General features: G+C 50.5%; 58 protein-coding genes and 9 pseudogenes (1 of these 67 running past the window's edge). 36 read left to right on the top strand and 31 right to left on the bottom strand.

Annotation, left to right across the window (positions count from 1 at the left end):
* From M1F17_RS20855 to intI1, 3 genes are all read right to left on the bottom strand, one after another.
* Positions 1-2,776, bottom strand: the 5' portion of a protein-coding gene (locus M1F17_RS20855; protein ID WP_001138073.1) for a Tn3 family transposase. It extends 197 nt beyond the left edge of the window; the window shows 2,776 of its 2,973 coding nt (coding positions 1-2,776); the start codon lies at positions 2,774-2,776; its stop codon lies off the left edge, out of view.
* Positions 2,777-2,778: 2 nt separating this feature from the next.
* Positions 2,779-3,336 carry a recombinase family protein gene (locus tag M1F17_RS20850; RefSeq protein WP_001162012.1) on the bottom strand — a complete coding sequence of 186 codons (558 nt, stop codon included), beginning with the start codon at positions 3,334-3,336 and terminating at the stop codon, positions 2,779-2,781.
* A gap of 305 nt (positions 3,337-3,641) precedes the next feature.
* The gene (intI1, locus tag M1F17_RS20845) at positions 3,642-4,655 is read right to left on the bottom strand and encodes a class 1 integron integrase IntI1 (protein ID WP_000845054.1); all 1,014 of its coding nucleotides are present in this window, start codon (positions 4,653-4,655) and stop codon (positions 3,642-3,644) included.
* 145 nt (positions 4,656-4,800) lie between these two features.
* Between intI1 and M1F17_RS20840 the strand changes: the two are divergent.
* From M1F17_RS20840 to M1F17_RS20810, 7 genes and pseudogenes are all read left to right on the top strand, one after another.
* Positions 4,801-5,639, top strand: a pseudogene (locus M1F17_RS20840) (AadA family aminoglycoside 3''-O-nucleotidyltransferase).
* 28 nt (positions 5,640-5,667) lie between these two features.
* A complete protein-coding gene (gene dfrA37, locus M1F17_RS20835) occupies positions 5,668-6,141 on the top strand; it encodes a trimethoprim-resistant dihydrofolate reductase DfrA37 (protein WP_132586462.1) in 474 nt (157 codons plus the stop codon).
* Positions 6,142-6,318: 177 nt separating this feature from the next.
* Positions 6,319-6,666, top strand: coding sequence for a quaternary ammonium compound efflux SMR transporter QacE delta 1 (locus M1F17_RS20830; RefSeq protein ID WP_000679427.1), 348 nt, complete (start codon positions 6,319-6,321; stop codon positions 6,664-6,666).
* Complete coding sequence (gene sul1, locus M1F17_RS20825; RefSeq protein ID WP_000259031.1) at positions 6,660-7,499, top strand: sulfonamide-resistant dihydropteroate synthase Sul1; 840 nt, start codon at positions 6,660-6,662, stop codon at positions 7,497-7,499. Before M1F17_RS20830 ends, sul1 (M1F17_RS20825) begins: the two co-directional genes overlap by 7 nt.
* Positions 7,500-7,903: 404 nt before the next feature.
* Positions 7,904-9,445 (top strand): IS91-like element ISCR1 family transposase, encoded by a 1,542-nt coding sequence (locus M1F17_RS20820; protein WP_000050481.1) that lies wholly within the window; start codon positions 7,904-7,906, stop codon positions 9,443-9,445.
* A 322-nt stretch (positions 9,446-9,767) separates the two neighbouring features.
* Positions 9,768-10,694, top strand: coding sequence for an extended-spectrum class A beta-lactamase PER-4 (locus tag M1F17_RS20815; protein WP_063864593.1), 927 nt, complete (start codon positions 9,768-9,770; stop codon positions 10,692-10,694).
* A gap of 73 nt (positions 10,695-10,767) precedes the next feature.
* The gene (locus M1F17_RS20810) at positions 10,768-11,343 is read left to right on the top strand and encodes a glutathione S-transferase family protein (RefSeq protein WP_001176353.1); all 576 of its coding nucleotides are present in this window, start codon (positions 10,768-10,770) and stop codon (positions 11,341-11,343) included.
* 38 nt (positions 11,344-11,381) lie between these two features.
* On the opposite strand, the gene M1F17_RS20805 is transcribed toward M1F17_RS20810, so the two are convergent.
* Positions 11,382-13,223, bottom strand: a complete 1,842-nt coding sequence (locus tag M1F17_RS20805; RefSeq protein ID WP_032495614.1) for an ABC transporter ATP-binding protein — start codon at positions 13,221-13,223, stop codon at positions 11,382-11,384.
* 370 nt (positions 13,224-13,593) lie between these two features.
* On the opposite strand from M1F17_RS20805, the gene M1F17_RS20800 reads away from it, so the two are divergent.
* The gene (locus tag M1F17_RS20800; protein ID WP_032495674.1) at positions 13,594-14,295 is read left to right on the top strand and encodes a hypothetical protein; all 702 of its coding nucleotides are present in this window, start codon (positions 13,594-13,596) and stop codon (positions 14,293-14,295) included.
* Here M1F17_RS20800 and M1F17_RS20795 read toward each other — a convergent pair.
* Positions 14,268-14,597, bottom strand: coding sequence for a hypothetical protein (locus M1F17_RS20795; RefSeq protein WP_033917513.1), 330 nt, complete (start codon positions 14,595-14,597; stop codon positions 14,268-14,270). The two genes, M1F17_RS20800 and M1F17_RS20795, sit on opposite strands and share 28 nt — an antisense overlap.
* Before the next feature lie 498 nt (positions 14,598-15,095).
* A complete protein-coding gene (locus M1F17_RS20790) occupies positions 15,096-15,326 on the bottom strand; it encodes a hypothetical protein (RefSeq protein ID WP_032495677.1) in 231 nt (76 codons plus the stop codon).
* Positions 15,327-15,328: 2 nt separating this feature from the next.
* Here M1F17_RS20790 and M1F17_RS20785 point away from each other — a divergent pair, with 2 nt between their 5' ends.
* From M1F17_RS20785 to M1F17_RS20775, 3 genes are all read left to right on the top strand, one after another.
* Positions 15,329-15,646 carry a DMT family transporter gene (locus tag M1F17_RS20785; protein ID WP_071211019.1) on the top strand — a complete coding sequence of 106 codons (318 nt, stop codon included), beginning with the start codon at positions 15,329-15,331 and terminating at the stop codon, positions 15,644-15,646.
* Positions 15,640-16,479, top strand: a complete 840-nt coding sequence (sul1, locus tag M1F17_RS20780) for a sulfonamide-resistant dihydropteroate synthase Sul1 (RefSeq protein WP_000259031.1) — start codon at positions 15,640-15,642, stop codon at positions 16,477-16,479. Before M1F17_RS20785 ends, sul1 (M1F17_RS20780) begins: the two co-directional genes overlap by 7 nt.
* 127 nt (positions 16,480-16,606) lie before the next feature.
* Positions 16,607-17,107, top strand: coding sequence for a GNAT family N-acetyltransferase (locus M1F17_RS20775; RefSeq protein ID WP_000376623.1), 501 nt, complete (start codon positions 16,607-16,609; stop codon positions 17,105-17,107).
* A 389-nt stretch (positions 17,108-17,496) separates the two neighbouring features.
* Here the strand turns inward: M1F17_RS20775 and istB are convergent, their stop codons facing one another.
* Entirely contained in the window at positions 17,497-18,282 is a 786-nt protein-coding gene (gene istB, locus M1F17_RS20770; protein WP_000983249.1) for an IS21-like element IS1326 family helper ATPase IstB, read from the bottom strand.
* On the bottom strand, positions 18,269-19,792 hold the full coding sequence (gene istA, locus M1F17_RS20765; RefSeq protein WP_001324342.1) for an IS21-like element IS1326 family transposase: 1,524 nt from the start codon (positions 19,790-19,792) through the stop codon (positions 18,269-18,271). Before istA ends, istB begins: the two co-directional genes overlap by 14 nt.
* A gap of 122 nt (positions 19,793-19,914) precedes the next feature.
* Here istA and M1F17_RS20760 point away from each other — a divergent pair, with 122 nt between their 5' ends.
* The gene (locus M1F17_RS20760) at positions 19,915-21,459 is read left to right on the top strand and encodes an IS3 family transposase (protein ID WP_000287615.1); all 1,545 of its coding nucleotides are present in this window, start codon (positions 19,915-19,917) and stop codon (positions 21,457-21,459) included.
* A gap of 50 nt (positions 21,460-21,509) precedes the next feature.
* Here M1F17_RS20760 and M1F17_RS20755 read toward each other — a convergent pair whose 3' ends face one another.
* From M1F17_RS20755 to M1F17_RS20745, 3 genes and pseudogenes are all read right to left on the bottom strand, one after another.
* The gene (locus M1F17_RS20755; RefSeq protein ID WP_000344784.1) at positions 21,510-22,370 is read right to left on the bottom strand and encodes a TniB family NTP-binding protein; all 861 of its coding nucleotides are present in this window, start codon (positions 22,368-22,370) and stop codon (positions 21,510-21,512) included.
* A 2-nt stretch (positions 22,371-22,372) separates the two neighbouring features.
* A pseudogene (locus M1F17_RS20750) lies at positions 22,373-22,807 on the bottom strand (Mu transposase C-terminal domain-containing protein); the annotation flags it as partial.
* 53 nt (positions 22,808-22,860) lie between these two features.
* Complete coding sequence (locus M1F17_RS20745; RefSeq protein WP_001067855.1) at positions 22,861-23,565, bottom strand: IS6-like element IS26 family transposase; 705 nt, start codon at positions 23,563-23,565, stop codon at positions 22,861-22,863.
* Positions 23,566-23,621: 56 nt separating this feature from the next.
* On the opposite strand from M1F17_RS20745, the pseudogene M1F17_RS20740 reads away from it, so the two are divergent.
* Positions 23,622-23,912 (top strand): annotated as a pseudogene (locus tag M1F17_RS20740) (helix-turn-helix domain-containing protein); the annotation flags it as partial.
* Positions 23,913-24,101: 189 nt separating this feature from the next.
* On the opposite strand, the gene M1F17_RS20735 reads toward M1F17_RS20740, so the two are convergent.
* From M1F17_RS20735 to M1F17_RS20725, 3 genes are all read right to left on the bottom strand, one after another.
* Entirely contained in the window at positions 24,102-24,986 is an 885-nt protein-coding gene (locus M1F17_RS20735; protein ID WP_000155092.1) for an Mph(E) family macrolide 2'-phosphotransferase, read from the bottom strand.
* Positions 24,987-25,041: 55 nt separating this feature from the next.
* A complete protein-coding gene (gene msr(E) / locus M1F17_RS20730; RefSeq protein WP_000052512.1) occupies positions 25,042-26,517 on the bottom strand; it encodes an ABC-F type ribosomal protection protein Msr(E) in 1,476 nt (491 codons plus the stop codon).
* 449 nt (positions 26,518-26,966) lie between these two features.
* Positions 26,967-27,671: an IS6-like element IS26 family transposase gene (locus M1F17_RS20725; RefSeq protein ID WP_001067855.1), complete on the bottom strand. Its 705-nt coding sequence runs from the start codon at positions 27,669-27,671 to the stop codon at positions 26,967-26,969.
* A gap of 150 nt (positions 27,672-27,821) precedes the next feature.
* Here M1F17_RS20725 and M1F17_RS20720 point away from each other — a divergent pair, with 150 nt between their 5' ends.
* Positions 27,822-28,637, top strand: coding sequence for an aminoglycoside O-phosphotransferase APH(3')-Ia (locus M1F17_RS20720; protein WP_000018329.1), 816 nt, complete (start codon positions 27,822-27,824; stop codon positions 28,635-28,637).
* 189 nt (positions 28,638-28,826) lie between these two features.
* Here the strand turns inward: M1F17_RS20720 and M1F17_RS20715 are convergent, their stop codons facing one another.
* From M1F17_RS20715 to M1F17_RS20675, 9 genes and pseudogenes are all read right to left on the bottom strand, one after another.
* Positions 28,827-29,531, bottom strand: a complete 705-nt coding sequence (locus M1F17_RS20715) for an IS6-like element IS26 family transposase (protein ID WP_001067855.1) — start codon at positions 29,529-29,531, stop codon at positions 28,827-28,829.
* Positions 29,532-29,595: 64 nt separating this feature from the next.
* A pseudogene (locus tag M1F17_RS20710) lies at positions 29,596-30,846 on the bottom strand (transposase); the annotation flags it as partial.
* A gap of 74 nt (positions 30,847-30,920) precedes the next feature.
* A complete protein-coding gene (locus M1F17_RS20705) occupies positions 30,921-31,589 on the bottom strand; it encodes an EAL domain-containing protein (protein WP_001300294.1) in 669 nt (222 codons plus the stop codon).
* A gap of 35 nt (positions 31,590-31,624) precedes the next feature.
* Complete coding sequence (merE, locus tag M1F17_RS20700; RefSeq protein ID WP_000993386.1) at positions 31,625-31,861, bottom strand: broad-spectrum mercury transporter MerE; 237 nt, start codon at positions 31,859-31,861, stop codon at positions 31,625-31,627.
* Positions 31,858-32,220, bottom strand: a complete 363-nt coding sequence (merD, locus tag M1F17_RS20695) for a mercury resistance co-regulator MerD (protein ID WP_001277456.1) — start codon at positions 32,218-32,220, stop codon at positions 31,858-31,860. Before merD ends, merE begins: the two co-directional genes overlap by 4 nt.
* A 17-nt stretch (positions 32,221-32,237) precedes the next feature.
* Positions 32,238-33,932: a mercury(II) reductase gene (gene merA / locus M1F17_RS20690; protein ID WP_000105636.1), complete on the bottom strand. Its 1,695-nt coding sequence runs from the start codon at positions 33,930-33,932 to the stop codon at positions 32,238-32,240.
* A 51-nt stretch (positions 33,933-33,983) separates the two neighbouring features.
* Positions 33,984-34,406 (bottom strand): organomercurial transporter MerC, encoded by a 423-nt coding sequence (gene merC / locus M1F17_RS20685; RefSeq protein ID WP_001340589.1) that lies wholly within the window; start codon positions 34,404-34,406, stop codon positions 33,984-33,986.
* Between the two features lie 35 nt (positions 34,407-34,441).
* Positions 34,442-34,717 carry a mercury resistance system periplasmic binding protein MerP gene (gene merP / locus M1F17_RS20680; RefSeq protein WP_000732292.1) on the bottom strand — a complete coding sequence of 92 codons (276 nt, stop codon included), beginning with the start codon at positions 34,715-34,717 and terminating at the stop codon, positions 34,442-34,444.
* Between the two features lie 13 nt (positions 34,718-34,730).
* On the bottom strand, positions 34,731-35,081 hold the full coding sequence (locus tag M1F17_RS20675) for a mercuric transport protein MerT (protein ID WP_001294663.1): 351 nt from the start codon (positions 35,079-35,081) through the stop codon (positions 34,731-34,733).
* A 71-nt stretch (positions 35,082-35,152) separates the two neighbouring features.
* Here M1F17_RS20675 and merR (M1F17_RS20670) point away from each other — a divergent pair, with 71 nt between their 5' ends.
* A complete protein-coding gene (gene merR / locus M1F17_RS20670) occupies positions 35,153-35,587 on the top strand; it encodes an Hg(II)-responsive transcriptional regulator (RefSeq protein WP_000429836.1) in 435 nt (144 codons plus the stop codon).
* Positions 35,588-35,593: 6 nt separating this feature from the next.
* On the opposite strand, the gene M1F17_RS20665 is transcribed toward merR (M1F17_RS20670), so the two are convergent.
* The 3 genes and pseudogenes from M1F17_RS20665 to M1F17_RS20660 form a co-directional block, all read right to left on the bottom strand.
* Entirely contained in the window at positions 35,594-36,235 is a 642-nt protein-coding gene (locus M1F17_RS20665; RefSeq protein WP_318837451.1) for a replication initiation protein, read from the bottom strand.
* Between the two features lie 849 nt (positions 36,236-37,084).
* Positions 37,085-37,198 (bottom strand): annotated as a pseudogene (locus M1F17_RS22600) (hypothetical protein); the annotation flags it as partial.
* An 814-nt stretch (positions 37,199-38,012) separates the two neighbouring features.
* Complete coding sequence (locus M1F17_RS20660; RefSeq protein ID WP_318837450.1) at positions 38,013-38,249, bottom strand: hypothetical protein; 237 nt, start codon at positions 38,247-38,249, stop codon at positions 38,013-38,015.
* A 159-nt stretch (positions 38,250-38,408) separates the two neighbouring features.
* Between M1F17_RS20660 and M1F17_RS20655 the strand changes: the two genes are divergently transcribed.
* The 5 genes from M1F17_RS20655 (at position 38,409) to M1F17_RS20635 (ending at position 41,848) form a co-directional block, all read left to right on the top strand.
* Positions 38,409-38,729, top strand: coding sequence for a DUF134 domain-containing protein (locus M1F17_RS20655; RefSeq protein ID WP_197270032.1), 321 nt, complete (start codon positions 38,409-38,411; stop codon positions 38,727-38,729).
* Complete coding sequence (locus M1F17_RS20650; RefSeq protein ID WP_197270033.1) at positions 38,704-39,096, top strand: NifB/NifX family molybdenum-iron cluster-binding protein; 393 nt, start codon at positions 38,704-38,706, stop codon at positions 39,094-39,096. The genes M1F17_RS20655 and M1F17_RS20650 overlap by 26 nt, the downstream gene beginning before the upstream one ends.
* A gap of 166 nt (positions 39,097-39,262) precedes the next feature.
* Positions 39,263-40,243, top strand: coding sequence for an SLAC1 anion channel family protein (locus M1F17_RS20645; protein WP_318837449.1), 981 nt, complete (start codon positions 39,263-39,265; stop codon positions 40,241-40,243).
* 63 nt (positions 40,244-40,306) lie between these two features.
* A complete protein-coding gene (locus M1F17_RS20640) occupies positions 40,307-40,765 on the top strand; it encodes a PaaI family thioesterase (RefSeq protein ID WP_197270035.1) in 459 nt (152 codons plus the stop codon).
* A gap of 495 nt (positions 40,766-41,260) precedes the next feature.
* A complete protein-coding gene (locus tag M1F17_RS20635; protein WP_197270036.1) occupies positions 41,261-41,848 on the top strand; it encodes a recombinase family protein in 588 nt (195 codons plus the stop codon).
* 297 nt (positions 41,849-42,145) lie between these two features.
* Here M1F17_RS20635 and M1F17_RS20630 read toward each other — a convergent pair whose 3' ends face one another.
* Both M1F17_RS20630 and merR (M1F17_RS20625) read right to left on the bottom strand, forming a co-directional pair.
* Positions 42,146-42,583, bottom strand: coding sequence for a DNA-binding protein (locus M1F17_RS20630; RefSeq protein WP_272577103.1), 438 nt, complete (start codon positions 42,581-42,583; stop codon positions 42,146-42,148).
* 124 nt (positions 42,584-42,707) lie between these two features.
* Entirely contained in the window at positions 42,708-43,142 is a 435-nt protein-coding gene (gene merR, locus M1F17_RS20625; protein WP_000429836.1) for an Hg(II)-responsive transcriptional regulator, read from the bottom strand.
* A gap of 71 nt (positions 43,143-43,213) precedes the next feature.
* Between merR (M1F17_RS20625) and M1F17_RS20620 the strand changes: the two are divergent.
* The 5 genes and pseudogenes from M1F17_RS20620 to M1F17_RS20600 form a co-directional block, all read left to right on the top strand.
* A pseudogene (locus M1F17_RS20620) lies at positions 43,214-43,303 on the top strand (mercuric transporter MerT family protein); the annotation flags it as partial.
* A 64-nt stretch (positions 43,304-43,367) separates the two neighbouring features.
* Complete coding sequence (locus M1F17_RS20615) at positions 43,368-44,072, top strand: IS6-like element IS26 family transposase (protein WP_001067855.1); 705 nt, start codon at positions 43,368-43,370, stop codon at positions 44,070-44,072.
* 53 nt (positions 44,073-44,125) lie between these two features.
* Positions 44,126-44,638 (top strand): annotated as a pseudogene (locus M1F17_RS20610) (transposase); the annotation flags it as partial.
* Between the two features lie 823 nt (positions 44,639-45,461).
* A complete protein-coding gene (aac(3)-IId, locus tag M1F17_RS20605; protein ID WP_000557454.1) occupies positions 45,462-46,322 on the top strand; it encodes an aminoglycoside N-acetyltransferase AAC(3)-IId in 861 nt (286 codons plus the stop codon).
* Between the two features lie 12 nt (positions 46,323-46,334).
* Positions 46,335-46,877: an AAA family ATPase gene (locus M1F17_RS20600; RefSeq protein ID WP_000587837.1), complete on the top strand. Its 543-nt coding sequence runs from the start codon at positions 46,335-46,337 to the stop codon at positions 46,875-46,877.
* 481 nt (positions 46,878-47,358) lie between these two features.
* Here M1F17_RS20600 and M1F17_RS20595 read toward each other — a convergent pair whose 3' ends face one another.
* Positions 47,359-47,550 (bottom strand): hypothetical protein, encoded by a 192-nt coding sequence (locus tag M1F17_RS20595; RefSeq protein ID WP_000951934.1) that lies wholly within the window; start codon positions 47,548-47,550, stop codon positions 47,359-47,361.
* A gap of 23 nt (positions 47,551-47,573) precedes the next feature.
* On the opposite strand from M1F17_RS20595, the gene M1F17_RS20590 reads away from it, so the two are divergent.
* The 11 genes and pseudogenes from M1F17_RS20590 to M1F17_RS20540 all read left to right on the top strand — a co-directional run bounded on the left by M1F17_RS20590 (position 47,574) and on the right by M1F17_RS20540 (position 55,280).
* Positions 47,574-47,801: a hypothetical protein gene (locus tag M1F17_RS20590; RefSeq protein WP_000248278.1), complete on the top strand. Its 228-nt coding sequence runs from the start codon at positions 47,574-47,576 to the stop codon at positions 47,799-47,801.
* Positions 47,802-47,851: 50 nt separating this feature from the next.
* Positions 47,852-48,988, top strand: a complete 1,137-nt coding sequence (locus tag M1F17_RS20585) for a DUF3883 domain-containing protein (RefSeq protein ID WP_000080860.1) — start codon at positions 47,852-47,854, stop codon at positions 48,986-48,988.
* Between the two features lie 114 nt (positions 48,989-49,102).
* Positions 49,103-49,972 (top strand): annotated as a pseudogene (locus tag M1F17_RS20580) (IS1182-like element ISCfr1 family transposase); the annotation flags it as partial.
* Positions 49,973-50,030: 58 nt separating this feature from the next.
* A complete protein-coding gene (locus M1F17_RS20575) occupies positions 50,031-50,735 on the top strand; it encodes an IS6-like element IS26 family transposase (protein ID WP_001067855.1) in 705 nt (234 codons plus the stop codon).
* Positions 50,736-50,740: 5 nt separating this feature from the next.
* Positions 50,741-51,793 (top strand): GIY-YIG nuclease family protein, encoded by a 1,053-nt coding sequence (locus M1F17_RS20570; RefSeq protein WP_318837448.1) that lies wholly within the window; start codon positions 50,741-50,743, stop codon positions 51,791-51,793.
* A gap of 38 nt (positions 51,794-51,831) precedes the next feature.
* Positions 51,832-51,999 (top strand): annotated as a pseudogene (locus M1F17_RS20565) (DUF4113 domain-containing protein); the annotation flags it as partial.
* A gap of 351 nt (positions 52,000-52,350) precedes the next feature.
* Entirely contained in the window at positions 52,351-53,397 is a 1,047-nt protein-coding gene (locus M1F17_RS20560) for a ParB/RepB/Spo0J family partition protein (protein WP_318837447.1), read from the top strand.
* Between the two features lie 2 nt (positions 53,398-53,399).
* The gene (locus M1F17_RS20555; protein ID WP_237737412.1) at positions 53,400-53,744 is read left to right on the top strand and encodes a single-stranded DNA-binding protein; all 345 of its coding nucleotides are present in this window, start codon (positions 53,400-53,402) and stop codon (positions 53,742-53,744) included.
* Positions 53,737-54,159, top strand: a complete 423-nt coding sequence (locus M1F17_RS20550; protein ID WP_099660670.1) for a hypothetical protein — start codon at positions 53,737-53,739, stop codon at positions 54,157-54,159. Before M1F17_RS20555 ends, M1F17_RS20550 begins: the two co-directional genes overlap by 8 nt.
* Before the next feature lie 9 nt (positions 54,160-54,168).
* Positions 54,169-54,561, top strand: a complete 393-nt coding sequence (locus M1F17_RS20545) for a hypothetical protein (RefSeq protein WP_237737413.1) — start codon at positions 54,169-54,171, stop codon at positions 54,559-54,561.
* 350 nt (positions 54,562-54,911) lie between these two features.
* Positions 54,912-55,280: a hypothetical protein gene (locus tag M1F17_RS20540; RefSeq protein ID WP_237737414.1), complete on the top strand. Its 369-nt coding sequence runs from the start codon at positions 54,912-54,914 to the stop codon at positions 55,278-55,280.
* 97 nt (positions 55,281-55,377) lie between these two features.
* Here M1F17_RS20540 and M1F17_RS20535 read toward each other — a convergent pair whose 3' ends face one another.
* The gene (locus M1F17_RS20535) at positions 55,378-55,605 is read right to left on the bottom strand and encodes a plasmid partition protein ParG (RefSeq protein WP_048607652.1); all 228 of its coding nucleotides are present in this window, start codon (positions 55,603-55,605) and stop codon (positions 55,378-55,380) included.
* 90 nt (positions 55,606-55,695) lie between these two features.
* On the bottom strand, positions 55,696-56,319 hold the full coding sequence (gene parA / locus M1F17_RS20530) for a ParA family partition ATPase (protein WP_048607650.1): 624 nt from the start codon (positions 56,317-56,319) through the stop codon (positions 55,696-55,698).
* Positions 56,320-56,456 lie beyond the last annotated feature (137 nt).

Below are 56,456 nucleotides of genomic sequence, written 5' to 3'. Positions count from 1 at the left end.
ACACGATGGCCGCCGTCACCAGATTGAGGCCGCTGGCCCGGTAGCGCTGCTGCTCAAAACTGCGGTCGCGGATTTCACCCAATCGGTAGAAGAAGACCGCCCTGGCCAGCGCGTTGCGCGCCTCGCCCTTATTCAGCCCCGCATGGACGCGGCGGCGCAGCTCCACGCTTTGCAGCCAATCCAAAATGAACAGCGTGCGCTCGATGCGCCCCAGCTCGCGCAACGCCACGGCCAAGCCGTTCTGGCGCGGGTAGCTGCCGAGTTTGCGCAGCATCAGCGAAGCCGTTACCGTGCCTTGCTTGATGGAGGTGGCCAGCCGCAGAATTTCATCCCAATGGGCGCGTATTTGCTTGATGTTCAGCCTGTCGCTGCTAATCATCGGCTTGAGCGCGTCATAGGCGGCATCGCCCTTGGGGATGAATAGCTTGGTTTCGCCCAAGTCACGGATACGCGGCGCGAAGCGAAATCCCAGCAAATGCATCAAGCCAAACACGTGATCGGTGAAGCCTGCCGTGTCGGTGTAGTGTTCCTCGATGCGCAAGTCCGACTCGTGGTACAGCAGGCCATCAAGCACGTAAGTTGAATCACGAATGCCCACGTTGACCACCTTGGCACTGAAGGGCGCGTACTGGTCGGAGATATGGGTGTAGAAAGTCCGTCCTGGACTGCTTCCATACTTCGGGTTGATATGACCAGTGCTTTCTGCTTTGCTGCCGGTTCTGAAGTTCTGGCCGTCCGACGATGACGTGGTGCCGTCACCCCAGTTGCCGGCGAAGGGTTGCCGAAACTGCGCATTCACCAGCTCGGCCAGCGCCGTCGAATAGGTTTCATCGCGGATGTGCCAGGCTTGCAGCCAAGACAGCTTGGCGTAGGTGGTGCCAGGGCAGGACTCGGCCATTTTGGTCAGACCCAGGTTGATCGCGTCGGCCAGGATCGTCGTCAACAGCAAGGTTTTGTCCTTGGCCGTGTCGCTGGTCTTCAGGTGTGTGAAGTGGCGGGTGAAGCCCGTCCATTCATCGACCTCCATCAGCAACTCGGTGATTTTGAGGTGCGGCAGCAGCATAGCTGTCTGGTCGATCATGGCTTGCGCGGCGTCTGGTACTGCCGCGTCCAGCGGCGTGATCTTCAGGCCTGACGCGGTGGTGATGATGGCATCCGGTAAGTCGTTGGCCGCAGCCATGCGGTTGACTGTGGCGAGTTGCGCCTCCAACAATTCCAACCGGTCATGCAGGTATTGGTCGCAGTCGGTGGCCACTGCCAGCGGCAATTCGCTGGCCAGCTTCAAAGTGGCGAACTTCTCGACCGGCACCAGGTATTCGTCGAAGTCCTTGAACTGGCGAGAACCCTGCACCCAGACATCACCGGAGCGCAGCGCGTTCTTCAGCTCCGACAGGGCGCATAACTCGTAGTAACGCCGGTCGATGCCGTCGTCGGTCAGAACCAGCTTTGCCCAGCGCGGCTTGATGAATGCGGTTGGCGCATCGGCGGGCACCTTGCGCGCGCTGTCGCTGTTCATGCCGCGCAGCATGTCGATGGCATCGAGCACACCCTTGGCGGCGGGCGCAGCCCGCAATTTGAGCACGCCCAGGAACTGCGGCGCGTAGCGGCGTAGCGTGGCATAGCTTTCACCGATGTGGTGCAGGAAATCAAAGTCGGCAGGCCGCGCCAATGTTTGCGCTTCGGTGACGCTGGCGGCGAAGGTGTCCCAGGGCATAACGGCCTCGATGGCGGCGAACGGATCGCTGCCGCTTTGCTTGGCCTCAATCAACGCTTGACCGATGCGCCCATACATCCGCACCTTGTCGTTGATCGCCTTGCCGGAAGCCTGGAACTGCTGCTGATGCTTGTTCTTGGCCGCGTTGAACAGCTTGCCGATGATGCGATCGTGAAGGTCGATGATTTCATCGGTGACGGTGGCCATGCCTTCGATGGCCAGCGCTACCAGCGTGGCATAGCGTCGTTGCACCTCGAACTTTGCCAGATCAGCAGGCGTCATCTGGCCACCTTCACGAGCGATTTTGAGCAGGCGGTTCTGGTGAACCTGCCGCTCGATGCCTGCGGGCAGATCAAGTGCTTGCCAGGATTTCAGGCGCTCAATATGTTCGAGCATGTGGCGAGAGTTCGGTTTGGCAGGCGACTGGCGCAGCCATGCCAGCCACGTCACTTTACTGCCGTCCTTGCGCTTGAGAAGTTCGTCCAGGCGCTGACGGTGGGGTGATAACAAAGAATCGGTCAGCGCCGCGTAAATGCGTCGGTTGGCACGGGTGATGGCCTCGGCGCTTGCGCGCTCGATGGCATTCATGGCGGGCAGGATAATGCTCTGCCGCCGCAGATTCTCGACAAGTGCGCTCGCCAGCACGATGCCTTTGTCGGTCTGCAAGGCCAGCTCGGTCAATGTATGCACGGCTTGCCGATAGTGGCTCATGGTGAAGGGCTTGAACCCAAAAACCGTTTGCAGCTCGACCAAGTGCTCCCGCCGTGTCTGTTCGCGCTGGCCGTACTCGCTCCAACTTTCCACTGGCATCTTGAGTTGCGCGGCCACCATGCGCAACAGGGGCGGAAACGGAGGCTCATCGACGCCCAAAAAGGTGCCAGGGAATCGCAAGTAGCAAAGCTGCACAGCGAAGCCCAATCGATTCGCGGCGCCGCGACGCTGACGGATCACCGACAGGTCGGTTTCGTTGAACGTGTAGTGCCGTATCAGTTCGTCTTTGGCATCTGGCAGTGCCAGCAGGCTTTCGCGCTCGGTGGCGGACAGGATTGAGCGGCGTGGCATGGTCAGTCTTCCCGCAGGTACTGGTACAAGGTTTCGCGGCTGATGCCGAAGTCACGGGCCACCAAGGTTTTTTGGTCGCCTGCCGCAACTCGCCGTTTCAACTCGGCAATTTGTTCGCTGTTCAGCGATTTCTTTCGTCCCCGGTAGGCACCGCGCTGCTTGGCCAGCACGATTCCCTCGCGCTGACGTTCGCGGATCAGGGCGCGCTCGAACTCAGCGAAGGCTCCCATGACCGACAGCATCAGATTGGCCATCGGTGAGTCCTCGCCGGTGAACTTCAGCCCTTCTTTGACGAACTCCATGCGCACGCCCCGTTGTGTCAGCCCTTGGACGATGCGGCGCAGGTCATCAAGGTTGCGTGCCAGCCTGTCCATGCTATGCACCACCACGGTGTCGCCCTCGCGGACGAAGGCCAGCAGCCTTTCCAGCTCGGGACGCTGGGTGTCCTTGCCAGAAGCCTTGTCGGTGAACACCCGCGCCACCTGAACACCCTCCAATTGCCGTTCCGGGTTCTGGTCGAAGCTGCTGACGCGGACATAGCCGATGCGTTGACCTTGCAAGATGCCTCCAAAGGCAAAAGTGTCAGGATGAAATCTATTACCTTTGACGGAATATGTCAATCAATAGGAAATTTAACTCTATTCTGACATCGTTTGCACATGGTGTCGTTTTCAGAAGACGGCTGCACTGAACGTCAGAAGCCGACTGCACTATAGCAGCGGAGGGGTTGGATCCATCAGGCAACGACGGGCTGCTGCCGGCCATCAGCGGACGCAGGGAGGACTTTCCGCAACCGGCCGTTCGATGCGGCACCGATGGCCTTCGCGCAGGGGTAGTGAATCCGCCAGGATTGACTTGCGCTGCCCTACCTCTCACTAGTGAGGGGCGGCAGCGCATCAAGCGGTGAGCGCACTCCGGCACCGCCAACTTTCAGCACATGCGTGTAAATCATCGTCGTAGAGACGTCGGAATGGCCGAGCAGATCCTGCACGGTTCGAATGTCGTAACCGCTGCGGAGCAAGGCCGTCGCGAACGAGTGGCGGAGGGTGTGCGGTGTGGCGGGCTTCGTGATGCCTGCTTGTTCTACGGCACGTTTGAAGGCGCGCTGAAAGGTCTGGTCATACATGTGATGGCGACGCACGACACCGCTCCGTGGATCGGTCGAATGCGTGTGCTGCGCAAAAACCCAGAACCACGGCCAGGAATGCCCGGCGCGCGGATACTTCCGCTCAAGGGCGTCGGGAAGCGCAACGCCGCTGCGGCCCTCGGCCTGGTCCTTCAGCCACCATGCCCGTGCACGCGACAGCTGCTCGCGCAGGCTGGGTGCCAAGCTCTCGGGTAACATCAAGGCCCGATCCTTGGAGCCCTTGCCCTCCCGCACGATGATCGTGCCGTGATCGAAATCCAGATCCTTGACCCGCAGTTGCAAACCCTCACTGATCCGCATGCCCGTTCCATACAGAAGCTGGGCGAACAAACGATGCTCGCCTTCCAGAAAACCGAGGATGCGAACCACTTCATCCGGGGTCAGCACCACCGGCAAGCGCCGCGACGGCCGAGGTCTTCCGATCTCCTGAAGCCAGGGCAGATCCGTGCACAGCACCTTGCCGTAGAAGAACAGCAAGGCCGCCAATGCCTGACGATGCGTGGAGACCGAAACCTTGCGCTCGTTCGCCAGCCAGGACAGAAATGCCTCGACTTCGCTGCTGCCCAAGGTTGCCGGGTGACGCACACCGTGGAAACGGATGAAGGCACGAACCCAGTTGACATAAGCCTGTTCGGTTCGTAAACTGTAATGCAAGTAGCGTATGCGCTCACGCAACTGGTCCAGAACCTTGACCGAACGCAGCGGTGGTAACGGCGCAGTGGCGGTTTTCATGGCTTGTTATGACTGTTTTTTTGTACAGTCTATGCCTCGGGCATCCAAGCAGCAAGCGCGTTACGCCGTGGGTCGATGTTTGATGTTATGGAGCAGCAACGATGTTACGCAGCAGGGCAGTCGCCCTAAAACAAAGTTAGACATCATGAGGGTAGCGGTGACCATCGAAATTTCGAACCAACTATCAGAGGTGCTAAGCGTCATTGAGCGCCATCTGGAATCAACGTTGCTGGCCGTGCATTTGTACGGCTCCGCAGTGGATGGCGGCCTGAAGCCATACAGCGATATTGATTTGTTGGTTACTGTGGCCGTAAAGCTTGATGAAACAACGCGGCGAGCTTTGATCAACGACCTTTTGGAAACTTCGGCTTCCCCTGGAGAGAGCGAGATTCTCCGCGCTGTAGAAGTCACCATTGTTGTGCACGACGACATCATTCCGTGGCGTTATCCAGCTAAGCGCGAACTGCAATTTGGAGAATGGCAGCGCAATGACATTCTTGCAGGTATCTTCGAGCCAGCCACGATCGACATTGATCTGGCTATCTTGCTGACAAAAGCAAGAGAACATAGCGTTGCCTTGGTAGGTCCAGCGGCGGAGGAACTCTTTGATCCGGTTCCTGAACAGGATCTATTTGAGGCGCTAAATGAAACCTTAACGCTATGGAACTCGCCGCCCGACTGGGCTGGCGATGAGCGAAATGTAGTGCTTACGTTGTCCCGCATTTGGTACAGCGCAGTAACCGGCAAAATCGCGCCGAAGGATGTCGCTGCCGACTGGGCAATGGAGCGCCTGCCGGCCCAGTATCAGCCCGTCATACTTGAAGCTAGACAGGCTTATCTTGGACAAGAAGAAGATCGCTTGGCCTCCCGCGCAGATCAGTTGGAAGAATTTGTTCACTACGTGAAAGGCGAGATCACCAAGGTAGTCGGCAAATAATGTCTAACAATTCGTTCAAGCCGACGCCGCTTCGCGGCGCGGCTTAACTCAAGCGTTAACCCCCAAGGAAGAACTATGAAACTATCTCTAATGGCAGCAATATCGAGGAATGGAGTCATCGGAAATGGACCTGATATTCCATGGAGCGCGAAAGGTGAGCAGCTTCTCTTTAAAGCTATTACATATAATCAATGGATTCTTGTTGGGCGTAAGACTTTCGAGTCAATGGGAGCGTTGCCCAATCGAAAATATGCTGTTGTAACTCGTTCAAACTTTACATCTGACAATGAGAACGTAATAGTCTTTGCATCTATTCAAGACGCTTTAAGCCAACTAGAAAATATGACAAACCACGTAATTGTTTCAGGTGGTGGGGAAATATACAAAAATCTGATCGATAAAGTCGATACATTACATATATCAACCATTGATATTGAGCCAGAAGGTGATGTTTACTTTCCAGAAATTCCCAGCAATTTTAGACCCGTTTTTATACAAGACTTCGTATCTAACATAAATTATAGTTATCAAATATGGCAAAAAGGTTAACAAGCGGCAGCAGCACCGTGCAGCAAGCTGCACTGGACACTCACTTCGTTCGCGCCGCTGTGCCGAGCGTTAGATGCACTAAGCACATAATTGCTCACAGCCAAACTATCAGGTCAAGTCTGCTTTTATTATTTTTAAGCGTGCATAATAAGCCCTACACAAATTGGGAGATATATCATGAAAGGCTGGCTTTTTCTTGTTATCGCAATAGTTGGCGAAGTAATCGCAACATCCGCATTAAAATCTAGCGAGGGCTTTACTAAGCTTGCCCCTTCCGCCGTTGTCATAATCGGTTATGGCATCGCATTTTATTTTCTTTCTCTGGTTCTGAAATCCATCCCTGTCGGTGTTGCTTATGCAGTCTGGTCGGGACTCGGCGTCGTCATAATTACAGCCATTGCCTGGTTGCTTCATGGGCAAAAGCTTGATGCGTGGGGCTTTGTAGGTATGGGGCTCATAATTGCTGCCTTTTTGCTCGCCCGATCCCCATCGTGGAAGTCGCTGCGGAGGCCGACGCCATGGTGACGGTGTTCGGCATTCTGAATCTCACCGAGGACTCCTTCTTCGATGAGAGCCGGCGGCTAGACCCCGCCGGCGCTGTCACCGCGGCGATCGAAATGCTGCGAGTCGGATCAGACGTCGTGGATGTCGGACCGGCCGCCAGCCATCCGGACGCGAGGCCTGTATCGCCGGCCGATGAGATCAGACGTATTGCGCCGCTCTTAGACGCCCTGTCCGATCAGATGCACCGTGTTTCAATCGACAGCTTCCAACCGGAAACCCAGCGCTATGCGCTCAAGCGCGGCGTGGGCTACCTGAACGATATCCAAGGATTTCCTGACCCTGCGCTCTATCCCGATATTGCTGAGGCGGACTGCAGGCTGGTGGTTATGCACTCAGCGCAGCGGGATGGCATCGCCACCCGCACCGGTCACCTTCGACCCGAAGACGCGCTCGACGAGATTGTGCGGTTCTTCGAGGCGCGGGTTTCCGCCTTGCGACGGAGCGGGGTCGCTGCCGACCGGCTCATCCTCGATCCGGGGATGGGATTTTTCTTGAGCCCCGCACCGGAAACATCGCTGCACGTGCTGTCGAACCTTCAAAAGCTGAAGTCGGCGTTGGGGCTTCCGCTATTGGTCTCGGTGTCGCGGAAATCCTTCTTGGGCGCCACCGTTGGCCTTCCTGTAAAGGATCTGGGTCCAGCGAGCCTTGCGGCGGAACTTCACGCGATCGGCAATGGCGCTGACTACGTCCGCACCCACGCGCCTGGAGATCTGCGAAGCGCAATCACCTTCTCGGAAACCCTCGCGAAATTTCGCAGTCGCGACGCCAGAGACCGAGGGTTAGATCATGCCTAGCATTCACCTTCCGGCCGCCCGCTAAATATCTCCTTTTGGGTTGTTAATAAAACATCCAATAAGTTGACTGTGCGTGAAAAAGAAAGTTTTGTGTGATGGCGTTGAAGATCGCACCGTTAAGCTCTTATGTGGGATGGTGCAGAGCTCGACGACTACCGATAAAACGCAACCGCCGCAAACAGACAAGAAAAAGCCCCAACTGATAACAGTTGGGGCTTCAGTATTGTGATTGGTGGAGCAATAGCACCCTGAACCCAAAACCTTCTCGCTCAACCGGTAGTGGCTGATAACAACTCGTGAGGGCTATTGCGGGTTAAGCATTTAGCGATGTCTAGGGCCAGACTGGACGTCTGAACGCAAGCCGCTGATACTGTACATAACCACAGTATCAGCGGAGGATACCCATGTCGCTGGCAAGGAACGCCACGGCGAGTCAATCGCCCACTCAAACAAACGGTTACGAACGCCACCAACCCGACCAGACGCTGCTCTACCAGCTGGTTGAGCAGCACTACCCAGCCTTCAAAGCCTCACTCGAAGCCCAAGGTCAACACCTGCCTCGCTACATCCAACAAGAATTCAACGACCTCCTCCAATGTGGCCGTCTGGAGTATGGTTTCATGCGGGTTCGCTGCGAGGATTGTCATCACGAGCGTCTGGTCGCCTTCAGCTGTAAACGACGCGGCTTTTGCCCTAGCTGCGGTGCCCGCCGGATGGCCGAGAGTGCGGCGCTGCTGATAGACGAAGTCTTCCCCAAGGAGCCCATTCGCCAGTGGGTGCTCAGCTTTCCTTTCCAGCTACGCTTTTTGCTGGCTCGCCATCCCCAGCTGATGGGCCAGGTCTTGAGTATCGTCTATCGTACACTCTCAACTCATCTGATCAAAAAAGCCGGTTACACCAAAGCCTCTGCACAAACTGGCTCAGTGACTCTTATCCAACGCTTTGGCTCCGCGCTAAATCTCAATGTCCACTACCACATGCTGTTTCTCGATGGTGTCTATGCCGAAGATGACTATGGCAAGCAACGCTTCCATCGTGTCAAGGCACCCACTTACGATGAGCTGAATACGCTCGCTCACACCCTCAGCCATCGCATCGCTCGCTGCATGGAAAAGCGTGGGATTTTGGAGCGTGATGCCGAGAATACGTGGTTGACACTGGAAGAGGGCGAAGACGATACGCTGACTCAATTACATGGTGCTTCGGTTACGTATCGCATTGCCGTCGGCCCCCAGCAAGGGCGCAAAGTCTTCACCCTGCAAACCTTGCCAGGGCGTGAGGATAAAGCCGACTCAAGCAGTCGAGTAGCCAACCATGCTGGTTTCTCGCTACACGCCGGTGTGATGGCCGAAGCGCATCAGCGGGATAAGCTTGAGCGCTTGTGTCGCTACATTAGTCGGCCAGCGGTTTCAGAAAAACGTCTGGCATTAACCGCCAATGGGCAGGTGCGTTACGAGCTCAAAACTCCGTACCGCAATGGCACCACCCATGTGATCTTCGAGCCGCTGGACTTCATCGCCAAACTCGCTGCGTTGGTACCTAAGCCGCGAGTCAACCTCACACGCTTCCACGGCGTCTTTGCACCGAACAGCAAACACCGAGTTCAAGTAACACCCGCCAAGCGGGGCAAGAAGCCCGACAAATCGGAAGGTCTCGATACTAACTGGCGTGACAAGAGTCCTGCAGAGCGCCACCGCGCCATGACCTGGATGCAACGCCTCAAGCGAGTCTTCAATATTGATATTGAAGTTTGCGAACACTGCGGCGGTCACGTCAAAGTGATTGCCAGCATCGAAGATCCGAAGGTCATTGAGCAGATTCTCAAGCATCTGAAACAGAAAACAGCCAAGGCGAATGCCGCCAAGCAGCGTGAGCTGCCACCAGAACGAGCGCCGCCACTGACTCCCAGCCTGTTCGATCCATCACAGAGTCGTCTCTTTGACTGACGACCCCAAATCCAACACTGCTCAACACTGCCAACTTTTAAACGGGGCGGTGGGGCAGTTTGTATCTCTCGAGCTATCAGGCTAGAGATTTTACCGCCAAATCGAACCTTATTAGAGCGGTTTAGGCTGGACCGGCAGTTAAAATTGGGGCTTGAGCGGTAAACGAGTGAGGGAATTTCAGGTAAGATACTTCGGATGAGGAGCAAAAAGGTGGTTTATACTTCCTATACCCAAAAAGGTGGTTTATACTTCCTATACCCTAAAAAGGCAGCTTTGGCTGCCTTTTGTATAATTCATATCGACTTATCAAAAGGACAATCCGATGAATGTCATTATAAAAGCTGTAGTTACTGCCTCGACGCTACTGATGGTATCTTTTAGTTCATTCGAAACCTCAGCGCAATCCCCACTGTTAAAAGAGCAAATTGAATCCATAGTCATTGGAAAAAAAGCCACTGTAGGCGTTGCAGTGTGGGGGCCTGACGATCTGGAACCTTTACTGATTAATCCTTTTGAAAAATTCCCAATGCAAAGTGTATTTAAATTGCATTTAGCTATGTTGGTACTGCATCAGGTTGATCAGGGAAAGTTGGATTTAAATCAGACCGTTATCGTAAACAGGGCTAAGGTTTTACAGAATACCTGGGCTCCGATAATGAAAGCGTATCAGGGAGACGAGTTTAGTGTTCCAGTGCAGCAACTGCTGCAATACTCGGTCTCGCACACCGATAACGTGGCCTGTGATTTGTTATTTGAACTGGTTGGTGGACCAGCTGCTTTGCATGACTATATCCAGTCTATGGGTATAAAGGAGACCGCTGTGGTCGCAAATGAAGCGCAGATGCACGCCGATGATCAGGTGCAGTATCAAAACTGGACCTCGATGAAAGGTGCTGCAGAGATCCTGAAAAAGTTTGAGCAAAAAACACAGCTGTCTGAAACCTCGCAGGCTTTGTTATGGAAGTGGATGGTCGAAACCACCACAGGACCAGAGCGGTTAAAAGGTTTGTTACCAGCTGGTACTGTGGTCGCACATAAAACTGGTACTTCGGGTATCAAAGCCGGAAAAACTGCGGCCACTAATGATTTAGGTATCATTCTGTTGCCTGATGGACGGCCCTTGCTGGTTGCTGTTTTTGTGAAAGACTCAGCCGAGTCAAGCCGAACCAATGAAGCTATCATTGCGCAGGTTGCTCAGACTGCGTATCAATTTGAATTGAAAAAGCTTTCTGCCCTAAGCCCAAATTAACAGACTATCAGCACTATCTAAGCCGCTGACTCTGGTTGTACACTAAAGCTATGGTTTGAAATTGGAGTAGGTTATGCAGTTATTAGGTTCAGTGGCTTCCCCTTTTGTTCGTCGTTTACGTTTAGTACTGGCAGGGCAACCTTATCAGTTTGTAGCGCTTAATATTTTTGAGTCTGAAGGCCGTTCAGTGTTGGTACAACATAATCCGGCACGCAAAGTGCCTGTGTTAGTGGATGGAGAGCAGGTTATTTTTGATTCAGGCGTAATTTATCGTTATTTGGCTTCGAAACTGAAATTCAAACCATTGAGCTGGGATCAGGAAAACGGTCTGACGACCATCAATGCCTGCACAGACTCCTTGGTTGAATTACTGCTTTGTAAGCGCTCAGGTTTTGACGTGACTGAAGATAAATTGTTTTTTAATCTTCAGCATGAGCGAATTCAGGCGACGCTAGAGGCACTTGAGCAACAAATCAGGGCAGGGCATTTCGGTGACTGGGACTATCCTGGTATCAGTCTGTTCACTTTAATCGACTGGATATTGTTCCGCGATTTAGTCGACTTAAAACCCTTCCCTGTATTATTACAGTTCAGAAATGCGCATTTAAACCGGCCGATGGTCGCTGAAACCGACCCGCGTTTAAGCTAAAAACAACAGGTCAGAGCCAAGACTCTGACCTTTATTATTTATTCCACACCAATAAAGCCGCCGGTTTGATGCGCCCATAATTGAGCGTAAATACCGCCTTTGGCGATCAGTTCCTGATGACTGCCTTGTTCCACAATACGACCTTGATCCAGAACGATCAGCCTGTCCATAGCTGCTATGGTAGATAAACGGTGTGCAATGGCTATAACCGTTTTGCCTATCATCAACTGAGTCAGACTATGCTGAATAGCTGATTCTACTTCGGAGTCCAGCGCTGAGGTGGCTTCATCCAAAATCAGAATAGGGGCGTTTTTCAGTAAAACCCGAGCTATTGCAATACGTTGACGTTGACCACCAGAAAGCTTGACTCCACGTTCGCCCACCTGAGCGTCGTAGCCACTGTTGCCTTTAGGATCGGTAAGCTCCTGAATAAAAGCATCGGCTTCGGCTAAACGGGCTGCTTCAATCATTTCCGCTTCGGTAGCGCCAGGACGACCATATAAAATATTTTCCCTTACAGTACGGTGTAGCAGGGAGGTATCCTGGGTCACCATAGCTATATGAGCGCGAAGACTTTCCTGTGATACAGTTTTGATGTCCTGACCGTCTATCAAAATCTGGCCTGAATTGACATCATAAAAGCGCAGCAGTAAGTTCACCAGCGTGGATTTACCAGCACCAGAACGGCCGACTAAACCTACTTTTTCACCGGGTTTAATCGACAAGTCCAGACCATCAATCACAGGACCATGTTCACCTGCTGCTTTGCCGTAGTTAAAGTTCAGTTGCTTAAACTCAATCTGACCTTGTGGCACTTCAAGCGGCTTCGCATCAGCTTTGTCGATGATTTGCTGAGGCTGAGACAAAGTCGCAATACCATCTGCCACAGTACCTATGTTTTCAAACAGTGCACTGACTTCCCACATGATCCACTGCGACATACCATTTAAACGCAGCGCCAGACTGACTGCGATGGCAATAGAGCCCACAGTGACGGCATTGACAGACCAAAGCCATATCGCCAGCGTGGCAATAGAGAACACCAACAGATAGTTCAGACCCTGCACACAAATATTGAGCCAGGTAGCCAGTCGCATTTGTCTGTACACAGGCACCAGAAACAGCTGCATGCTATCGCGGGCGTATTCTGACTCACGAGCCGTGTGTGAAAACAGTTTAATAGTGCTGATATTGGTGTAGCTGTCGACAATACGGCCTGTCATTTCTGAACGGGCATCGGCTTGTTCTGTTGCAACTTGTTTCAGTCTCGGCACAAAATAAAACTGCAAGCCGGTGTATATGACTAACCAGGCAATCATCGGCAGTACCAAGCGCCAATCTGCATCGGCGATCAGATACAACATAGAGCCAAAATACACCACCACATACACCATCACATCCAGCAGCTTGGTGGCCGTTTCGCGCACTGCCAAAGCCGTTTGCATCACTTTAGTGGCGATGCGACCAGCGAATTCATTCTGGTAGAAACCCAAACTTTGTTTCAGTAAATAACGATGCGCCAGCCAGCGGATCGACATAGGGTAGTTACCCAATATAGTTTGGTGGATCAGGGCTGAGTGAAAAAATACCAAACCAGGCAACACCAGCAACATCACTATGGCCATAGTGATCAAGGTATCCTGCTCTTCCTGCCAGAAAGTAGCCGGATTCTTGGTTACCAACCAATCGACTAATTGCCCCATATAGCCAAATAAGGACACTTCTAATGCGGCCAGTAAGGCTGTCGCAATAGACATCAGGATCAGAGGCAACACCATGCCTTGACTGTAATGCAAACAAAATGCAAACAGGCCTTGAGGTGGCTGAGTTGGCTCTTTATCAGGGAAAGGGTTGGTTAAGCGTTCAAAAAAGCCCAGCATAAAATTCCTCTGCAGCAACGAAAAAGGCAGTTATTGTACGTCAAAGTTTAAAAAACAGATGTAACTATTTGATGAAAGCCCGGTTTAGAACGGCCATCTTATTTTATAACCGATAGCTTGTGACTCGCTTTTTTGCTGAACAGAACAGCAGATTGTTGAAAATAAATACAAAAAATCTGAAAAATCCAAAAGATGCTATATCACATGAACTCAGCAGCTTAGATTTATTGAAGGACCGTTAATAGGTAATAACTGGAAAATCTATAACTTAGCTTCTGTTTTGTCAGCTTGCAAAGGACTTTTTGCTTTCTACACTGAAAATACAGAGTACCCGAATCAGGGTGTTGTCTCGTCTTACAGGAGTGTTGAAATGGATGCCAAAGAATTATTGGTCTACATGAAGCAGGCAGAACTGCAAGCTGAGTTAGTCGTTGAGGCTGGTCAGCAACTGGACAGAGCCATCAAACAATTACATGACTGGTCTGAAGACTGGGATTGTCAGCGCCGGGCTTGTGAAGATATGTACGATGCCGTGCATTTAATTCTGATCCATAGCTATCAATTATCCCGGATTTTCTGGCCCGCCAAGTGTTGCGGAGAACTGGGGCTGGATTTGTGTCATAGAGCCATGGCGCTGCGAAGTGAAATCAACCTGCCTGATCTAAACCATCCACTGCGGAATGAGGCGTTATGGCGTCATGCAGATGAGCTGGATCATTCAGTGCGGGATAATACTGCTCTGCGTCGTTATCAAGCGCATCATTTAACCGGTTTTAATCAGGTGATCACCTGGATGGATAATGAAGCCATGTTTTGCTGGCTTGAACCTGCCAGTAAAACCTTTGTGTTTCATGCCGAGGAGTTTGCTTTAGCCCAATTACTGGATGCTGTGCATCAGGTTCAGCAAGATATTCAGAATTTTCTTAACAAGCAGCATCAGTCAAATCTAAAGGTGGCCAAAGCTGGCGTGCATCACTATGAGAAGCAGTGGGGGGCATTTAAAATAAGACAAGACAGATCTTGTCCACAGCTTTGTTGTTATGACTACTTATCTAATTTAATAAATCCGTAGGCAGAAATCTCGCTGAGCTTATGTTCTCTGATCTTTTTTGCGACTTCTGCTTGGTAGTCTTCAATGTACAGGTGCAAAAAATCTTTAAACTCTTCATCCAAAGCACGTCTATCCACAGAGTTACCGAACCGTTGCGCTTCGTATGCAAGCAGGCATAATCTATGCGCCCGGATCTCCATATCAGCGGCCACCTGCTTTTCGATAATGTTTAATGCATCTGACATTCCAATCAACTTCTTGTAGAAAAACAGACTTAACAGTAAAAAGCCAAACGTAATTGCAGACATAACAAAAGTCAGCATTCCTGAAGTTCCTTTCTGTGCTTGACGGCTCCTGATATGGACCATAAAAATATCGCTAAAATTGCTGCGATATTTATAGCTGGTATTCCATATTTGTATATACCACCCAATAGATCAGTGCCAAATATGACTCTGTCTGTGAATCTCGCTACCTGCAGAACAGAGTGCATCAAGATGCTTAAACAAATGAATTGAGTGATTTGTTCAACCGCCCATACGAATTTTCTATGAATAACCCAGATGATACCAAGCGTCAATGTTTGACATATCACCCAACTTGGGTACCAAAGTAAGCGAGCGAGCTCAGGAGATGTTTCAGATATCCCCATCAGCAAAGGAGCAATCCTGTCTTGAGCTAATCCCGATAAAGTGAGTATCAATATGGTTATTCGTGCAGATTTACTGGCCGACCAGACTAAGGACAGCAGTAGAGAACCTATGCACAACACCCATAAGTACTCAGCAAGAGTCGTAATAAATGTCCCCACAAACTACCTCTTATTTTGGTGGTTCATTACCCCAGCCACCACCTAATGTAGTCAGTGTTGGATTTATTGCTTTAGATTCTTGCTGCTCTGCAGCCAGCTTCGCCTTTGCTTCAGCAGATAAGGTGACAGTGTCTGCAGTAGAGGGTGCTGTTGTAGTGGTGGTTTTAGCCTGAGCAGCAGGAGCAACAGTTTGTATTGTTGATGTAGCCGCTGTGCCCGGAGTATTTAAGTTGATTTGCATAACTGTTCCTTACCATTGTCACTAAATCAGAAAACAAATGTACCGAGGGCTTTACTAAGCTTGCCCCTTCCGCCGTTGTCATAATCGGTTATGGCATCGCATTTTATTTTCTTTCTCTGGTTCTGAAATCCATCCCTGTCGGTGTTGCTTATGCAGTCTGGTCGGGACTCGGCGTCGTCATAATTACAGCCATTGCCTGGTTGCTTCATGGGCAAAAGCTTGATGCGTGGGGCTTTGTAGGTATGGGGCTCATAATTGCTGCCTTTTTGCTCGCCCGATCCCCATCGTGGAAGTCGCTGCGGAGGCCGACGCCATGGTGACGGTGTTCGGCATTCTGAATCTCACCGAGGACTCCTTCTTCGATGAGAGCCGGCGGCTAGACCCCGCCGGCGCTGTCACCGCGGCGATCGAAATGCTGCGAGTCGGATCAGACGTCGTGGATGTCGGACCGGCCGCCAGCCATCCGGACGCGAGGCCTGTATCGCCGGCCGATGAGATCAGACGTATTGCGCCGCTCTTAGACGCCCTGTCCGATCAGATGCACCGTGTTTCAATCGACAGCTTCCAACCGGAAACCCAGCGCTATGCGCTCAAGCGCGGCGTGGGCTACCTGAACGATATCCAAGGATTTCCTGACCCTGCGCTCTATCCCGATATTGCTGAGGCGGACTGCAGGCTGGTGGTTATGCACTCAGCGCAGCGGGATGGCATCGCCACCCGCACCGGTCACCTTCGACCCGAAGACGCGCTCGACGAGATTGTGCGGTTCTTCGAGGCGCGGGTTTCCGCCTTGCGACGGAGCGGGGTCGCTGCCGACCGGCTCATCCTCGATCCGGGGATGGGATTTTTCTTGAGCCCCGCACCGGAAACATCGCTGCACGTGCTGTCGAACCTTCAAAAGCTGAAGTCGGCGTTGGGGCTTCCGCTATTGGTCTCGGTGTCGCGGAAATCCTTCTTGGGCGCCACCGTTGGCCTTCCTGTAAAGGATCTGGGTCCAGCGAGCCTTGCGGCGGAACTTCACGCGATCGGCAATGGCGCTGACTACGTCCGCACCCACGCGCCTGGAGATCTGCGAAGCGCAATCACCTTCTCGGAAACCCTCGCGAAATTTCGCAGTCGCGACGCCAGAGACCGAGGGTTAGATCATGCCTAGCATTCACCTTCCGGCCGCCCGCTAGCGGACCCTGGTCAGGTTCCGCGAAGGTGGGCGCAGACATGCTGGGCTCGTCAGGATCAAACTGCACTATGAGGCGGCGGTTCATACCGCGCCAGGGGAGCGAATGGACAGCGAGGAGCCTCCGAACGTTCGGGTCGCCTGCTCGGGTGATATCGACGAGGTTGTGCGGCTGATGCACGACGCTGCGGCGTGGATGTCCGCCAAGGGAACGCCCGCCTGGGACGTCGCGCGGATCGACCGGACATTCGCGGAGACCTTCGTCCTGAGATCCGAGCTCCTAGTCGCGAGTTGCAGCGACGGCATCGTCGGCTGTTGCACCTTGTCGGCCGAGGATCCCGAGTTCTGGCCCGACGCCCTCAAGGGGGAGGCCGCATATCTGCACAAGCTCGCGGTGCGACGGACACATGCGGGCCGGGGTGTCAGCTCCGCGCTGATCGAGGCTTGCCGCCATGCCGCGCGAACGCAGGGGTGCGCCAAGCTGCGGCTCGACTGCCACCCGAACCTGCGTGGCCTATACGAGCGGCTCGGATTCACCCACGTCGACACTTTCAATCCCGGCTGGGATCCAACCTTCATCGCAGAACGCCTAGAACTCGAAATCTAACGTCCGTTCGGGCATCGAGGTCCATGTCGGGGTGGGACGGGCCCGTGGCTTCAAGATCACTTGCAGTCCGACCGCGATGTCTTGGTTGCGCGAGAGGTTGTCGATATCTGTTGATTTGGGGGTCTGAAGGCCAATAGAACGAAAACGTACGTTAGTGAAGTAACTGTCTGATATATCGAAACATAATGTACATTGGAAAACGCCATCAAAACGGTGTCTTTTTAATCGAAAATTGGCACTTAACGGACTTTCTTGTCTACTAATCGATTTTTCAGACGATAATTTTCCTCTTACCGTACGTTTTCGTACGGTTGGACCTCAAACCCCATTTGCACCCAAATTTGACCCGGGATTTGCATTGAATTTTGACCCACCCCTTGTTGTCAGAATTATGTCTCGATTTTCAGTTTGCGGGTCTGTTTTTCCTCCTGCTTATTCTGAGTTGAACTGTGTTTGAAGCGGTAACTTTCATTGCCGGTTTCCAGGATGTGGCAGTGGTGGGTTAGTCGGTCCAACAACGCTGTTGTCATCTTTTCATCGCCAAACACTCGGCTCCATTCCGAGAAGCTCAAGTTGGTGGTCAGTATCACGCTGGTTTTTTCGTACAGCTTTGAGAGCAGGTGAAACAGCAGTGCCCCACCGGTTTGGCTAAAAGGCAAATATCCCAGCTCATCCAGAATCACCAAATCGGCATACAACAGACGGTTTGCGATTTGTCCCTGACGCCCAGATGATTTCTCTTGCTCCAGTGCATTGACCAAATCCACGGTGGAGAAGAAACGCACCCGTCGGTTCAAGTGCATCACTGCTTGTGTACCAATGGCTGTGGCCAGGTGAGTCTTGCCTGTGCCTGGCCCACCAATCAGCACCACGTTCTGGGCTTGTTCCATGAAGTCGCACCGGTGCAATTGTTTGACCGTGGCCTCATTAACCAGGCTTTGACTGAAGTCAAAGCCCACCAAGTCCCGATACACGGGGAACTTGGCCACCCGCAATTGATAGTTCACCGAACGTACTTCACGCTCTGCCACTTCAGCTTTAATCAAGCTGTCCAGCATGGGCAAGGCTTGATTAAATGCTGGTGAATTCTGATTGCCCAACTCCTCAATGGCGTGTGCCATGCCAAAGAGTTTCAAGGATTTGAGGATTCTCACATGGCCTTCATGCTGCATCATGGGCTCTCCTTAAACTGTCATAGCGGTTCACGTTGGCCTGTGGTTCCAATGTCAGCCTTAACCCCTTGGGAATTGGAATCGGTTTGGGTGGAGGTTCTTCGGTCAAACGTCCCAACAGATTAAGCACATGCTCCTTCGATGGCTTGCCACACTCCAATGCCAATTCCACAGCACTGAGTACCGCACCTTCATCGTGGTGCAATACAAGGGCCAGAATTTCCACCATGTCACGGTCACCGCCGGGGCGTTGCAGCAAGATGGATTGAAGCTTCTTGAACGCGGGTGGCAATTCAGCAAATGGCGCACCATTGCGCAACGCCCCAGGTTTCTTCTGAAGCACAGACAAGTAATGGTGCCAGTCGTATTGTGTGTGGCCACGCCGAGCGTGGCCACTGCCAAACAATCTTGGATGCTCGGCAATGTGTTGGCCTTCGGCAGCCATCACCAGCTTGTCTGCATAAATCCGAAGGCTGATGGCCCTGTTGGCGTAACTGGCAGGAACGCTGTAGCGATTGCCCTCGTGGTGAACAAGGCAGGTTGAAGTGACTCGCTTGGTTTGCTCCACGAATGCATCAAAGGCATTGGGTAGCGCCATCAACTCGCCTTGTTCATCGGCAAAGGCCTCTTGCACGGTTTGGTCCAATTCGGGGTGGCGCAGCTCAGACCACAGCGCTTTGCAGCGATGCTCAAGCCACACATTCAAATCAGCAAGGCTTTGAAAGTCTGGTGCCCCTTGCCACAGGCGTTGGCGGGAATCCTGCACGTTCTTCTCAATCTGGCCTTTCTCCCAACCCGATGCTGGATTACAGAACTGCGCATCAAACAGGTAGTGGCTGACCATGGCAGTGAACCGCTGATTGACCCTGCGCTCTTTGCCACGCCCCACCGAATCCACAGCGGTCTTCATGTTGTCGTAGATGCCGCGCTTGGGAATGCCACCGAAGATTTGAAAGGCATGCCAGTGGGCATCAAACAGCATTTCATGTTTTTGCTGGTAGTAAGCCCGAAGCACAAAGGCCCGGCTGTGGGCCAACTTAAACTGGGCAATCTGAAGTTTGACCTGTTTGCCCGCTATGCGGGCAAAGTCCTCACTCCAATCGAATTGGAAGGCTTCGCCACAAGCAAAGCGCAAGGGGATGAAACAACCCTTGCCCGAGGTTTGCGCCTTGAACTGTTCGGAATCTTTCCACTGTCGGGCAAAGGCACACACTCGGTCATAAGACCCGGTAAAGCCCAAAGCGACCAAATCCCGGTACATGCTGCGCAGGTTTCTGCGCAGCTTCTTTGTCTTTTTGTGCTCGGTGGAGAGCCACTGCCTTAACTTGGGCTCAAAAGGACTTAACTTGCCAACGCTGTCTCGCGCTGGGTACTGCGGTTCAACCACCTTGCTTTGCAAATACTTGCGAACGGTGTTCCTGGACAGGCCGCTTCGTCGGGCTATTTCCCGAATCGACGCACCATCGCGAAAATGCCAGCGTCGAATTGCGCTCAATATCGCCACGTTTATCACTCCTTGATTTCTCCCGCCATATCCAGACGGGAAACAGTGTCATACGTGGGTCAAATTTCGACGCAAATCTTTACCCTAAGTTGGGGTGCGGACAAAATCTTGGACTACTTTAGGAGTAGTTCATGTATTCGTATGAAGATCGCCTTCGAGCCGTGAGGTTGTACCTGAAGCTTGGGCGCCGGATGAGCGCCACACTACGGCAGCTGGGATACCCCACCAAGAACTCGCTGAAGGCCTGGTTGGCAGAATTCGAACGGAATCAGGATCTTCGCCGAGGCTATCAACGGATAAAACGGCAGTACACCGATGAGCAAAAGCAACGGGCAGTAGATCACTATATCGAACAAGGCTACTGCCTGAGTCACACAATCCGAAGCCTGGGCTACCCAAGCCGCGAGGCCTTGCGTGCCTGGATCCGTGATTTACGCCCTGAATTCGCTAGGACGGTCGTCGGCAGCAGCGCTCCCACAGTCGCCCGCTCTCGCCTCGAGAAGCAGCAAGCCGTCATTGCACTGAACCTGCGCGTAGGTTCGGCAAAGGATGTGGCCGACACTGTCGGTGTATCGCGACCAACGTTGTATAACTGGCAGCATCGATTACTTGGCAAAGTGCCCCTAAAACCCATGACAAAGAAGAAAGGTGACACCTCGCTCGAGCAGCGGCATGAGGCACTACTCAGGGAACTGGCCGAACTGGAGAGCCAGAACCAGCGGCTTCGCATGGAGAATGCAATTCTGGAGAAGGCGAGTGAATTGATAAAAAAAGACATGGGCATCAACCCCCTCGAACTGACAAGCCGAGAAAAAACGAAGGTGGTTGATGCCCTCAGAGTCACGTTTCCATTAGCCAATCTGTTGTGCGGCCTGAAGCTGGCGCGCAGCACATACTTCTATCAACGCCTGCGGCAGACGCGGCCCGACAAGTACACGCAGGTGCGTGAGGTCATTCGGACTATCTTCGAGGACAACTACCGCTGCTATGGCTATCGACGCATTGATAGTGCCTTGCGCCTTGGTGGCATGCGTGTGTCCGAGAAGGTCGTGCGTCGCTTGATGGCGCAAGAGCGTCTGGTCGTGAGAACACCGCGCCGCCGGCGCTTCTCGGCGTATGCTGGCGACCCGACACCAGCGGTCCCGAATCTGCTGAATCGCGACTTTCACGCGTCGGCGCCGAATACGAAATGGTTGACCGATCTGACGGAAATACACATTCCGGCAGGGAAGGTCTACGTCTCGCCGATCGTCGATTGCTTCGATGGGCTGGTGGTGGCCTGGAATATCGGCACCAGCCCGGATGCGAACCTGGTCAATACCATGCTGGATCACGCGGTACGGACACTGCGACCCGGTGAGCATCCGGTTATCCATTCGGACAGGGGCTCGCATTATCGCTGGCCTGCGTGGATCCGCCGCACTGAAAATGCCCAATTAACGCGGTCGATGTCCAAAAAGGGCTGCTCGCCAGACAATGCTGCATGCGAGGGCTTTTTCGGACGATTGAAGACCGAACTAATCTACCCGAGGAATTGGCAGCACGTGACGCTGAAAGACCTCATGACGCGAATCGATGCCTATATCCACTGGTACAACGAGCGCCGCATCAAAGTGTCGCTTGGCGGGCGTAGTCCCATCGAGTATCGTCATGCGGTCGGATTGATGTCCGTATAAACCGTCCAAGAAATCGTCCGCACCCCCAGTGGGTCAATTTTAGATGCAACTCAACAGGCCATGCTGAGTGTGCGATGGTTGATCGCTTCCTCGCCGCTCTCCACGGCGACGATGGCCGCCGCCATCAGCAAGTGCGCCAGTTCCCCTATGGTGCCCTCGCTGCGTGTGAGCAGGTAGCGAGCCATGTCCAGCGTGGCAATTGGGGAAGGCCGGCGCAGCGGGAGCGAAGCGGCGAAGCTGGCCAGCAGTGAGCAGCAATCGTCGTTGGCCTCCCATACCGGCAGCATCATCGGCTCGAAGCGATTTTCCAACTGGTCATCGGAGCGGATGGCTAGGTAGGCGTCGCGCGTGCCTACCCCAACCAACGGGATGCGCAGTTCGTTGCCGAGGAAGCGCAGCAGGTTGAGGAATTCCCGGCGGTTGACGCTGTTGCCGGCCAGCACGTTGTGCAGCTCGTCGATCACCAGCATGCGCACGCCGACCTTGCGCAGCAGTGCCAGAGCCAGTTGCTCCATTTCCGGCAACCGTGGGCGTGGGCGCAGCGGCGCGCCCATCGCGGCGAGCAGCGCGACGTAGAAGCGGATCACGGACGGCTCGGACGGCATCTGCACGACCAACACCGGGATGTGCTCCTGGTCGGCGTCGGAGCTGGCCGGGTGGGTGCGGCGGAACTTCTCGACGATCATCGACTTGCCATTGTTGGTCGGGCCAACCAGCAGCAGGTTGGGCATGCGTTGCTTGTTTGGCCACGCATAAAGGGCTTCCAGCCGGTTCAGCGCCTCGACTGCGCGCGGATAGCCGATCCAGCGGTCGGCGCGAAGGCGCTGGATGCGCTCGTCCGCCGGAAGACGGGCCAAGCCCTGGGCCGCCGGCAGCAGGTGGGACAGGTCGATGATGGGATATTCGTCCACGGCTACCACTCCTCAATCTGGTCGAACGGTTTGGCGGGTGGCAAGTTGTCTGCCTGCGGGTCGGCAATATCCGTATCCGGCGGAACGGGCTTGTCCGGCCGAGCTGATGTCTTGAGGTGCTGGCGGCGATCCGCGTCACGCCGCGCCTTGCGTGTGGCCTTCTGCGCGCTGGTCACAATCTCACGCATCTGGCCGATCATGCGGAACAGCGCCGACTCATCCACCTGTTCGCGCCCTTGCTGCCGCAGTTTCGCCAGCGCCTGCCGTTGTTCCCAGAGGGTGACAGCCGGATGCGACAAGGTACGGTAGGGAATTTCCAGGTAATGCTGTCCCTCCGGTTCCAGGACCCAGATACGGCTGATGTCGCGCGGATCGCGCCGGATCAGAAAGGACGGCCAGCGTTCACGCCGCGCAATCCACGGCTTGAGCGCATCGGCGGGCACTGTTGCAAAGTTAGCGATGAGGCAGCCTTTTGTCTTATTCAAAGGCCTTACATTTCAAAAACTCTGCTTACCAGGCGCATTTCGCCCAGGGGATCACCATAATAAAATGCTGAGGCCTGGCCTTTGCGTAGTGCACGCATCACCTCAATACCTTTGATGGTGGCGTAAGCCGTCTTCATGGATTTAAATCCCAGCGTGGCGCCGATTATCCGTTTCAGTTTGCCATGATCGCATTCAATCACGTTGTTCCGGTACTTAATCTGTCGGTGTTCAACGTCAGACGGGCACCGGCCTTCGCGTTTGAGCAGAGCAAGCGCGCGACCATAGGCGGGCGCTTTATCCGTGTTGATGAATCGCGGGATCTGCCACTTCTTCACGTTGTTGAGGATTTTACCCAGAAACCGGTATGCAGCTTTGCTGTTACGACGGGAGGAGAGATAAAAATCGACAGTGCGGCCCCGGCTGTCGACGGCCCGGTACAGATACGCCCAGCGGCCATTGACCTTCACGTAGGTTTCATCCATGTGCCACGGGCAAAGATCGGAAGGGTTACGCCAGTACCAGCGCAGCCGTTTTTCCATTTCAGGCGCATAACGCTGAACCCAGCGGTAAATCGTGGAGTGATCGACATTCACTCCGCGTTCAGCCAGCATCTCCTGCAGCTCACGGTAACTGATGCCGTATTTGCAGTACCAGCGTACGGCCCACAGAATGATGTCACGCTGAAAATGCCGGCCTTTGAATGGGTTCATGTGCAGCTCCATCAGCAAAAGGGGATGATAAGTTTATCACCACCGACTATTTGCAACAGTGCCTTCAAACCAGTGACAGCATTACTCATTCAATCTTGGAACTCATCAACAATATGTTGATTGATCTTCTGGCAACAATGGCCCGCCTAGACAATGAGAAACGTATAGAACGTATTAAGCAGGGCCTGGCACGTTCGGGTTACAAACCAACAGGCAAGAAGGCAAATGAGGCTAAACATAAACGAATAAAAGAATTGCTAGTAGTTGGCAATATGACTAAGGAAGAAATTGCCAAAGCAGTGAATTGTGGAGTTGCAACTGTCTATCGAGTTGCTAAAGTTATCTAAAAGAGGCTTATCTCAACGCGCCCCCAATGGGGCACCGCTGCATTCAGGTTACTTCACATAAGAAATTTTATGTTAAATGATTGTTAGAAATGCCCCTTGATCGAGGCATTTTCTATAAAGAATACTAAAAACTAATTAAAGCCAACCAAGTTTCAAAACAAGGCAGTTCTCAGCAATCATATTTTTAAATTATATAACTCCCAACTGAGCTTTTGCTCCAACGATAAGGCTTTCATTTTGAGTTTCTAAGGCAAATAAACCATACATCAAAGGAGAGGCCGCTGCTCTTTCTAAAGTCTGTTCATATAGTTTATTCCAAACTTTACCCCCTAGTTTTTCATACTCGATGATTAGAGTTTTGAGGCTTTCTTCTCCAAACAAAGTTACATGCCCAGCAAAATCAATCGCTGGGTCATCTATATGGGCTGTTGACCAATCAATAACGCCTGAAACAGCTCCATCCTTTGAAGCTAGTACATGCCCAGCATATAAATCGCCATGTATAAATTGGGTGAAATCTGCCCATAGAACATCATTATCCAACCATTTTCTGTAGCGGGTTTCCAATTGCTCACTTATACCAATTTCAGATTTTACTAACTGCAAATTGTTTGCTATTTCAGGTCTTAAATCTGAAGGTTTCATAATTTTCAAATCATTTTCCCGAACTTCTTTTTCAGGAATACTATGGATTTCAAATAAGGTTTTTGCCAAAGATGTTATGTATTTCGGGCTATCTTTGTCCATATTCCAAATTATTTCATAGGTTTCAGCATCCAAATTTAAAACAGGATTATCTTTAAGTATGGGATAAGCCACTAATTCTGTAGATGAAATTCTCCAATCAGGAACCTCTACAGAAAGATGTTTTTTTACCAATTCTAAAATGCGTTTTTCTTTCTTGATTTGTTCCCTCATGCCATCACGACGAGGAATACGCAGCAACCATTGTTGCCCCTTTGTATCAAGAGCAAAAACGACCTTAAAATCAATGCCCATTTCATTGAAATTCATTTTGTCCGTAAGCAACAAGCCGTGTGCTTCAGCAAGTGATTGAATATCTTGAATTGTCATTTTTAATTTCCTTTAAAGAGTTCAATAATTAATGTTCGGATTAGATTGGCTATCATTAACAATCTCTCTCAAAAGTCTTGATGATTTTGTGGTCTTTGATCTCGTAGATAATGTCAGCAATATTATCGACCAATTGCTTGTCATGAGATACGAAGATAATAGTTCCTGCATAGGACTTCATCATTGTTTCTAATGCGGCAATACTTTTTAGGTCAAGATAGTTTCCTGGTTCATCCATAAGCAAAATATTATATTTTCCTAAAAGCATTTTGGATAAAAGCAGTTTGATGATTTCACCTCCCGATAAGTCGGATAAGTTTTTTTGAATATCATTCGCTCCGATCCCCATTGAAGCCAATACTGCACGAATTTCCGCAACTGTGTACTCGCACTCTTCCTGCATAAAGGAGAGCACAGATTTATGCGTGTTAAATTTATATCCTGTTTGTGTAAAGTAGCCAATTTCAGCTTTTGGAGATATGGTTAATCCATCAGCACGTTCTGATATCATTTTTAACAAGGACGTTTTCCCTGTTCCATTCGATCCAGTTATAGCGACTTTAGCGCCAAGCGGTATTATAAAGTTAGCGTCATCAAAGATAGTACGGCTACCAAATTTTAAGCTCAGACCATCTGCCGTAATCGGGAACTTATTGTGCAGTTCTAGGGCTGAACTTTGACGAAAACGAATAGAACGCAAATGCTCTGGTGCTTGAATATCTTCTAATGCAGCCAAACGCTTTTCCATACTCTTAGCTGCCTGATACAGTTTTCTTTGCTTGGTGCCAGTCATTTTTGCATGCCCAAGTCGTCCAGCACTTTCGGTAGAGTTTTTGGATTTTTCTCCTTTTTTCTTATTGTCTAATCGATTAGCTTGCTGGCGTTTTTCTTGCACAGCAGATTCTAATCGCTCCCGTTCCTTCATCATCAGCTCATATTCTACGGCTTGGTGTTGTCGCTCTTCTTCTTTTTGACGCAAGTAATCCGAGTAACCACCCCAATATTCCGTAATTTTACCGTCTTTTAACTCCCATATCTTGTCTACAACCATATCAAGAAAATATCGGTCATGACTGATAACAAGTAATGCTCCATCAAATGCTTTAAGTTGACCAATAAGTAGATCTATTCCATTGAGATCAAGGTGGCTGGTTGGTTCATCCGCTAGAATGCCATGTACTTGTTGGGAAAATGCGGCAGCAATTTTTGCACGAGTTTCCTCTCCGCCACTCATTGTGTCGTTTTGTACATTGGAAACACCAAGGCGAGATAACATTGCCCGGTCTTCGACCGTTTCTATTTCGATTCCGCCCAGTTGGCTGATATGTGCAAAATCACCAAAACGCTGTAATGTCGCTTCGGCTAAAACAATTTCGCCATTAAGTACTTTGAGTAAACTACTCTTTCCTGCTCCGTTATCACCCACAAGACCAATACGGTCATAAGAGTGAATTTCCAATTCATCAATATCCAAAACATCACGCCCAGCATAATCCAAGCGTATGTTTCTCGCTTTAATAATTAAACTCATTTTTATTTACTCCTGTTTAGCTCTTGAAATTTTTTATGCAGCAAACAGGATTTAGGTGAAAACAAAAGCTAGCATCACAGTGTCCTCCCAAAAAAAAAGCTATTCATCCACAGGGTGGACAAATAGCTAGTCAATTAAGTTATAACTGGAAACTATGCACTAAAAGCATACTTATAAATTAAGCATACTTTTACTTTATATATCCGCATATATTCTTAAAGACACAACAAAAGCCCACCATTATAAAATAGTGTCACTATGCAAATAGTTGTGTCTTAACGAATGCGGATAGAATGCATAAACTTACCTAAAAAATAAAATTCAGTTTTATGATAACTTTACTGTTAAAAGAAGTCTAGACAACCTTGTTTTATGCTTGGATATAAGGCTTATTTTAGGCACTGTTGCAAAGTTAGCGATGAGGCAGCCTTTTGTCTTATTCAAAGGCCTTACATTTCAAAAACTCTGCTTACCAGGCGCATTTCGCCCAGGGGATCACCATAATAAAATGCTGAGGCCTGGCCTTTGCGTAGTGCACGCATCACCTCAATACCTTTGATGGTGGCGTAAGCCGTCTTCATGGATTTAAATCCCAGCGTGGCGCCGATTATCCGTTTCAGTTTGCCATGATCGCATTCAATCACGTTGTTCCGGTACTTAATCTGTCGGTGTTCAACGTCAGACGGGCACCGGCCTTCGCGTTTGAGCAGAGCAAGCGCGCGACCATAGGCGGGCGCTTTATCCGTGTTGATGAATCGCGGGATCTGCCACTTCTTCACGTTGTTGAGGATTTTACCCAGAAACCGGTATGCAGCTTTGCTGTTACGACGGGAGGAGAGATAAAAATCGACAGTGCGGCCCCGGCTGTCGACGGCCCGGTACAGATACGCCCAGCGGCCATTGACCTTCACGTAGGTTTCATCCATGTGCCACGGGCAAAGATCGGAAGGGTTACGCCAGTACCAGCGCAGCCGTTTTTCCATTTCAGGCGCATAACGCTGAACCCAGCGGTAAATCGTGGAGTGATCGACATTCACTCCGCGTTCAGCCAGCATCTCCTGCAGCTCACGGTAACTGATGCCGTATTTGCAGTACCAGCGTACGGCCCACAGAATGATGTCACGCTGAAAATGCCGGCCTTTGAATGGGTTCATGTGCAGCTCCATCAGCAAAAGGGGATGATAAGTTTATCACCACCGACTATTTGCAACAGTGCCCTCTGATGTTACATTGCACAAGATAAAAATATATCATCATGAACAATAAAACTGTCTGCTTACATAAACAGTAATACAAGGGGTGTTATGAGCCATATTCAACGGGAAACGTCTTGCTCGAGGCCGCGATTAAATTCCAACATGGATGCTGATTTATATGGGTATAAATGGGCTCGCGATAATGTCGGGCAATCAGGTGCGACAATCTATCGATTGTATGGGAAGCCCGATGCGCCAGAGTTGTTTCTGAAACATGGCAAAGGTAGCGTTGCCAATGATGTTACAGATGAGATGGTCAGACTAAACTGGCTGACGGAATTTATGCCTCTTCCGACCATCAAGCATTTTATCCGTACTCCTGATGATGCATGGTTACTCACCACTGCGATCCCCGGGAAAACAGCATTCCAGGTATTAGAAGAATATCCTGATTCAGGTGAAAATATTGTTGATGCGCTGGCAGTGTTCCTGCGCCGGTTGCATTCGATTCCTGTTTGTAATTGTCCTTTTAACAGCGATCGCGTATTTCGTCTCGCTCAGGCGCAATCACGAATGAATAACGGTTTGGTTGATGCGAGTGATTTTGATGACGAGCGTAATGGCTGGCCTGTTGAACAAGTCTGGAAAGAAATGCATAAGCTTTTGCCATTCTCACCGGATTCAGTCGTCACTCATGGTGATTTCTCACTTGATAACCTTATTTTTGACGAGGGGAAATTAATAGGTTGTATTGATGTTGGACGAGTCGGAATCGCAGACCGATACCAGGATCTTGCCATCCTATGGAACTGCCTCGGTGAGTTTTCTCCTTCATTACAGAAACGGCTTTTTCAAAAATATGGTATTGATAATCCTGATATGAATAAATTGCAGTTTCATTTGATGCTCGATGAGTTTTTCTAATCAGAATTGGTTAATTGGTTGTAACACTGGCAGAGCATTACGCTGACTTGACGGGACGGCGCTTCCCTACCCTCATGGCCGCCTCCCAGGAATCGACCCAGGTGCTTATCGTGGACATAATCCTTTACTCATAAATTGGCACTGTTGCAAAGTTAGCGATGAGGCAGCCTTTTGTCTTATTCAAAGGCCTTACATTTCAAAAACTCTGCTTACCAGGCGCATTTCGCCCAGGGGATCACCATAATAAAATGCTGAGGCCTGGCCTTTGCGTAGTGCACGCATCACCTCAATACCTTTGATGGTGGCGTAAGCCGTCTTCATGGATTTAAATCCCAGCGTGGCGCCGATTATCCGTTTCAGTTTGCCATGATCGCATTCAATCACGTTGTTCCGGTACTTAATCTGTCGGTGTTCAACGTCAGACGGGCACCGGCCTTCGCGTTTGAGCAGAGCAAGCGCGCGACCATAGGCGGGCGCTTTATCCGTGTTGATGAATCGCGGGATCTGCCACTTCTTCACGTTGTTGAGGATTTTACCCAGAAACCGGTATGCAGCTTTGCTGTTACGACGGGAGGAGAGATAAAAATCGACAGTGCGGCCCCGGCTGTCGACGGCCCGGTACAGATACGCCCAGCGGCCATTGACCTTCACGTAGGTTTCATCCATGTGCCACGGGCAAAGATCGGAAGGGTTACGCCAGTACCAGCGCAGCCGTTTTTCCATTTCAGGCGCATAACGCTGAACCCAGCGGTAAATCGTGGAGTGATCGACATTCACTCCGCGTTCAGCCAGCATCTCCTGCAGCTCACGGTAACTGATGCCGTATTTGCAGTACCAGCGTACGGCCCACAGAATGATGTCACGCTGAAAATGCCGGCCTTTGAATGGGTTCATGTGCAGCTCCATCAGCAAAAGGGGATGATAAGTTTATCACCACCGACTATTTGCAACAGTGCCCATCGGCGTAGTAGTGGATGTGGTCGATGACAAAGCCGGTGCGGGTCAGCGTGCGCCGGAGGATCGGCAGAAAATCGACCAGGAACGAAGTAGCGCGTGTGACGACGGCCGGTACGCCGACACGCGCCACGGCCTCGGCCCAGCGCGCGGCCGGCGGTTGGAGCAGGCCGTTGTGCACCGAACCGTGGTAGGTGCCGACCGCCAATGTGAGCCAGCGCTCTAGCTCGCGCAGCGTCAGGGCGGCCTTGTTTTCGGAATCGTAGTCGCCGCGCTGGTCAGGGTTGGAGAAGGTCGTTCCCGGCAGTTCGTCGTGAATCATCTGCATCGCCGTGCCGATGATCCGTTCCACGATGCCGCCATAGTGCGGCTGTCCCAGCGGGCGATAGTCCAGCCGGATGCCATGCTGCTCGCAACCCCGGCGCAGGGCCTCGCTCTTGAACTCGGCCGCGTTGTCTAGGTAGAGCAGCAAGGGCTTGCCGCTCATCTGCCAATCCATTTCCACGTTCAGTCCTTCCAGCCAAGGGCGCTTGTCGCAGGCGACATGCACGAGGCACAGGCCAACCGAAACGGCAGACGGCGCTTCCAGCGTGACGACCATGCCGAGCACGCAGCGGGTGAACACGTCGATGGCGAGGGTCAGGTACGGGCGGCCAATAGGTTGCCGGTCGCGGTCATCGACCACGATCAGGTCGATGACCGTATGGTCTATCTGCACCTGCTCCAGCGGCGCGGTCACGGCAGGAGGCTCGCCGCCCACACCTTGTAGGTCACGAGCGGCATCCTGGCCTTCCCGCCGGCGGATGACCTTGCGCGGGTCAAGGCTAGCGATCCGTAAGGCCACGGTATTGCGCGCCGGCACTCGCAGTTTTTGAGCCTTGCACACCTGAGTGACTTCGCGGTGAAAGGCCGCTAGGCTGCGCTTCTGCTTGGTCAGGAACCGCTTTTGCAGTAGCTCGTGGATGACGCGCTCGACCGGTTCCGGCAAGCGCCCCTTACCTTTACCTCCACCGGACTGGCCGGGCACCAGATCCGTCACGAGGCCGCTGCCTTGCCGGGCACGCCGGATCAGAACGTATACCTGGCGCCGAGACAAGCCCAGCGCCTGAGCCGCCATATCGGCCGCTTCGTGCCCGACCGTCTCCGACTGCGCCAACGGACTGATGATCTCCGCACGACGGCGCGCACGCTCCCAAGCCTCATCAGGCAGAGTGGCCACGCCTTGTTCTGGAATCCGTGGGGTGTCCGTCGCCATGCTCACCTCGCTTTGGTGCACACGAGTATTGAGCATAGTCGAGATTGGTGCAGATCACTTCTGATATTGAACTGTCAGGAGCTGGCTGCACAACAGCCATTACGCCCAATCAACTGGTGCAGTCGTCTTCTGAAAATGACATCCATGCCCAGCCCGTGCGCGAGCTGGATCACCGCCCGCACGATAGTTTGGTCACGGGCATCATCCGGGAGCCTGGCGACAAAGGATTGGTCGATTTTCAATGTGGTGATGGGGCAGCATTTCAGATGTTGCAGGCAGGAATAGCCGGTGCCGAAGTCGTCGGCGGCGAAGCGCACGCCGATGGCGCGCAAGGCGTCGAAACTGGCGAACAGGGCTGGATTGCCGAATGCGACCGATTCGGTCAGTTCGATCTCCAGAAGCTCGGCGGGCAGGGCCATATCGGCCAGCACCCGCTTTACCTCGTCGTCGAACGTTGGCCCAACCTGGCTGGCGGACACATTGATGGCAAGACGGAACGGTTGCCATGCCGGTCCTTGCCACTTGTGCATCTGGCGACAGGCCTCGCCCAGCACCCACGCGCCTATTTCCGGCATCAGGCCGAACGACTCGGCCAGCGGCAGGAACTGGCCGGGCGGCAACAGGCCAAGCCTCGGATGCCGCCAGCGCATCAACGCTTCCGCGCCAGCGATCCGGTGATCGCGCAGATCGACCAGCGGCTGGTAATGCAGGTCAAGCTGTCCGCGCGCCGCCGCCTGCGCCAACTCGGCCGCCGTCCATCCGGCGGGCTGCGAACTCGTCATGATCCGCCCCGGAAGGCGCGCAGCAGCCGCGTTACGGCCAGAACGAACAAGCCGGTCAGCGCGAGCGCGGCAACACCCCAATGCTCGCCAAGGAAGGCACCGGCGGTCGTCCCGGCCAGCACGGCGGCGAGAATCGGCAGATGGCAGGGGCAGGTCAACACGGCCAGCGCACCCCACAGGTAGCCGGAAACGGGTTGGCGCGTCTCGGGCGGCAGTTTGTCAGGGGCGTTCACGGCAATGCCTCCTCGTGCGCCCGCTCGGCTGGCATGGAGGCCAGTTGCGCGTCCAGATGGGCCAACGCCGCGCGCCGCCGCTCGACCAACTGGCGCAGCACGGCAAGCTGCGCTGCGGCTTGTGCGCCGTCCGCTGCGTCGAGCGCACGGCACAGCCGCGCCAGGGCATCCAGGCCGATACCCGCCTCGAAGGCCGCGCGCACGAAGCACAGCCGTTGCAAGGCCGCATCGTCGAACACGCCGTAGCCGCCCGTGGTGCAGGCCACCGGCCGTAACAAGCCGCGCACCAGGTAGTCGCGCACGATATGTACGCTCACCCCAGCGTTATGGGCCAGTTGCGATACCGTGTAGGCGCTCATCGCACACCTCCTTGTCCTCACCCGGCGCAGCAGGAAAGCTGCTTCACATCCTTGTTGAAGGTCTGCGCCGCGAGCTTCAACCCTTCGACCATCGTCAGGTAGGGGAACAACTGGTCGGCCAGTTCCTGCACCGTCATCCGGTTGCGAATCGCCAGTGCGGCCGTCTGGATCAGTTCGCCCGCTTCCGGGGCCACTGCCTGCACGCCGATCAGTCGTCCGCTGCCTTCTTCAACCACCAGTTTGATGAAGCCGCGCGTGTCGAAGTTGGCGAGCGCGCGCGGCACGTTGTCCAGCGTTAGCGTGCGACTATCAGTTTTGATGCCGTCATGGTGCGCTTCCGCCTCGCTGTAGCCTACGGTCGCCACTTGCGGGTCGGTGAACACCACGGCCGGCATCGCGGTCAGGTTCAGGGCCGCGTCACCGCCGGTCATGTTGATCGCGGCGCGAGTGCCGGCCGCTGCCGCCACATAGACGAACTGCGGCTGGTCGGTGCAGTCGCCTGCGGCGTAGATGTGTTCCACGCTTGTACGCATGCCGGGGTCGATGACGATAGCGCCTTGCGGGGTGAGCGTGACGCCCGTCGCATCCAGTGCCAGCTTGCGTGTGTTGGGCGCGCGGCCGGTGGCGACCAGCAGCTTGTCGGCGCGCAGTTCGCCGTGCGCCGTGGTGAGCACGAATTCGCCGTCCCCTTCACCATTGATATACGCGACCTGGCTGGCCTGGGTGTGTTCCCTCACCTCGATGCCCTCCATGCGGAATGCGGCCGTGACGGCTTCGCCTATAGCTGGGTCTTCGCGGAAGAACAGCGTGCTGCGAGCCAGGATCGTCACCTTCGCTCCGAGTCGGGCGAACGCCTGCGCCAGCTCCAGCGCCACCACTGATGAGCCAATCACGGCCAGGCGCTTAGGAATCGTCTCGCTGACCAGCGCTTCAGTGGAAGTCCAGTACGGAGTGTCTTTCAGGCCGGGAATCGGCGGCACGGCCGGGCTCGCGCCGGTGGCGATCAGGCAGCGGTCGAATGCCACCACGCGCTCGCCGCCGTCGTTGAGTTGCACGATCAGGTTGCGATTGTCCTTAAAGCGGGCGGAGCCGTGCAGCACAGTGATCGCCGGATTGCCCTCCAAGATGCCTTCGTACTTGGCGTGGCGCAGTTCATCGACGCGGGCCTGCTGCTGGGCCAGCAGCGCCGTGCGCTGGATGGTCGGCGTGGTAGCGGCGATGCCGCCATCGAACGGGCTTTCCCGGCGCAGATGGGCGATATGGGCGGCGCGGATCATGATCTTGGACGGCACACAACCGACATTGACGCAGGTGCCGCCGATGGTGCCGCGCTCGATCAGCGTGACACGTGCGCCTTGCTCGACGGCCTTCAGCGCCGCTGCCATCGCGGCCCCGCCGCTGCCGATGACGGCGATATGCAATGCGCCGCTGCTACCCGTCTTGTCGTTTCTGCCCAGCAGATCGCGCATCTTGTCGAGCAATCCGCCCGGCGTCGAAACTGAGGGGGCATCGGCCAGCGTGGCCCGATAACCGAGTCCAGCTACAGCGGCCGTCAGCGCGTCGGGTGACGTGCCGACCTCAATGGCGAGCTTGGCGCTGCCCTTGGCGTAGGAGACATCCGCTGATTGCACGCCGGGCACTTTCTCCAGGGCGTCCTTGACATGCACTGCGCACGAGTCGCAAGTCATGCCGGTGATTTTGAGAGTGCTCATACCATCGTTCCTTATTCGTGTGGGCCGCCGTGTCGCACGGTCAGCCGTCTTTCACAAGCGCTTGGCGGGGAGTTCGCAGCCGTCCGGTCCGCAACGGCGATGCGCCGGCGACACGAAGTCCCAGATCGACACCCCAATCATCAAGGCCAGGCCGACGTACATCAGGTTCGCCGTCCACCAGTTGCCGAGCAGCCAGACCGTGGCCGCAAACACGATGGCCGGGCCGATCATGCCGAGCAGACTGCGCAGCCATTGCCGATGACTGAACCAACCCAGCGCGTTCGCCAGGAAGGCCAGCGCGGCAAACAGCGGCAGCAGGCGGCTGATGAACAGTCCCTCGTACTGGCTCAAGAAGCCCAGCCCGATGGCCGCGCCGAAGCTGGCGAGGGCTGGAAAGCAGGCGGCGCAGCCCATCGCGGAAACGACGCTGCCGAGCGCGCCGGTTTTATCGGCAATGCGTGTCATCAGTCCCATGAAGCGGCTCTCGCTGTTGTCGTTGGCTTGCTGGCTCACTGCTTGACGCTGGACGGATAGCCGGCGTCTGCGGTGGCCTTGGTCAGCTTCTGTACGCTGGCCTTGGTGTCGTCAAAAGTGACGACGGCCTCGCGCTTCTCGAAGCCCACATCGACCTTGCTCACGCCTTCGACCTTGGAGAGCGCTTTCTTGACTGTGATCGGGCAGGCGGCGCAAGTCATGCCGGGAACCGCTAGCGTGACGGTCTGGGTAGCGGCCCACACCGGGGCAACAGCGGCGGCGAGGGCAAGGGAGGCAAACAGTTTCTTCATGATGAACTCCTGGTTAATAGAAAAATGGAACGACATAGGGAAATCCAAGCGCGACCAGGACCAGCACGGCCACGATCCAGAAAATCAGCTTGTAGGTGGCGCGCACCTGCGGAATCGCGCAGACCTCACCTGGCTTGCATGCCTGCACGGGCCGGTAAATCCGCTTCCAGGCGAAGAACAGCGCCACTAGCGCCGCGCCGATGAACAACGGTCGATAGGGTTCCAGCACCGTCAGGTTGCCGATCCAAGCACCGGAGAAGCCCAGGGCGACCAGTACTAGCGGCCCCAGGCAGCAGGTCGATGCAAGAATGGCGGCCAGCCCGCCGGCGAAGAGCGCACCGCGCCCGTTTTGTGGTTCAGACATACGTTGGCCCTTTTGAATTTGGATTGGATAGCGTAACCTTACTTCCGTACTCATGTACGGAGTCAAGCGATATGGAAAATAATTTGGAAAACCTGACCATTGGCGTTTTTGCCAAGGCGGCCGGGGTCAACGTGGAGACAATCCGCTTCTATCAGCGCAAGGGCCTGTTGCGGGAACCGGACAAGCCTTACGGCAGCATCCGCCGCTATGGGGAGGCGGACGTGGTTCGGGTGAAATTCGTGAAATCGGCACAGCGGCTGGGGTTCAGTCTGGACGAGATTGCCGAGCTGTTGCGGCTCGACGATGGCACCCACTGCGAGGAGGCCAGCAGCCTGGCCGAACACAAGCTCAAGGACGTGCGCGAGAAGATGGCCGACTTGGCGCGCATGGAAACCGTGCTGTCTGAACTCGTGTGCGCCTGCCATGCACGAAAGGGGAATGTTTCCTGCCCGTTGATCGCGTCACTACAGGGCGAAGCAGGCCTGGCAAGGTCAGCTATGCCTTAGCGTGCTTTATTTTCCGTTTTCTGAGGTGCCCCCATCAACTGTTACTGATAGATTGCTTTTTTGGTTTAACTCTTTTATTGCTGGTTTTATTACCCATTGATTCAGTGACTTGAAGGTAGCGTATTTTTTTTCGTCCAAACCTAGCATCGAGCGAAAATCATCAATGCTGATCAATCGATCGCCAATCACTTTAAATTGCATTAATAACTCATATAAACGAATGCTATAGACACTTTTTAGTGTTGATACATTTTTGATCACGATTTTAGTAAATTGACCTTGAAGCTGAGTTAAGTAGGGCATTATGGAGTCAGCAAAAACAATTTCTATTTTTCCCTCACCCTCAAAATATTCAGCTTCTTCTTGGATCCAGCGAATACGTCGTCTTTCATTATTGTTTTGTATATATATCCAACGTTCAGCGAGCTTATCTATAGCTTCTTTTAAATGTCGCTCTGCATTACTTTTTCCCATATCAGGAAATGCTAGATAAAAATCGCCAGATGTAATTTTGAATGTTTTTTGAGGAGTTTTATCCAGAGGGTTTAGCTTTCCAATACACATCAATAGCAAGCGCTGTTCCTGTAAAGTTAGTTTGTAACTAGCTTCAATCAACGCATTGGATTTATATGCTATTAGTTCAGACATGTCGCTTCCTACTTAATGGGATAGACAAAAAATTAGTCTATCCCTACATTAAAGGCAAGTCTTTTATTTTATCTATGCCTAATTTGTGAGTATTACCGTAAATTTCTATGCCTATTACCGTAAATTTCTATGCCTATTACCGTAAATTTCTATGCCTATTACCGTAAATTTCTATGCCTATTGGTATTTTTATTATTATAAAACAATATGGTACATATAGATAAAACAAGGTTTAAAAACATAAAACAATTTAAAACAGAAAAGCCCTGTGGATAAATCAGCTCAATCTGTCAGATACATCACGTTTTCCCGTATTCAAAAGGATGTCGCAAACTCTGTTTGCTCCTTTTCAAAACATATTCCCAAATCAAGGTGGCTCCCCCGCATTGCGGGGGCATATTGCTGACAGAATCTTTTGTCTCCGACCATCAAGCCACTGAACCGCTAATTTTCCCGTGCAATTAAGTTCGCTACGCTCACGGCTCAGTCAGAATGGTGTTGTATGAGCCTGTAAGCGACTTTCTTTACCTATGACGATAAATTCCATGTCCAAAGCATTAAAACTACTCCTGATTCGTTCTGTGGCTTTTTATCGCTATAAACGATATTGCAGTAAGACTGTATTTTACATTCTCAGATATACTTGCAGTATTTATGATGCCATTTAGAAAACGATTCATGTGACTTTCAAAATCTGTTTTTCAAGAGAACAGATGCAGAATCAAGAATGGATGTGGTTAAAAATCAAGCGATCTGTCGCACAGACGTCAACCTTTCGCTGAATTTTGATTTCAGATCATTTTAAATCAAAAGGTTATGATGTTTTCGATACCCGATGAATATCGGTGTTTACGATGATGAAAGAATTTGAATAGTATAAATAATGTTATTTAAATCATTATTTATCAAATGGATAAATGAAAGGTTGACGTTTGTAAGACATGCTGCTGAAAGGTCTACGTCTGCAAGACAACAGGTTCATTACTGAGTTTAAAAACCAATCTCCCATTTTCAGACCAGAACAGGTGCTGACATTTGTCAGTTTAAACCGGTTTAAACGTTCTGAATTCAGATGCAACGTCTGACCCGCAGTTCTGATATTGCATTAATCAAAATGGTAAAAACCCCGAACAGGGATATTAATCTCCATCCGGGGCAGTCTACAAACTTCGCCATTTGATTCTGTCTCCCTTCACTCCGGAGATCAAGATGAATGTATCAGGGATTTCATCAGGATAATCACCGGTACAACCTACGTCGCCTTCGGCTCACAGTACCCCCTGCAAAACGGAAAATGACAAGGTTATTAACCCTGCCTAAAACCCTGTCTGGTCATAAACTAATTATACCGTAACTACCCTAGTAGTGACTTAATACAGCCAATACATTAAGTCACTACTAGGGTCTTGGTGACTTAATAACGTTATGCATTAAGTCACCATTAGGGTTTTGGCGACTTAATGTCTTTTATAATTTCAGAAACAAAATTTTTTGATAAAAAATATGATTTTCATCAGAATGACGAGGCCATCATATTGACGTTTTTTTATCCATAATACCGTGTATGCATCAACCTTTTGCTGAAAACACATCAAGTTAGGGAGGGCGTGAAATAACTGTTTATAATCAAATTTTATTTTACGTACCAAAAACCAACGATTTTCTGCATGTGTTTATCACAAACATAATTTATAAAAAACATTAATTATCAATATATTACTATTTGAAAAGTCGACGTAAAGATTGATTGTGGGATTTAATAATCAACCTTTCATTATCAAAATGAATCAGGTTTACTGACAGATAACCACGAATTCAACAGCTCTTTCACACAGTGCTGACATAAGTCCAGCTTCAAGCGGTTTCCGTCGTCGAAAACAGAGCCAAAACCAACCCGCCGGTCTATCGACAGAAATTCATGAAATTCAGGGTTGTCTTTTTCTGCATGAAAATGACATCGGTCACAGGATTTTGCAGAAATAATTAAAACTTCGACGGAAGTAAAGAATTGCATATAAGTTTCTCTTATTAGTATGAATATAGCTCTGCTATCCACCGTTCGATAGCTTTCATGTCGCAGGTAATAATGCACTCAACAACCTTAAATAAATTTTGCCATCAAATATGGCATATGCTATATACTAAATATAACATATGTAAATAAAGAGTCCTCATGGCTAGACCCAAAATACCACGTAACATCTGTGGCCATCCGGCAGATAGTTGTTTTAAGCCAAATGCACGACCTATGAGTCAACTCGAGCAAGTGTTTTTGAAAGATGATGAGTTTGAAGCCTTGCGATTGGTTGATTTACTTGGCATGCAGCAACAAGAGGCTGCAATAGAAATGCGAGTTTCCCGGCAGACACTGGCTAATATCTTGAAAGAGGCTCGTTTCAAGATTGTAGACTGTTTGACGCAAGGAAAAGCCCTGATAATGCACACTAAGAATGAAGAGAGTTTAAAAAATGATCACTGTTATCCCAATGAATGATGATCGGATTGCCAACCATTTTTCCAAGGCAAATTACTTGGTATTCTTCGATGAGCGAGGAATTGAAATTAACCGAATTGATAATTCAGCCTTAGTGGCAAATTGCGTCGGGAAGAAAAAAATGGTCGATCAATTGACAGAACAAAAAGCAGATAGGATTATTGTTCGCAATATCGGCGAACGAATGTTGGGTAAATTGTTGGCACGACAGTTTGCCGTATATCAAACCAACTGTGGGCGTTATTCAGCCCAAGATCTAGTTAATCAGGTTACCAGTGATTTAGTCCAATTACATCAGGCTAATCAGGGGCGGCAATCGCGTAATCATGAAATGAAGAAAAAATCCAGTTATTGTTTTCATCCGTAGAGAGAACACTCAAACTCTTGTTGTCATGTTGCCAACAGGTTTTAATGCAGTAGCAAAGCTACTTCAGGAAATTACACCGGCATTGATTTATTAATAATTAATGTGTAGGAATGTATAGATATACATTCGGAAATTTAAAATCACCTCTTTAATTGTGATGATTAAAATGAATCAAAATAAACTCTTAAATGAGTCAGTTCAGGTTGTATCCAGAATTTCATATTTTCCGATTTCTTTTTTTTCTATAGTTATGGGATTGTCAGGTTTTACATTGGCATGGAAAGGTGCTGATAATTTGTTCCATAATTCTGTAATATGGCTGAGTTTGGCTTATGTGTCCTCAGTGGTTATGGCTGTCATTTCTATCATTTATGTTATCAAGATATGGTGCTATCCGAGGGGGGTTCTTGAAGAAATTAGACATCCGGTTCGTATAAATTTTTTCCCTGCGTTTTCTATTAATCTGTTGTTATTATCAATAGTCTGGCAACAGGAAACGATAGTTACAACAATTTTGTGGGGGACTGGAGTAGTTTTGCAAGTAGTGTTTACTTTGTATGTGATGAGTAGTTGGGTATACCATACACATTACACATTATCACATGCTAACCCAAGTTGGTTTATTCCTGTGGTAGGTAATCTTATTATTCCCATTACTGGCAGTCAATTAGGTTATACCGAGCTGAGCTGGTTTTGCTTTAGTATTGGGGGCGTCTTTTGGATCATATTACTGACAATTATTATGTATCGGCTGTTTTTTCATGAGCCTTTACCTGCTCACATGACACCAATGTTGTTTATACTTTTGGCTCCGCCATCTATAGGATTTGTTTCTTATATTAGTATGGTGGGTGAGCTAGATACTTTTGCAAGAGTTATTTATTACATCGCGTTATTTATTGGTTTATTGCTTTTTTTTAATATATTTAAATTTATCAAAATACCATTTTTTATTTCTTCCTGGGCATATTCCTTTCCTTTAGCTGCTTTTACTATTGCAACGATGAAAATGACTCATCTGACATCATATCTATTTTTGCAGGTATTATCCGTTGTGTTGTTGTGTTTGTTGACTGTTTTATTGTCTTGGTTAGTAATGCGTACTGCAAAAGCAGTGTTTACTGCTGAATTATGTCAGCCTGAATAAAGGTTGTGAGTTTATGGTGTTGTATGTTGTTATCTGTTATCGGCTTATGCTAAGAAGGAATGTATGGTCTCTTATCTCAATGCTAAATTAAGTCATGACCAGTGTATGGCTTGTGGTTCACGTGAGAACAACCCTGACTCACTGGAGCTCTTTTTTTCGCAACACCCAGATGGTTCAGTTCGGGCTCCTTTTGTTGTAAGTTTAAAACATCAAGGATATACCGGGCTTCTTCATGGTGGTGTGATCAGTACTTTATTCGATGCTGCCATGACACACTGTTTGTTCATGCATGGGATAAAAGCACTGACGGCGGAGTTAACCGTTCGATTTATTGCACCGGTTCGTGTGGGGCAAACTATTACTATTTGTGCTAGGTTGCTTGGGCAACGTCATGGCATTTATCAACTCGAAGCATGGCTCCTACCTGAATTGTATATTGCAGAAGAGCAGTGCCTGGCTCGTGCGTCAGCTAAATTTATCATCCCACCCGATGAGAATATAACTAAGTCCAGATTACCGTGATGACACAGAGTTTCTGAAACAGCGTTTTTGGAAGCATTGGTGATTCATAAATATTAAGGTCACAGAATAGAAGTGTTACTATAGGGGCTTGAGGGCCAGTGGTGTTAAAAATCACGCTAATCGGCTTCAAAAATCAATATTGATATCAATGAATATCAATATGGTCAAAAAACGATATTTGGAACCTCATTTTAGACCTGAAATAGCTTCACAGTAAGAAAGTAGAATATCCTAAGATATTACGGATTTTCCTTAACCTTAATTCCATGAGTTATAAATAGGGGGGCCACTTGGAAAACGGAAAATATCTCACGCCAAGCCTATTTTTTAATCATATTGTAATTAACAACTGCCTGATTTATAAAACTGTAGTGTTTTCCCGTCCGTAATGGACCGGTATCGTACACCTCCTAATAAATATGTACGAAAGTCAGTGAAATTAATTTCGGATATGCATTATAATATGTACACCCATTTCGTACAGAAAATTTCATTATGTCACGAATTTTTGCCTATTGCCGGGTCTCTACTCTGGAACAGACCACAGAAAATCAACGCCGGGAAATCGAAACCGCAGGTTTTAGCGTCAGATCCCAGCGAATAATTGAAGAAAAAATCAGTGGTTCGGTAGCGGCCAGTGAACGTCCAGGTTTTAACCGGTTGCTTGACCGGCTGGAAAATGGCGATGTATTAATTGTCACAAAATTGGATCGTCTAGGTCGTAATGCGATGGATATAAGGAAAACAGTGGAGCAACTGGCCGAATCAGGTATTCGGGTGCATTGTCTGGCATTGGGTGGCGTTGATTTGACCAGTCCGGCAGGAAAGATGACGATGCAGGTGATTTCAGCAGTTGCTGAATTTGAACGAGACCTTTTACTCGAGCGCACCTATTCGGGGATAGCGAGAGCGCGGGATGCAGGAAAACGCTTTGGGCGCCCACCGGTATTAAATGAAGAACAAAAACAGAAGGTACTCGAACGAATTGAGTCTGGAGCAAGCATAAGTGCTATTGCCCGGGAATTCAGTACAACGCGACAAACAATTCTGCGAGTGAAAGCAAGACAGCAACCTACTGTTTAAAAAACAGTCTTAGCGTGAGATATTTTCCGTTTTCCAAGCGGACCCCTTTGATAGGGGGATCGTGTCTTAAAATCGTTTTGAGTGGTGTTGATGGAGATGAACGGGCGGTTTTCGCTAACTAACTCGCCCGTTTAACATAAAGGTGCTTAAGCGCACACCCGCTTCCGGTTTCATGCTGAAAACACCCTGAACAGTTCAAAATGGTCTCTTTTCCTGCCGAAAATACCCTATTTTATTGTTACTCATTTGTTATTAAAATCATGATGTCGTTTTCAGCGTGAAAATACTGCCAACCGACTATTTTTTCCAGAATTGCCACGGTTTTTTGGTTGGTACAGGTAGTACAGGTGCAACGGGTTCAGGTGTTGTCGGCAGCTTGGATTCGATTAATAACATAGCCTGACGTATATCATCTAAATTTTTTGAAAGTAACTCTTTTTCAGCTTTTAAGTGTGCATTTTCTTGTTCAAGAAGTTGAAGTTTAATCTGTAGTGATTGTGTAGTGCTGGGTGTTTCTTGCTGTAGTTTTGATACACGTGTGACGCTGTCACTGTCTGTAGTTGAGAGATTACTTATTTTACCAAATACTCTAATTAACTCAGATGTTTCAATGCTTTTATTCCCTGTATTTTGATCTGTAGTCGTAGACAGTTTTCCTTGTTTTATGTATTTGTGTAGTGTGCTTCTTGCTTTTCCTGTCAGCCTTGCCGCTTCACTGATTGATACCAAAGCCATAATCAATCCTCTAACATCATTTTTATTTGTTGATCTTCTTTGAAGTGAAAGTGTAGCGCAAAAACACTCCTGCCTTTTTTTACTGTATCAAGGGGTCGTCTCAGAAAACGGAAAATAAAGCACGCTAAGGCATAGCTGACCTTGCCAGGCCTGCTTCGCCCTGTAGTGACGCGATCAACGGGCAGGAAACATTCCCCTTTCGTGCATGGCAGGCGCACACGAGTTCAGACAGCACGGTTTCCATGCGCGCCAAGTCGGCCATCTTCTCGCGCACGTCCTTGAGCTTGTGTTCGGCCAGGCTGCTGGCCTCCTCGCAGTGGGTGCCATCGTCGAGCCGCAACAGCTCGGCAATCTCGTCCAGACTGAACCCCAGCCGCTGTGCCGATTTCACGAATTTCACCCGAACCACGTCCGCCTCCCCATAGCGGCGGATGCTGCCGTAAGGCTTGTCCGGTTCCCGCAACAGGCCCTTGCGCTGATAGAAGCGGATTGTCTCCACGTTGACCCCGGCCGCCTTGGCAAAAACGCCAATGGTCAGGTTTTCCAAATTATTTTCCATATCGCTTGACTCCGTACATGAGTACGGAAGTAAGGTTACGCTATCCAATCCAAATTCAAAAGGGCCAACGTATGTCTGAACCACAAAACGGGCGCGGTGCGCTCTTCGCCGGCGGGCTGGCCGCCATTCTTGCATCGACCTGCTGCCTGGGGCCGCTAGTACGGCACTGTTGCAAATAGTCGGTGGTGATAAACTTATCATCCCCTTTTGCTGATGGAGCTGCACATGAACCCATTCAAAGGCCGGCATTTTCAGCGTGACATCATTCTGTGGGCCGTACGCTGGTACTGCAAATACGGCATCAGTTACCGTGAGCTGCAGGAGATGCTGGCTGAACGCGGAGTGAATGTCGATCACTCCACGATTTACCGCTGGGTTCAGCGTTATGCGCCTGAAATGGAAAAACGGCTGCGCTGGTACTGGCGTAACCCTTCCGATCTTTGCCCGTGGCACATGGATGAAACCTACGTGAAGGTCAATGGCCGCTGGGCGTATCTGTACCGGGCCGTCGACAGCCGGGGCCGCACTGTCGATTTTTATCTCTCCTCCCGTCGTAACAGCAAAGCTGCATACCGGTTTCTGGGTAAAATCCTCAACAACGTGAAGAAGTGGCAGATCCCGCGATTCATCAACACGGATAAAGCGCCCGCCTATGGTCGCGCGCTTGCTCTGCTCAAACGCGAAGGCCGGTGCCCGTCTGACGTTGAACACCGACAGATTAAGTACCGGAACAACGTGATTGAATGCGATCATGGCAAACTGAAACGGATAATCGGCGCCACGCTGGGATTTAAATCCATGAAGACGGCTTACGCCACCATCAAAGGTATTGAGGTGATGCGTGCACTACGCAAAGGCCAGGCCTCAGCATTTTATTATGGTGATCCCCTGGGCGAAATGCGCCTGGTAAGCAGAGTTTTTGAAATGTAAGGCCTTTGAATAAGACAAAAGGCTGCCTCATCGCTAACTTTGCAACAGTGCCCATCGAACCGCATGTGCCGGTGTGGGACAAGACCGAGCGCAAGGACGACAGCCTCTCCAGTAACGACTTTCACTGGAGTCAGGACGCCAATGAATATCGCTGCCCAGCCGGCAAACCGCTACGCAGTGAATGGCGCGCCTTCACCCAGCAAAGGTCGCGGGTAACTAAGGCCAAAACCGTCATTTACCGCTCCAGCCAAACCGACTGCGCCACCTGCCCGTTGAAAGCGAAATGCTGCCCCAACACGCCGAATCGGAAGATCGTCCGCAGCATCCATGAGGCTGCCCGCGACGTGGCTCGACGCATCGCCAAGACACCGGAGTACCTCGTCTCTCGCTGCGAACGAAAGAAGGTGGAGATGCTTTTCGCCCACCTCAAACGGATCATGAAACTCGACCGTTTACGACTGCGTGGCCTAACGGGTGCCACTGACGAATTCACCTTGGCTGCGATGGTGCAGAACCTGCGCCGCATGGCCAAGCTTTTGCCTCAAGGGCCACCGCTGACGGGATAGGTATGCCTGCTACGAGCAGAAACCCTCAAATTAACCCTTAAACCTGAGCAAGGACGCTCAGTGAAACGCCGGAAGGCAACTTGAAGTGGCTTGCAGCCACTTCGACAGCAGGCACACCTGATCGGCAGGCTGCCGCTAAAGCTACTTTTTCAACAGAATCGGCCGATTTGTGCCGGTCGTCAAGGACCGCTTCGGATCACTCTCAACCGGATCGCGGGCCAGCTGATTTGCTAAAACCCGCGCCAAACTCAACGAAGGATTTCGCATGATCCGTTTTTTTTGGCGATCACGCTCGGCCTGATGGTTGGCTGCTCGTCGAGTTCAAGTTCGATCTGATCAGTGAGCGGTAGCGCAAGTGGATCGCCTCAGCCAAGCAGCGTTGTTGCCGGCGGCCGGAAGAAAGCCTTGAACTAGTAGCGGAAAGGATGAAACTTTATTTTTACGATTCTCAGCATTTTCCAAGGTTGAGCGAAAATTAGGATGATACTTTAATGATTCCGGCCTCCATCCCCACAAAACGCTTGCAGATGGCAGAATTGAAATAAGTCATTGTTTTAAATGGATTTTTGCAGGAATTGCTACGTTGCAGGGTCCTGTAGTTAGGATGACACTTTATTTTCCTCCCACAACTACTATAATGGATATCGCGGTGTTGTCGTCGCGCGTCCTGGCTACCGCTTCTATCGAGGATACTGGTTTCCGCCCGCAGCCTTCGCTGCCGGCGTGATCGTCGGCCGAACGCTGGCCCATCCCGTGCCACCGGCGCGCCGTCTGACCGCCGCCCATTAGGTATAGTGTTTTGCAGTTTAGAGGAGATATCGCGATGCATACGCGGAAGGCAATAACGGAGGCGCTTCAAAAACTCGGAGTCCAAACCGGTGACCTCTTGATGGTGCATGCCTCACTTAAAGCGATTGGTCCGGTCGAAGGAGGAGCGGAGACGGTCGTTGCCGCGTTACGCTCCGCGGTTGGGCCGACTGGCACTGTGATGGGATACGCGTCGTGGGACCGATCACCCTACGAGGAGACTCTGAATGGCGCTCGGCTGGATGACGAAGCCCGCCGTACCTGGCTGCCGTTCGATCCCGCAACAGCCGGGACTTACCGTGGGTTCGGCCTGCTGAATCAATTTCTGGTTCAAGCCCCCGGCGCGCGGCGCAGCGCGCACCCCGATGCATCGATGGTCGCGGTTGGTCCGCTGGCTGAAACGCTGACGGAGCCTCACGAACTCGGTCACGCCTTGGGGGAAGGATCGCCCGTCGAGCGGTTCGTTCGCCTTGGCGGGAAGGCCCTGCTGTTGGGTGCGCCGCTAAACTCCGTTACCGCATTGCACTACGCCGAGGCGGTTGCCGATATCCCCAACAAACGGTGGGTGACGTATGAGATGCCGATGCTTGGAAGAGACGGTGAAGTCGCCTGGAAAACGGCATCGGATTACGATTCAAACGGCATTCTCGATTGCTTTGCTATCGAAGGAAAGCCGGATGCGGTTGAAACTATAGCAAATGCTTACGTGAAGCTCGGTCGCCATCGAGAAGGTGTCGTGGGCTTTGCTCAGTGCTACCTGTTCGACGCGCAGGACATCGTGACGTTCGGCGTCACCTATCTTGAGAAGCATTTCGGAACCACTCCGATCGTGCCTCCGCACGAGGCCGTCGAGCGCTCTTGCGAGCCTTCAGGTTAGAGGCCGTCGACAATGATAATCTGGATCAACGGACCTTTCGGCGCCGGAAAGACGACGCTCGCTAAGCGGCTGCGCGATCGGCGTTCCAAATCGCTGATCTTTGACCCCGAGGAAATCGGGTTCGTGGTGAAAGAAACGGTCCCCATGCCAGCGAGCGGAGACTATCAGGATCTCCCCTTGTGGAGGGGACTTACGATCGCGGCGGTCAGGGAGATTCGAAGGAATTACTCGCAGGACATCATCATCCCAATGACGCTCGTGCACCCGGACTATCTGACTGAGATACTCGACGGGGTAAGGCGGATCGACGATCAGCTGCTGCACATCTTTCTGACGCTCAACGAGGACCTATTGCGTCACCGGATCGCGAACCAGACCATGCATCCTGACCCGAATCGAAATGCGGAGATTCGAGAGTGGCGATTAGCGAATGTCGCCCGATGCTTGGCCGCAAGGGAACGGCTTCCATGCACAACCCGTGTTCTCGATAGTGGTGCACACACCAGCGATGAACTCGCAGCGATGGTGCTCGACGGAATCGATGGGCGCACCTGATCGCCTTCGACGCCTGCGCAAAGCGTAGCGCGAGGGTGGCGGGCTCACGACCAAACGCCCAGAGGTCGATCATCGCAGGGATGTTTGGCTTTGTGGTGCGGACGACGGGACTCGAACCCGTACTCTCACAGAGAAGCAGATTTTCGTACCACCTCGACTTTCGCCGCCGTCTGATGACGTTCGTGGTCTGGACTGTCCCTTCGCCATTGCCCGAAGGCTTTAGGCGCCGCCCGTCCAGTCTCTACACCTTCCCCCGAAGGGGCTTGGCTCGGGATTGGCTTAGGGTATTGCCCGTTAGCGTTCCCCGACTTTGAGCGGTTCTACTCCGCGGATTTCCCCGCGGGCACTCCAATTTTAAAGTCTGCTGCGTCTACCGATTTCGCCACGTCCGCCTTTTTTCGCCGTTCCTAGCGCTCGTGCGATGCACCTATGTTGCACCTAGCGCCGAATCGTTCTTCGTCATCCTGAAAAACCACGTCTCCTAAAGCCTTGCATAGCTTATCTTTTCTCCACCACGAACTTTTTTGTGGGATGGTAGAAAAAAAGACTTTTTAAGTCCGCTGGCTTGCCAGGCCTTGTTAGCTTGTACGGTCATGGTTATCGGGTAAAGAATATTGACGGCATCGCTGGTGTCGGTGGCTGAAAAGCCGGCTCCCATCAGGGCAATAGCCATTTCAGATGCAGGCGTACAGGGCAATGGTCAACAGCTACAGCCTGTCTGACGATTCCGGCGTCATGGCTGCGGCGGCTATCACGCATTTTTTGTTCGGTCAGGCGGTGTTTTCGTACCTCAATGGTTGGAGCGTGTTGATCGGACCTGGTACAGGTTTGGACAGCACGGGCTGCAAATACGCAAGGGATTTAATGGGCCTGGTGGCGTTCACGGCTTTTATCGTGACGTTTCTGTTCAGGGGCTACTCATAATCTCGTGGCTCGGCGGTTCCCGGCACACCATGACAGTAAGGAAGGACCCTGTGTCTCAACTCTCCCAGCTTCGAAGCCCCGCCGCCGTGCAGGCTGCCATCGATGAGTTCGTGCAACTGGGCCGCACGAAATTCCTGGCGCGCCACGGCTACGGCAAGTCCCGCGACTTCCTGGTACGTGATCCGAAGACCGGCACCGATTGCGATTCCAAGGCCATCGCCGGTGTGGCCTTCGGCAAGCAATTTCCCGAGCAGGGCCCGCTCACTGCTGACAGCTTCTCCGGTGGCGAGGCGACCGTCGTTCCGGCGCTGACGCGGCTCGGGTTTCGCATCATTCGCATCGGCGAAGACTGGTCCGAAGAAGAGGTCCTGGCCACGGTCGAAGACTATTTCGACATGCTGCGTGCCGAGGCGGCTGGGGAGCCGTACAACAAGTCCGAGCACAACCAGGCACTGCGCCAACTGCTGAACGGTCGCAGCAAGTCTTCAGTCGAGCTCAAGCACCAGAACATTAGCGCCGTACTCGATGCCCTGGGCCTGCCCTATATCAACGGCTACAAGCCACGCGGCAACAGCCAACTGCTGCTGCGTAAATCCGTACACGCCTACGTTCTGGAACATCAGCAGACGGTCGGCGCTCTTGTCGATGCCCTGGAGGAGGTAAAACTTCCGGGTGACAAAACCTACCGAGCGGCTTTGGTAGAACCACCCGCCCGTGAAGTGCTTGTGCGTACCCCGGCATCTCTACGGCAACGCCTACCGCGAAAGTTCGATTATGCCGCTCGCGATGAAGCCAACCGCAAGCTGGGCCGGGCAGGGGAGCAGTGGGTGATTGGCTACGAACAGCAACGCCTGACCGAGCTCGGCCACCCAGAGCTTTTTCAGCGGCTGGATTGGGTGTCCGACACCCAGGGAGACGGTGCGGGGTTCGACATCCTGTCGTTCGAAGAGGACGCCCATGAGCGCTTCATCGAGGTGAAAACCACCAATGGCGGGGTAGGCTCGTCTTTCTTGGTCAGCCACAACGAACTCGAATTCTCCAAGGAGGCGGGCGATCAATTCCATCTGTATCGCGTGTTCCAGTTTCGGGACGGTCCGCGCCTGTTCACGCTACCCGGCGACCTCAGCCAACATGTGCATCTCAAGCCGACGGACTACCGGGCGAGTTTCCGGAGTTTGGTGGGGTAAAGGCAGGGTTCTGTTGAGCCGAATGGCTGTGTGCGGCCGATTCTGTTGAAAAAGTAGCGGCCTCCCCATGCCGTTGGCAAAATTGCTTTGTCAGCGAGCGTGGGGGCGAACAGCATGATGGGACAGTTACCGGGAGGACAGCAGCGCCTGTTCTACTCGTTCAATCTGGAAGATCACGTCCCGGCCCAACATCTCCTGCGCAGCATCGACCAGTGCTTGGATCTCAGTGATCTACGTGCCTACCTGGCAGATTTCTATAGCCCCATCGGGCGTCCCTCGATTGACCCGGAGTTGATGGTGCGCATGCTGGTCGTCGGCTACTGCTATGGCATTCGTTCCGAGCGGCGATTGTGCGAAGAGGTGCACCTGAACCTGGCCTATCGCTGGTTCTGCCGGTTGGGTCTGGAAGACGAAGTCCCCAATCACTCGACCTTCTCGAAGAATCGCCATGGGCGTTTTCGTGACAGCGATCTATTCCGCTGGTTATTCAATGAGGTGCTGCGGCGCTGCATGGCAGCCGGCCTAGTCAAGGGTGAAGGTTTCGCCGTCGACGCCAGCATCATTAAGGCGGATGCCAGCCGGCAACGTGGGGTGGCGGGAGATGAGGTCGATTGGAACGATCCAAAGCTCAGCAGCCGCGCAGTGCGCGAGTACCTCGAAGCCCTTGATGAAGAGGCGCTGGCTGAGGCTCTTCCCAAGAAAATTTCGCTCACTGATCCTCAGTCCCGTTGGACAGCAGCGCCAGGTGGCCCGGCCTTTTTTGCCTACTCCACGAATTACCTGATCGACACTGAGCACGGTGTGATCATGGACGTGGAAGCTACCCCGGCGCACCGTACCGCCGAAGTCGATTCGACTAGGACGATGGTCGAGCGTGTCGAGGCGCAGTTCGATCTCACACCGGAACGCCTTATCGGCGATACCGCTTATGGCACCGCCCCGATGCTGGCCTGGATGGTCGAAGAAAAGGACATCGAACGGCACTGTTGCAAATAGTCGGTGGTGATAAACTTATCATCCCCTTTTGCTGATGGAGCTGCACATGAACCCATTCAAAGGCCGGCATTTTCAGCGTGACATCATTCTGTGGGCCGTACGCTGGTACTGCAAATACGGCATCAGTTACCGTGAGCTGCAGGAGATGCTGGCTGAACGCGGAGTGAATGTCGATCACTCCACGATTTACCGCTGGGTTCAGCGTTATGCGCCTGAAATGGAAAAACGGCTGCGCTGGTACTGGCGTAACCCTTCCGATCTTTGCCCGTGGCACATGGATGAAACCTACGTGAAGGTCAATGGCCGCTGGGCGTATCTGTACCGGGCCGTCGACAGCCGGGGCCGCACTGTCGATTTTTATCTCTCCTCCCGTCGTAACAGCAAAGCTGCATACCGGTTTCTGGGTAAAATCCTCAACAACGTGAAGAAGTGGCAGATCCCGCGATTCATCAACACGGATAAAGCGCCCGCCTATGGTCGCGCGCTTGCTCTGCTCAAACGCGAAGGCCGGTGCCCGTCTGACGTTGAACACCGACAGATTAAGTACCGGAACAACGTGATTGAATGCGATCATGGCAAACTGAAACGGATAATCGGCGCCACGCTGGGATTTAAATCCATGAAGACGGCTTACGCCACCATCAAAGGTATTGAGGTGATGCGTGCACTACGCAAAGGCCAGGCCTCAGCATTTTATTATGGTGATCCCCTGGGCGAAATGCGCCTGGTAAGCAGAGTTTTTGAAATGTAAGGCCTTTGAATAAGACAAAAGGCTGCCTCATCGCTAACTTTGCAACAGTGCCTGAGTTCAACTTGTTGGGTGCAAGTGGTAGCTCTGAGGAGGTGTTAGTTCAGGAAGTAGAAGAATTTGATACGTTCGAAGATATATTGAACTCAAAACTACTAGAACAACTTTCACCATCTAGTTCTATTTCAACAAGCATTTTTGATATTAAAAACGTAACTAATCCTGAACGTATTCGAGAACGCAAAAAAGCTGAACAGGTTGGGCAAACAATGCCTTGTCCAAACTTTGATGTTTTCGATCCGCTTTTCAAGGATGTTCATAAAGGGTTGACGTATAAGACGAAAGGCTTCGGAACTATCGCAGAATCAGAATTGTCCGTATTTGAGTTCCAAGAAGGCAATTTCTATCTGCTTAAAGGAATGTTGTTATTCATTGATTATATGAGTGAAATATTTCGTGGCACAGATCGAGACGATAGACGGCTGCTTATTATTTTTGAAAATGGTACTCAATCTACGATGCTTCTCAGATCGTTAACCAAAAGAATACGAGAAGATGAAGGCGCTAAGCGTATCTTAAATACTGACGGCTCGGTGTTTAATGCAAAACGTGTGAAATCTGCGGAAGAGTCAGACCCTCGAATGCAAATTTACTCTCAGTCAAAATCCACAGGTTACATATATATTGCAAGAACTAATAAGCCAGAATTAAAGGCTAAATTTAAACACTTATATAAAATTGGTTTAACTAAACGTGATGTTAGTACTCGATTTAAAGAAGCTGACAAAGATCCTGCATTTTTGATGTATAGCGCAGAGCAAGTCAAAGTTATTCCCCTGAAGGGCCTGAACCTAAACTCTGTGGAAAGTGCATTGCACGCACTATTTGGGCAAGTCCGTTTAGATATTGATGTTATCGGGAATGATGGTAAGACATACAAACCTAAAGAGTGGTTTAATGTGCCAATTCAAGCCATTGATGATGCAGTCACTCTTATACAAGACCTGACAATACATTTATACCGCTATGATCGAGATACCCAGAAGCTCGTCAAGCGCTAAGAAGCATTAGCTAACGATGGTTGTGTTATTGCACGTTCAAAGGAAGTGAACAATTGATGAAAACCTTGGACCAGATAAATAATCGAGGTGTTAGCAAAATATGGTTCGCTGGAAAGGGAATTGACACAAGCTGGCGCATGAAGCGAGAAATGCTTTCACCGGCATACACTACGAGAATTTCAGATCTTCCCGTAGTGAAGATTTAGAGGAAATCCACCAGCGTATTCAGCAGGATTCACCGCAATCCTGTAATTGCTTCAACCAAGATACCTAAGTTGAGAACATCTTTCGTTTAGAATTATATTCATATTTCTGAATATTATTAAGATAATGAAACAATCATTATCAATTTAAGATTTTCGCGATACGTCATTGATATAATTACCTTTAAGCATTTTACTCTCTGAAGTTGTTCTCCTTTAACTGATTGATAACAGTGCACATAAATCGAAATGATGCCGTTTTCCCTATGTAACTAAGGAAAATAGAAAATCCTGTGTGATAGCCTTACGTCGAATAAAAATAATACCTAGTTACACAATGACAAGGCGAGGACTATGAATACTAACGCAGCAATTTCTACGAATAGCAGTCAACAAAATTCGAATATGAGCAAGGTACTTCTCAATGACCTACCCTACCCTACGCTGAAGAAAAATACTGAAGCGCACAATATCTCAACATTACGTAAAATGTCTGATGCCTTTGAGGAAAAGGTGTGTTCGCGTGGTGATATTTATCGCGTTAACGTTGAGTTACTGTATGTACAGGAAGGCTTCAATCTTCGGGAGATCGATACTGAACATGCTGGACGTATCAAGAATTCGTATGTATCAGGTGTTTATGTTCCACCTATCGTTGTGAAAGTTATAACGGTTGATAATCTGCCACGCTTACAGATTATTGATGGACACCACAGATATTGCGCTCTACGCATGGCAATGGAAGAAGGCTGCACGATTAAGGGCGTATACGTCACGGAGTTCTCAGGCAGTCAGCAACTCGAAATCGTCAATATGCTGACATCTTCAGAAGGAAAACCTTTAGCTCCGTTAGAAAAAGCTGATGGTTTCCATCGTTTACTTAGTATGGGATGGGAAAAAAAGGAAATTGCACGATATACGAATACAAGTGTTGTTACGATCAACAGATTATTACGCTTGTTCCGAGCAGATTACAGAATCACTGATCTTGTCAGGAAGAACCTGATTACTTCAGATTTAGCTATAGAAATACTGCTTGAGTGTGAAGAAACGAATCAAGAGGCATATGATGTGATCATTGCCGGATTGCAAAAGGCAACAGATAGCGGCAAAAATAAAGTTACACGGAAATTTGTACCTTCGGCGAAGAAAGTACCTTTTTCAAAAAAAGAAATACATTCTGTGTTTTCACAATTAAGTGAAATCCGCACAACTATTCACGAAAAAGTTGCTGATATTCAAGAAAATGATGAAACAGTAACGGTCGAAATGCCAGTAACAATTGTGACCCTGCTTAATGATGTACTTCAGAAGTTTGCGGATGATGAATCAGCCGCATCTAATGATGATGAGAACGAACCGCATGAAACCGAATCTAACACTGAAGCTATTCAGGCTTAACTATGGAATTACTTAACAAAGTCCAACTGATCGCAAGATTAGGTTCGTCACCGAAAGATAATCTGAAGTATTCAGAACGTAACGGTGAGGCAATGACCTACTTCTCTGTTGCAATTAATCGACATGACTCGAAAGGAAACCCGATTACAGATTGGTTTAACATTAGTGCATACGGAAAAATAGCAGAAATAGCAGCTAATTTTGGTCAGAAAGGACAACTTGTTTACATCGAAGCAAGGCTACAACCGGCTAATAACTCCTGTTCTATAATAATGAATTACCAGACAGGTGTGTTTAGAGTATTACCTAATAGTAAAAATACAAATGCAGGAGAGCAGAATGGCTAAGGCAGACCAAATTTCAAATTGTAACGTTCAAAATCCTAATTATGTGATGGCAGAAATGAAACGAGATCAAACAGTTCTAAACTATGCCCTATTTAAAGCGCGTGAGAAGCTATACGAGCTCAAACACCTAATGAATACGTCACAGTGCAGTGAAAGTGAAATTATGCGCTATAACGGGGTTCTGGAGATGCTGGATAGCATATTTTCATCAGATGAAAAGGAACGTCAGAACTTATATCACTCTATGATCATGTCTGGTGTACAAATCATGTCCGGTAAGTTAAGTGGTGAGAATAGACAAGCCGTATTAGAAGCAACGACACCAGATCAGTTGGATGAGGTTTTAAAAGCCTCGGAAAATGAGGTATGGACTGAGTTGCAACTGCTATGTGAACAGCAGAACAACCTAAACTAAGAATCCAAAATGAAACTTACAATATCCTTGCCTTTCATTCTGATAACTACGCTGATCTCAGTGCCAGCGTTGGGTAATAGTTATTCTGCAATGGAAGGGATTGAAGGACAGCGATATTCTGATTTAGAGAAATACAAAGCCAACTGTCCAGCTTGTATGAGTGTTGTACAAAACATTAAAGATATCCGCTATCAGGTATGTGCGCAGTCAGTCACGGCAGATGATGTGATAGTTAGGGACCCTTTATATGGCTATCTGAATAGTTTGAAATTCATGTTGAATGATGATGCTTATAAACAGGTATTGACAATCATTGGTCATGAGAAGGATTGTTCTAATAGTATGAATTGGCTAGAAAAGGCTAATTCAAAGATCGAGCCACAGCTAAACAAGACATATTGACGGCTATGTGCTGCGCTTTGTACCTCTATTTTTTCTGCCCTGCCAAAATGACAGCCAAAAAAAAACGCCACAATGTGGCGTTATAACCCTAGTGTTGGTACTTATTATAATCATATAACGTATGGCAAAACTAATTATACACATAAACACTCACGTGTATATGTGTTAATGTGTATTTGTGTATTTGTGTGTGATTCGTCACATATACACATATGTGTTAATGTGTGTACACACATATAAAAATATTTTAGGCTTTATAGGTAATCAACCTAAAATCTAAGTGAAGAATTAAATCACAGGTACAATAATAAAAAGCAAAAACACTACCAGTTAAAGTAGAGGACCGGAGCATGTTTGTTTTTAATGAAGAAACGTTCCAACGAAACCCGAGCAACCCATGTCCAGATAATGAATTCAATAGTGACGTGATTGATTTTATAAAGGAAATAAGACGGTTTTATCCTGAGTTAGAGCATTGGAGCAATACCGGTGTGCTGTTTGCTTGGGAAGCATATCTACAAGATATATATGCGGTCGGTTGGACTGAATTGGTACGCAAGAGAGAGAATGGCTTTCTCGCGTACTGCTACATAACGCAGTTACGACCAAGCCTTGATTTTGGTGGAACAGGAACATACAACACTGAAATTTGGGATCTTGGAGAGCAAGAGCCGTGGAAAAAACAACCATTGCCAAAACTACCAGATTGGGTCGAATAGTCGAGCATGAGACACTTCTGTTTTGAATTTTACATAGTGAAATTGAGATAAAAGTGCAATAAAAAGGGATGATATATCATCCCTAGAAAAACACTACCTATTCATTTTGCTTCAGCCACTGATGAACATAATCTGATATTACATCTTTCATGGTGGTGTTTCGTTTGACACATGCAGCTTTGAATCGAATTTGAGTATCTTCATCAAGATCTACATTTATACGTTTTGTTTTTGTACTTTTTTCAAGAATTTTATCTAAGTCTCTGTTTTCACCGAACTTCATCTTTTGTGAATTTGATGATTCATTTACTTTTTCTAGTGCCATAAAGTATCTCTTTTAATTTAAACACATATGCGCTTTTGTGTTTTAGCGCTTATGTGTAAATACACGTTTGTGTTTATGTGTTAATGCGCATTATGACTCAAAAATAGTCAGAATTTCTTTGGTTAGTATTTCAATCTCGCCTTTTGCATTTCCATCATTAGTTTCAAAAATACTCTTACCATCCAGAATAGATTTGATATAGCTCTGCCGTTGAGAAATGGCTGTTTTGAAAGAAGGTAAGCCGGTATCTTTGAGGTTATCTTTTAATACTTGCAACATAGTAGTTTGGTCAATTTTGCGAGTGATCAGGAACCTAGCTTCTACTTTGCGGCTGTATGCCTGAGCTTCAAGAACTGATGTAACACTACCGGCTGCGGAAAAATCAAGAGGGCTTGGCGAGACTGGAATTATAACAAGGTCACTAACCATAACCGCTGCTGAAGTAATTACAGAAAGCGAACCAGCACCATCTACAATGACAAAATCATAATCACTTAGATCCTTACGGATGCTATAAACGTCTTTCTCACTGGCTGCGGTGAAAACATCATAATCACAGTTCCCTTCTTTAGACCAGTTAGATAGGCTCATTTGAGGGTCTGTATCGACAACCGCTAACGAATAACCGGCTCTTTGCATAGCAGTAGCAACGTTTATGACGGTGGTTGTTTTTCCAGACCCGCCTTTCGGATTTAAAAAAGAAATAACCTTCACTGGAAACCCTCATATGTGTGTTTGTGTTTTGTTCATTATCTAAGTAAGCCTAAAAATAATCAATGTGTATTTGTGTTTATGTGTGTTTGAGTCTAAACACATAGACACATACGGACCTTATCAAACTCACACTTTAT

Origin of the sequence: Providencia sp. PROV073 (assembly GCF_033688125.1) — a bacterium.
In the GTDB taxonomy this organism is placed as follows: Bacteria; Pseudomonadota; Gammaproteobacteria; order Enterobacterales; family Enterobacteriaceae; genus Providencia; species Providencia hangzhouensis.
Note: the sequence above shows the minus strand (reverse complement) of the source record. Positions and strands in the feature narration are given on the sequence as shown.

Coding starts and splice junctions, on each gene's coding strand:
- M1F17_RS20800 (WP_032495674.1), top strand. CDS start 13,594: ATGGATGCCAAAGAATTATTGGTCTACATGAAGCAGGCAGAACTGCAA.
- M1F17_RS20675 (WP_001294663.1), bottom strand. CDS start 35,081: ATGTCTGAACCACAAAACGGGCGCGGTGCGCTCTTCGCCGGCGGGCTG.
- merC (WP_001340589.1), bottom strand. CDS start 34,406: ATGGGACTGATGACACGCATTGCCGATAAAACCGGCGCGCTCGGCAGC.
- merP (WP_000732292.1), bottom strand. CDS start 34,717: ATGAAGAAACTGTTTGCCTCCCTTGCCCTCGCCGCCGCTGTTGCCCCG.
- intI1 (WP_000845054.1), bottom strand. CDS start 4,655: ATGAAAACCGCCACTGCGCCGTTACCACCGCTGCGTTCGGTCAAGGTT.
- M1F17_RS20615 (WP_001067855.1), top strand. CDS start 43,368: ATGAACCCATTCAAAGGCCGGCATTTTCAGCGTGACATCATTCTGTGG.
- M1F17_RS20745 (WP_001067855.1), bottom strand. CDS start 23,565: ATGAACCCATTCAAAGGCCGGCATTTTCAGCGTGACATCATTCTGTGG.
- M1F17_RS20660 (WP_318837450.1), bottom strand. CDS start 38,249: ATGCAATTCTTTACTTCCGTCGAAGTTTTAATTATTTCTGCAAAATCC.
- sul1 (WP_000259031.1), top strand. CDS start 6,660: ATGGTGACGGTGTTCGGCATTCTGAATCTCACCGAGGACTCCTTCTTC.
- M1F17_RS20790 (WP_032495677.1), bottom strand. CDS start 15,326: ATGCAAATCAACTTAAATACTCCGGGCACAGCGGCTACATCAACAATA.
- M1F17_RS20595 (WP_000951934.1), bottom strand. CDS start 47,550: ATGGCTATTGCCCTGATGGGAGCCGGCTTTTCAGCCACCGACACCAGC.
- M1F17_RS20775 (WP_000376623.1), top strand. CDS start 16,607: ATGGACAGCGAGGAGCCTCCGAACGTTCGGGTCGCCTGCTCGGGTGAT.
- M1F17_RS20820 (WP_000050481.1), top strand. CDS start 7,904: ATGTCGCTGGCAAGGAACGCCACGGCGAGTCAATCGCCCACTCAAACA.
- M1F17_RS20715 (WP_001067855.1), bottom strand. CDS start 29,531: ATGAACCCATTCAAAGGCCGGCATTTTCAGCGTGACATCATTCTGTGG.
- M1F17_RS20805 (WP_032495614.1), bottom strand. CDS start 13,223: ATGCTGGGCTTTTTTGAACGCTTAACCAACCCTTTCCCTGATAAAGAG.
- merD (WP_001277456.1), bottom strand. CDS start 32,220: ATGAGCGCCTACACGGTATCGCAACTGGCCCATAACGCTGGGGTGAGC.
- M1F17_RS20795 (WP_033917513.1), bottom strand. CDS start 14,597: ATGCTGACTTTTGTTATGTCTGCAATTACGTTTGGCTTTTTACTGTTA.
- M1F17_RS20810 (WP_001176353.1), top strand. CDS start 10,768: ATGCAGTTATTAGGTTCAGTGGCTTCCCCTTTTGTTCGTCGTTTACGT.
- M1F17_RS20645 (WP_318837449.1), top strand. CDS start 39,263: ATGAATCAAAATAAACTCTTAAATGAGTCAGTTCAGGTTGTATCCAGA.
- M1F17_RS20640 (WP_197270035.1), top strand. CDS start 40,307: ATGGTCTCTTATCTCAATGCTAAATTAAGTCATGACCAGTGTATGGCT.
- M1F17_RS20665 (WP_318837451.1), bottom strand. CDS start 36,235: ATGTCTGAACTAATAGCATATAAATCCAATGCGTTGATTGAAGCTAGT.
- M1F17_RS20600 (WP_000587837.1), top strand. CDS start 46,335: ATGATAATCTGGATCAACGGACCTTTCGGCGCCGGAAAGACGACGCTC.
- merA (WP_000105636.1), bottom strand. CDS start 33,932: ATGAGCACTCTCAAAATCACCGGCATGACTTGCGACTCGTGCGCAGTG.
- M1F17_RS20550 (WP_099660670.1), top strand. CDS start 53,737: ATGGCTAAGGCAGACCAAATTTCAAATTGTAACGTTCAAAATCCTAAT.
- M1F17_RS20650 (WP_197270033.1), top strand. CDS start 38,704: ATGATCACTGTTATCCCAATGAATGATGATCGGATTGCCAACCATTTT.
- M1F17_RS20760 (WP_000287615.1), top strand. CDS start 19,915: ATGTATTCGTATGAAGATCGCCTTCGAGCCGTGAGGTTGTACCTGAAG.
- istB (WP_000983249.1), bottom strand. CDS start 18,282: ATGATGCAGCATGAAGGCCATGTGAGAATCCTCAAATCCTTGAAACTC.
- M1F17_RS20725 (WP_001067855.1), bottom strand. CDS start 27,671: ATGAACCCATTCAAAGGCCGGCATTTTCAGCGTGACATCATTCTGTGG.
- sul1 (WP_000259031.1), top strand. CDS start 15,640: ATGGTGACGGTGTTCGGCATTCTGAATCTCACCGAGGACTCCTTCTTC.
- M1F17_RS20560 (WP_318837447.1), top strand. CDS start 52,351: ATGAATACTAACGCAGCAATTTCTACGAATAGCAGTCAACAAAATTCG.
- M1F17_RS20815 (WP_063864593.1), top strand. CDS start 9,768: ATGAATGTCATTATAAAAGCTGTAGTTACTGCCTCGACGCTACTGATG.
- M1F17_RS20735 (WP_000155092.1), bottom strand. CDS start 24,986: ATGACAATTCAAGATATTCAATCACTTGCTGAAGCACACGGCTTGTTG.
- M1F17_RS20555 (WP_237737412.1), top strand. CDS start 53,400: ATGGAATTACTTAACAAAGTCCAACTGATCGCAAGATTAGGTTCGTCA.
- M1F17_RS20545 (WP_237737413.1), top strand. CDS start 54,169: ATGAAACTTACAATATCCTTGCCTTTCATTCTGATAACTACGCTGATC.
- M1F17_RS20720 (WP_000018329.1), top strand. CDS start 27,822: ATGAGCCATATTCAACGGGAAACGTCTTGCTCGAGGCCGCGATTAAAT.
- dfrA37 (WP_132586462.1), top strand. CDS start 5,668: ATGAAACTATCTCTAATGGCAGCAATATCGAGGAATGGAGTCATCGGA.
- M1F17_RS20635 (WP_197270036.1), top strand. CDS start 41,261: ATGTCACGAATTTTTGCCTATTGCCGGGTCTCTACTCTGGAACAGACC.
- M1F17_RS20655 (WP_197270032.1), top strand. CDS start 38,409: ATGGCTAGACCCAAAATACCACGTAACATCTGTGGCCATCCGGCAGAT.
- M1F17_RS20590 (WP_000248278.1), top strand. CDS start 47,574: ATGGTCAACAGCTACAGCCTGTCTGACGATTCCGGCGTCATGGCTGCG.
- M1F17_RS20535 (WP_048607652.1), bottom strand. CDS start 55,605: ATGGCACTAGAAAAAGTAAATGAATCATCAAATTCACAAAAGATGAAG.
- M1F17_RS20830 (WP_000679427.1), top strand. CDS start 6,319: ATGAAAGGCTGGCTTTTTCTTGTTATCGCAATAGTTGGCGAAGTAATC.
- merR (WP_000429836.1), top strand. CDS start 35,153: ATGGAAAATAATTTGGAAAACCTGACCATTGGCGTTTTTGCCAAGGCG.
- M1F17_RS20630 (WP_272577103.1), bottom strand. CDS start 42,583: ATGGCTTTGGTATCAATCAGTGAAGCGGCAAGGCTGACAGGAAAAGCA.
- M1F17_RS20540 (WP_237737414.1), top strand. CDS start 54,912: ATGTTTGTTTTTAATGAAGAAACGTTCCAACGAAACCCGAGCAACCCA.
- M1F17_RS20575 (WP_001067855.1), top strand. CDS start 50,031: ATGAACCCATTCAAAGGCCGGCATTTTCAGCGTGACATCATTCTGTGG.
- merR (WP_000429836.1), bottom strand. CDS start 43,142: ATGGAAAATAATTTGGAAAACCTGACCATTGGCGTTTTTGCCAAGGCG.